This window comes from Synechococcus sp. RC10B2, assembly GCF_047502635.1.
Genome location: NZ_JANSHO010000052.1, coordinates 57,198 through 98,489, shown reverse-complemented (window position 1 = coordinate 98,489; position 41,292 = coordinate 57,198). Strand labels below are relative to the sequence as shown.

General features: G+C 60.7%; 38 protein-coding genes, 1 tRNA gene and 1 riboswitch. Of the genes, 27 read left to right on the top strand and 12 right to left on the bottom strand.

Annotation, left to right across the window (positions count from 1 at the left end):
* Positions 1 to 331: 331 nt before the first annotated feature.
* From NW855_RS06425 to NW855_RS06415, 3 genes are all read right to left on the bottom strand, one after another.
* The gene (locus NW855_RS06425; protein ID WP_011428960.1) at positions 332 to 445 is read right to left on the bottom strand and encodes a photosystem I reaction center subunit VIII; all 114 of its coding nucleotides are present in this window, start codon (positions 443 to 445) and stop codon (positions 332 to 334) included.
* Between the two features lie 49 nt (positions 446 to 494).
* Positions 495 to 965: a photosystem I reaction center protein subunit XI gene (locus NW855_RS06420; protein WP_099812636.1), complete on the bottom strand. Its 471-nt coding sequence runs from the start codon at positions 963 to 965 to the stop codon at positions 495 to 497.
* Between the two features lie 369 nt (positions 966 to 1,334).
* Positions 1,335 to 1,988 (bottom strand): TMEM165/GDT1 family protein, encoded by a 654-nt coding sequence (locus NW855_RS06415; RefSeq protein ID WP_099812637.1) that lies wholly within the window; start codon positions 1,986 to 1,988, stop codon positions 1,335 to 1,337.
* 108 nt (positions 1,989 to 2,096) lie between these two features.
* On the opposite strand from NW855_RS06415, the gene NW855_RS06410 reads away from it, so the two are divergent.
* A tRNA-Ile gene (locus NW855_RS06410) sits at positions 2,097 to 2,169 on the top strand.
* Positions 2,170 to 2,365: 196 nt separating this feature from the next.
* Here NW855_RS06410 and NW855_RS06405 read toward each other — a convergent pair.
* On the bottom strand, positions 2,366 to 3,640 hold the full coding sequence (locus NW855_RS06405; RefSeq protein WP_099812638.1) for a D-alanyl-D-alanine carboxypeptidase: 1,275 nt from the start codon (positions 3,638 to 3,640) through the stop codon (positions 2,366 to 2,368).
* A 46-nt stretch (positions 3,641 to 3,686) separates the two neighbouring features.
* A complete protein-coding gene (locus NW855_RS06400) occupies positions 3,687 to 4,067 on the bottom strand; it encodes a hypothetical protein (protein ID WP_011428956.1) in 381 nt (126 codons plus the stop codon).
* A 330-nt stretch (positions 4,068 to 4,397) separates the two neighbouring features.
* Here NW855_RS06400 and NW855_RS06395 point away from each other — a divergent pair, with 330 nt between their 5' ends.
* Both NW855_RS06395 and NW855_RS06390 read left to right on the top strand, forming a co-directional pair.
* Complete coding sequence (locus NW855_RS06395) at positions 4,398 to 4,844, top strand: Fur family transcriptional regulator (protein ID WP_414346803.1); 447 nt, start codon at positions 4,398 to 4,400, stop codon at positions 4,842 to 4,844.
* A 180-nt stretch (positions 4,845 to 5,024) separates the two neighbouring features.
* On the top strand, positions 5,025 to 7,406 hold the full coding sequence (locus NW855_RS06390) for a M48 family metalloprotease (RefSeq protein WP_011428954.1): 2,382 nt from the start codon (positions 5,025 to 5,027) through the stop codon (positions 7,404 to 7,406).
* Positions 7,407 to 7,413: 7 nt separating this feature from the next.
* On the opposite strand, the gene NW855_RS06385 is transcribed toward NW855_RS06390, so the two are convergent.
* The gene (locus NW855_RS06385; RefSeq protein ID WP_206336915.1) at positions 7,414 to 7,866 is read right to left on the bottom strand and encodes a phosphomannose isomerase type II C-terminal cupin domain; all 453 of its coding nucleotides are present in this window, start codon (positions 7,864 to 7,866) and stop codon (positions 7,414 to 7,416) included.
* Between the two features lie 125 nt (positions 7,867 to 7,991).
* On the opposite strand from NW855_RS06385, the gene NW855_RS06380 reads away from it, so the two are divergent.
* The 7 genes from NW855_RS06380 (at position 7,992) to folK (ending at position 14,853) form a co-directional block, all read left to right on the top strand.
* Positions 7,992 to 8,357: a 2Fe-2S iron-sulfur cluster-binding protein gene (locus tag NW855_RS06380; protein WP_011428952.1), complete on the top strand. Its 366-nt coding sequence runs from the start codon at positions 7,992 to 7,994 to the stop codon at positions 8,355 to 8,357.
* Entirely contained in the window at positions 8,350 to 9,648 is a 1,299-nt protein-coding gene (locus NW855_RS06375) for an O-antigen ligase family protein (protein ID WP_071813484.1), read from the top strand. Before NW855_RS06380 ends, NW855_RS06375 begins: the two co-directional genes overlap by 8 nt.
* Before the next feature lie 187 nt (positions 9,649 to 9,835).
* Positions 9,836 to 11,230, top strand: a complete 1,395-nt coding sequence (gene rlmD / locus NW855_RS06370; RefSeq protein ID WP_099812640.1) for a 23S rRNA (uracil(1939)-C(5))-methyltransferase RlmD — start codon at positions 9,836 to 9,838, stop codon at positions 11,228 to 11,230.
* 153 nt (positions 11,231 to 11,383) lie between these two features.
* The gene (gene ychF / locus NW855_RS06365) at positions 11,384 to 12,475 is read left to right on the top strand and encodes a redox-regulated ATPase YchF (protein ID WP_414508533.1); all 1,092 of its coding nucleotides are present in this window, start codon (positions 11,384 to 11,386) and stop codon (positions 12,473 to 12,475) included.
* A 637-nt stretch (positions 12,476 to 13,112) separates the two neighbouring features.
* Entirely contained in the window at positions 13,113 to 13,982 is an 870-nt protein-coding gene (gene folP, locus NW855_RS06360) for a dihydropteroate synthase (RefSeq protein ID WP_099812642.1), read from the top strand.
* A complete protein-coding gene (gene folB / locus NW855_RS06355) occupies positions 13,969 to 14,340 on the top strand; it encodes a dihydroneopterin aldolase (protein WP_099884410.1) in 372 nt (123 codons plus the stop codon). The genes folP and folB overlap by 14 nt, the downstream gene beginning before the upstream one ends.
* Before the next feature lie 6 nt (positions 14,341 to 14,346).
* Positions 14,347 to 14,853 carry a 2-amino-4-hydroxy-6-hydroxymethyldihydropteridine diphosphokinase gene (folK, locus tag NW855_RS06350; protein ID WP_414508532.1) on the top strand — a complete coding sequence of 169 codons (507 nt, stop codon included), beginning with the start codon at positions 14,347 to 14,349 and terminating at the stop codon, positions 14,851 to 14,853.
* Here the strand turns inward: folK and gap are convergent.
* Positions 14,839 to 15,870, bottom strand: coding sequence for a type I glyceraldehyde-3-phosphate dehydrogenase (gene gap / locus NW855_RS06345; RefSeq protein WP_099884412.1), 1,032 nt, complete (start codon positions 15,868 to 15,870; stop codon positions 14,839 to 14,841). The two genes, folK and gap, sit on opposite strands and share 15 nt — an antisense overlap.
* A gap of 188 nt (positions 15,871 to 16,058) precedes the next feature.
* Between gap and surE the strand changes: the two genes are divergently transcribed.
* The gene (gene surE / locus NW855_RS06340) at positions 16,059 to 16,790 is read left to right on the top strand and encodes a 5'/3'-nucleotidase SurE (RefSeq protein WP_011428943.1); all 732 of its coding nucleotides are present in this window, start codon (positions 16,059 to 16,061) and stop codon (positions 16,788 to 16,790) included.
* Here the strand turns inward: surE and NW855_RS06335 are convergent.
* Complete coding sequence (locus NW855_RS06335; RefSeq protein ID WP_011428942.1) at positions 16,773 to 17,393, bottom strand: DUF3318 domain-containing protein; 621 nt, start codon at positions 17,391 to 17,393, stop codon at positions 16,773 to 16,775. The two genes, surE and NW855_RS06335, sit on opposite strands and share 18 nt — an antisense overlap.
* A 200-nt stretch (positions 17,394 to 17,593) precedes the next feature.
* On the opposite strand from NW855_RS06335, the gene NW855_RS06330 reads away from it, so the two are divergent.
* The 7 genes from NW855_RS06330 (at position 17,594) to NW855_RS06300 (ending at position 23,291) form a co-directional block, all read left to right on the top strand.
* Positions 17,594 to 18,358 carry a GvpL/GvpF family gas vesicle protein gene (locus tag NW855_RS06330; protein ID WP_099812645.1) on the top strand — a complete coding sequence of 255 codons (765 nt, stop codon included), beginning with the start codon at positions 17,594 to 17,596 and terminating at the stop codon, positions 18,356 to 18,358.
* Between the two features lie 160 nt (positions 18,359 to 18,518).
* Complete coding sequence (locus NW855_RS06325) at positions 18,519 to 19,046, top strand: hypothetical protein (protein WP_011428940.1); 528 nt, start codon at positions 18,519 to 18,521, stop codon at positions 19,044 to 19,046.
* Positions 19,047 to 19,096: 50 nt separating this feature from the next.
* On the top strand, positions 19,097 to 19,561 hold the full coding sequence (locus NW855_RS06320) for a GUN4 domain-containing protein (RefSeq protein WP_011428939.1): 465 nt from the start codon (positions 19,097 to 19,099) through the stop codon (positions 19,559 to 19,561).
* Positions 19,562 to 19,589: 28 nt separating this feature from the next.
* Complete coding sequence (locus NW855_RS06315) at positions 19,590 to 20,342, top strand: DUF1995 family protein (RefSeq protein WP_414508531.1); 753 nt, start codon at positions 19,590 to 19,592, stop codon at positions 20,340 to 20,342.
* Complete coding sequence (locus NW855_RS06310) at positions 20,306 to 21,073, top strand: hypothetical protein (RefSeq protein WP_414508530.1); 768 nt, start codon at positions 20,306 to 20,308, stop codon at positions 21,071 to 21,073. Before NW855_RS06315 ends, NW855_RS06310 begins: the two co-directional genes overlap by 37 nt.
* A 202-nt stretch (positions 21,074 to 21,275) precedes the next feature.
* A riboswitch (TPP riboswitch) is annotated at positions 21,276 to 21,376 on the top strand.
* Positions 21,377 to 21,381: 5 nt separating this feature from the next.
* Complete coding sequence (thiC, locus tag NW855_RS06305; protein WP_011428936.1) at positions 21,382 to 22,749, top strand: phosphomethylpyrimidine synthase ThiC; 1,368 nt, start codon at positions 21,382 to 21,384, stop codon at positions 22,747 to 22,749.
* A gap of 149 nt (positions 22,750 to 22,898) precedes the next feature.
* Positions 22,899 to 23,291 (top strand): VOC family protein, encoded by a 393-nt coding sequence (locus tag NW855_RS06300; RefSeq protein WP_011428935.1) that lies wholly within the window; start codon positions 22,899 to 22,901, stop codon positions 23,289 to 23,291.
* 58 nt (positions 23,292 to 23,349) lie between these two features.
* On the opposite strand, the gene NW855_RS06295 is transcribed toward NW855_RS06300, so the two are convergent.
* Positions 23,350 to 24,753 (bottom strand): phosphoglucomutase/phosphomannomutase family protein, encoded by a 1,404-nt coding sequence (locus NW855_RS06295; RefSeq protein WP_414402525.1) that lies wholly within the window; start codon positions 24,751 to 24,753, stop codon positions 23,350 to 23,352.
* Between the two features lie 451 nt (positions 24,754 to 25,204).
* Between NW855_RS06295 and NW855_RS06290 the strand changes: the two genes are divergently transcribed.
* The gene (locus NW855_RS06290; protein WP_011428933.1) at positions 25,205 to 27,754 is read left to right on the top strand and encodes a DNA topoisomerase (ATP-hydrolyzing) subunit A; all 2,550 of its coding nucleotides are present in this window, start codon (positions 25,205 to 25,207) and stop codon (positions 27,752 to 27,754) included.
* A gap of 37 nt (positions 27,755 to 27,791) precedes the next feature.
* Here NW855_RS06290 and NW855_RS06285 read toward each other — a convergent pair whose 3' ends face one another.
* Positions 27,792 to 28,277 (bottom strand): hypothetical protein, encoded by a 486-nt coding sequence (locus tag NW855_RS06285; RefSeq protein WP_240527883.1) that lies wholly within the window; start codon positions 28,275 to 28,277, stop codon positions 27,792 to 27,794.
* 390 nt (positions 28,278 to 28,667) lie between these two features.
* Here NW855_RS06285 and NW855_RS06280 point away from each other — a divergent pair, with 390 nt between their 5' ends.
* The 3 genes from NW855_RS06280 (at position 28,668) to NW855_RS06270 (ending at position 32,480) form a co-directional block, all read left to right on the top strand.
* Positions 28,668 to 29,543 carry an SDR family NAD(P)-dependent oxidoreductase gene (locus tag NW855_RS06280; RefSeq protein WP_414402523.1) on the top strand — a complete coding sequence of 292 codons (876 nt, stop codon included), beginning with the start codon at positions 28,668 to 28,670 and terminating at the stop codon, positions 29,541 to 29,543.
* Between the two features lie 125 nt (positions 29,544 to 29,668).
* Positions 29,669 to 31,555 carry an ATP-dependent zinc metalloprotease FtsH gene (gene ftsH / locus NW855_RS06275; RefSeq protein WP_414402522.1) on the top strand — a complete coding sequence of 629 codons (1,887 nt, stop codon included), beginning with the start codon at positions 29,669 to 29,671 and terminating at the stop codon, positions 31,553 to 31,555.
* 103 nt (positions 31,556 to 31,658) lie between these two features.
* On the top strand, positions 31,659 to 32,480 hold the full coding sequence (locus NW855_RS06270) for a class I SAM-dependent methyltransferase (protein WP_414402521.1): 822 nt from the start codon (positions 31,659 to 31,661) through the stop codon (positions 32,478 to 32,480).
* Here NW855_RS06270 and NW855_RS06265 read toward each other — a convergent pair.
* Positions 32,477 to 33,142, bottom strand: coding sequence for a hypothetical protein (locus NW855_RS06265; protein ID WP_206336916.1), 666 nt, complete (start codon positions 33,140 to 33,142; stop codon positions 32,477 to 32,479). The genes NW855_RS06270 and NW855_RS06265 overlap by 4 nt on opposite strands.
* 194 nt (positions 33,143 to 33,336) lie before the next feature.
* Positions 33,337 to 34,740, bottom strand: a complete 1,404-nt coding sequence (gene dnaA, locus NW855_RS06260; protein WP_011428926.1) for a chromosomal replication initiator protein DnaA — start codon at positions 34,738 to 34,740, stop codon at positions 33,337 to 33,339.
* A 241-nt stretch (positions 34,741 to 34,981) separates the two neighbouring features.
* Between dnaA and rpmH the strand changes: the two genes are divergently transcribed.
* The 5 genes from rpmH to NW855_RS06235 all read left to right on the top strand — a co-directional run bounded on the left by rpmH (position 34,982) and on the right by NW855_RS06235 (position 41,201).
* Positions 34,982 to 35,122 (top strand): 50S ribosomal protein L34, encoded by a 141-nt coding sequence (rpmH, locus tag NW855_RS06255; protein WP_011431673.1) that lies wholly within the window; start codon positions 34,982 to 34,984, stop codon positions 35,120 to 35,122.
* Between the two features lie 90 nt (positions 35,123 to 35,212).
* Entirely contained in the window at positions 35,213 to 35,593 is a 381-nt protein-coding gene (rnpA, locus tag NW855_RS06250) for a ribonuclease P protein component (RefSeq protein ID WP_011431672.1), read from the top strand.
* 75 nt (positions 35,594 to 35,668) lie between these two features.
* Positions 35,669 to 39,211 (top strand): chromosome segregation protein SMC, encoded by a 3,543-nt coding sequence (gene smc / locus NW855_RS06245; RefSeq protein WP_414508529.1) that lies wholly within the window; start codon positions 35,669 to 35,671, stop codon positions 39,209 to 39,211.
* Between the two features lie 100 nt (positions 39,212 to 39,311).
* Positions 39,312 to 40,526, top strand: coding sequence for an SH3 domain-containing protein (locus NW855_RS06240; protein WP_414402411.1), 1,215 nt, complete (start codon positions 39,312 to 39,314; stop codon positions 40,524 to 40,526).
* An 87-nt stretch (positions 40,527 to 40,613) separates the two neighbouring features.
* Positions 40,614 to 41,201 carry a Uma2 family endonuclease gene (locus NW855_RS06235; RefSeq protein WP_414402412.1) on the top strand — a complete coding sequence of 196 codons (588 nt, stop codon included), beginning with the start codon at positions 40,614 to 40,616 and terminating at the stop codon, positions 41,199 to 41,201.
* Positions 41,202 to 41,292 lie beyond the last annotated feature (91 nt).

Sequence of the window (41,292 nt, the reverse complement as noted above, 5' to 3'; positions counted from 1 at the left end):
CTTTCTCTCCTTCCTCTTGAATACCTGTACCCTATTTTAAATTAAAAGGCTGTAAGGCTGGCCATCGACTTCTTCTTCTCGTTAAAAGTTGAAAGGGGGTTGCGCAAGCTGCCCTTTTCCTTGTTGGTATGGGATCAGCTCGCCGGATCCTGCTCCACTCTAAAGTCCTTTGGAAGTTCCCCTTTCCCAAAAGCAAGAAGACCCAACCTTGGTCGGGTACTGCCCCAGGCAAGACGGCAGCGCGTCCAGAAACAGCCGCTGTGCCAAAAAGGGAGGGATCCCTTGTCTAGCTAGGGATCCCTCTTCCGAAACCCATTGAGATGAGAACCAGTTAGTCGCGCTCAATGTACAAAAAGAGCACAGCCATGGTTACTGCCGGCAGCAGCCAACCGACAATGGGGACGAAAATCCAAGGAAGATAAGCAGCAGCGTAAGAACCGGTCATGATCTTGCTCCTCTCCAGTGCCTTGACAAGTTTGACAACTCAATTAACCTTAATTCACCAACCCTCGAAAGATGGCGTCGATCCCGGCAAAGTTCTCCAACAAGAAGTAGGCAGCAAACACGCCACCCATACCTCCCAAGAAAAATCCTGCTGTCAGATCCCCCCAGCCACGGGCCGTAGATAGAGGATTGGCGCCCGGCGTTTCCGGCTTGTTTCCAAAGGTAACGCTGCCATAGGCGGACATACAGGCGGTTCCCAGCAGCACAATCGCCATCGCCGTGACCAGCCCGCCCAAATTGGCTGCCTCAGGATAGTCGCGCAGCGGGCCCACCACGATTTCTGGCCCCACCAAAAAATAGCCATGCGCCAACCCAATCTCCAGCCCTCGCAACAGCGGCGATAGGCCAGGCCGGTTAATGGGGAGGTTGTTGATAAACAGACGGGTGAGAGGAGAGTCACTGATGGGCGTTGAAAGATGGCCCTCGCAGGGATCGTCGTTAAAGGTGCGAATGTAATCCATGTCCGAAGATCCTGGCTGGAATTTTGGGATTCATTCTACGGGGCCTCAGTTCTCGTCTCAGCAGCCGCTATCCGGATCGTTAAAAAAGTTCATGCTTGCTTAACAGAGATACAGACCCTCGCGCTTTGGTTCAACGACGCCGTGCCACCCCAGAAGATAGAATGCAACTGCGAGCCGCGCTACACAAAAGGATAGCTTGGTAGCCCCGTACTTTAGTACGCGGCGGAAAAGCCCTTGAGCAACTTTAGTTGCTTCTTTGTTATAGTTAGTACAGAGCTTCTCCAGGAAAACAACCTACTGCGGTGCAAAACCCGCGCGGCAATAACTAACCTGGAGGAACTTAAGTCCGAAGTAAGCAGAACTTTGAGGTTATGCCTCAAAGGACTGTCTAGGGGCGTCTTGACAGCGCCTTCGCGAGTCCATTTTGGGCTGCGTAAGAATCCCCTGGGTGGGAGTGTCAATTTTCCCTGGCAGGCCATCCTCGGTTCCTCCAGAGGGCTCACGCTTCCCTTGCCATTCTCGCCAGAGAACATAGCTCCCGATTGCCAGGAAGCCGAGGCCAGCCAACCATTCTAGCCAGGCTGCCGGGATCACCTGCCCCAGGGATCCCCCTAAGGCTACGCTGAGCAAACTGGCGGTCACCAGGGCGCTGGCAGAGCCGAAAAAGATCGCCCAGGGAGACTTGGACTGGGCGCTTATGAGCAAGGTGGCCAACTGAGTCTTATCGCCCATCTCCGCCACAAACACGGTTAAAAAGGTAACAAGCCAGAGCTGTAGCGGGGATCCCTCTGGCGGGTTGTTGACGGCGGAAGGCGCTTCAGGGGGGGACGGCACCGTCTGCGCTTCCAGGGCAGGAGACAGAGCCAGGTTCTGGCCGGTGGGTTGCCAGTCCACAGAGGCGGCTTCGTTCCAGGGGAGATAGTGCTGCCCAACGGCCCAAAAAACCAAACCGAGAACCAAGGATAAGGCAGTCAGCCCCAAGCCTAAAGCCAGTTGCCTCTGCCAGGAACGCGCTGATGCCATGGTCTCTGCTGTCCGCTAACCACCGACATGCAGCTTATCCTGTAGCGGGGCTCTTTTTCACCGGTTCTGGAAAGAACAAGGGCGCTAGAGTAAAAAGTAGAAGAAGAAGGGGCGTTGGCCGAGCGGTTTAGGCAGCAAACTCATAATTTGCCTTACACAGGTTCGATTCCTGTACGCCCCATCGCCGCAACCCTCTCCGGAGAAGGGCTGTAAACTACCCGACTCCGACTGCCCCCTCAATCCCCCCTATATCCCCCCGTACACGGGGGGACTGGGGGGCGGGGCTCCTGCGGCTTCTGGCTGAATTGAAACCGGCTTGCGAGGGTTTGCCATCCCCAGGCGCTTTGCTGCTGAGGCGACCCCTCCCAGGCAAACCGTCAAAGGCGAGGGCTCGACTCCCTGCGGGATCTCGTATCTAAGGGACGAGGCAGCCAGCGCTCGGGCAAGGCGGCGGGGGATCCCCAGCGGGACTGGAGCCGGCTGAGAAACTCTCCCTGCCAGGTGCGCAAGTCGGCCAAGTTGGCCCCGCCGTTCATGACGGCAAACCAGATATCGCCCCGCTCAGTTGGCAACACGCCCGCCAAGGTGCTGACGCCGCTCAGGGTGCCCGACTTGGCGATCAAGATCCCCGGCAGAAGCCGCCGCTCCAGCACGCCCACATCCTGGCCGACGACGGCAAAGGCATCCGCCAGCGACAAGCCGCGCTCTTCCAGCAACGCCTGGGTTGCCCGCAACATGGCTACATTGGCCCGCGGGGAGATGCGGTTTTCCACCCCCAATCCCGAGCCGTTGATCAGGTGCAGCTCTTCTGCCGGGATCCCTGCTGCAGCGCGGGCTATTTGGGCAACCTGGGCCGCTCCTCCCACCGCCTCTGCCAGCATCTCGGCCATGGCATTGTTGCTGTAGAGGTTCATCAGCTTGAGCAGGTGAATGAGGGGAGGCGACTCATGCCTGAGCAAGACCTGGGCCTCCGAAGGGATCTGCTGGGCAACTCGCACCGACCCCAAAATCTCCACCTGCGGCCTGGGGGTGCCGGGGGGCAAGGTCTGGAATTGCGCCTGGGCTTCCGGGGGCCAGAGGCGGGCATCCAGCCCCTGGCGCAGCAGGGATCCCGAACGGGCCCCATCCCGGGAAAAGTTCATGTAGAAGCGGCCCACCACCACCAGATCCCCGCGCACCTGGCGGATCCCCTGGGCGTTGAGGGCGTTCCCCACCGCGAAGGCTTCCTCCCAGACAAAGAAGGGATCCTCCCCCCCCAGCACCCAGAGATCGCCCTGCAAAACTCCGTCCGTTCCCAGCGAACCGGTTGCCAAGTAGGTGGTCACAAAGCGGTGGTGCGGGCCAAACTGCTGCAGAGCAGCCAGGGTGGTGGCCACCTTGGTCAGGGAGGCCGCCGGCAAAGCCTTGGATCCCTGATGTTGCCCCAAAACCTCGTCGCCCCTCTGCAGCCAAACCCCCTGGGCCGTGGAAGCAAAGCCGCGGCCGCTCAACTGGGCCAGGTAGGTCTCCACCTGAGGTTGCAGGGATCCCTGCGCCGTCGCCTGAGCTGAGCTCAGCAGAAGGAACGCCGCCGAGAGCGTCCCCCCCCAGATCGCAACCAGCCGCCAGCCCGGCCGCTGTCGTTGGCAATAGCGTTGCGGAGCACTTTTCACCCAAAATGCCCTCTAAAAACGCCAACCCACCCCCAGAGCGGAGCCCTCAGCTTGGCAACTCCCAGCCGCTTTCTTCTAGCGGCTCCACGTCGATGGTGCCGGGGGGCGTTTGCCGATAAAAATGGCCATCGGCAACAAACAGCGGCTCGCCACAACTGGGGCAAAAGAAGCGGCTGCCCTCGATGGCCTGAGACTCGGACCCACACACCGGGCAGCGATCCGTGGCGATCCAGCGGCGCGCCCACCAGCGAAAGGCCAGCAGCACCAGCACCGGCAGAGAGAGCAAGAACAGCAACAGAGCCACCAACCCGGCGACCAGCCACCCCAGCCCGACACGGGTCAGCAAAGCTGCCAAGGCCAGGGATCCCAGCCAGAAGCCCCAGCCGGTTAGAGAAATGGAATAGGTTTTGGGCTGCTCAAACCGCATCTTTGTTTTCCCTTCCCGTATTGACTACGCTTAGCAACGCCGCCGGGATGCCGCGGGCCTTTTCCCGAGTTATGTTAGCCCAGACTCACTCGAACTATAAGGCCACCTGGGCATACCCTGTAGGCTAGCTCATTTCCAATAGACGCGGGATCCGGTTTCCCGCACCCCTTCTTCTGCCGGCCCAGGCGCTGCCGTTGCTTCTCAAGAAGGCAACAGGATCCCTTTGGCAGCCGAAAGTCAGTGGCGCTATCTTACTTAAATGAGGCTATTATCAATTACAGAACTTATTGACTGTTACGGCGACGTTGCCCAACAGCGGAGGGGGGCATCATGGTCTACACGGAAGAAGCCTTCAAAGCGGAGCTAAATGCCAAAGGCTGGCGAGCCACTCGGCAGCGGGAAATCATCCTCCAGACCTTTCAAAACTTGCCTGAGGGGACTCACCTGAGCGCCGAGGAGCTGCACAAAAAGCTGCGGGAAGAAGGCCACAACATCAGCCTTTCCACCATCTATCGCACCGTCAAGCTGATGGCGCGCATGGGCATTTTGCGCGAGCTGGAACTGACCGAAGGCCACAAGCATTACGAGATCAACCAGCCGGCCCCCCACCACCACCACCATTTGGTGTGCGTCAAGACCAACAAGGTCATTGAGTTCAAAAACAACGCCATCCTGAATATCAGCCAGAAGGTGGCTGAAAAGTACGGCTTTAAAGTGCTGGATTGCCAGCTCACCATCATCGGCATCAGCCCGGAGGGACAGCGCTCGATCTTGTAGCCAAACAATTTCTGCAGCTCAGCTCCTGGATAAATGCTTGCCCTGGGCGTTCTGTACTGGGTTTGGGGGGAGATGGGGATCCCTTGGTAGAGAAAATGCCAGAATAGCCGCTGTAAAGTCGAAAGCCATTGGCAATTGAAGCAATAGCTCAGCTTACCCTACCCCCTCCGGGAGACGGCCATGAACGAGCAGGAATTGGCGCAGTGGCTAGAGCAAGCTCTGGCAGACCTGCGTCTGAGAGTTCAGGTGAAGGCCCAGCCCCTCCAAAGCAGTCCTGGGGATTACGCTTTGGTGATCATGATCAACCACCCTGCTCACGTTGCTCTCGACCATGAGAGGCTGACGGCCTGGTTCCAGAAGGCAATTCCCAGCCGCTATCCCCAAGTCAAGCGCTTGGCTCTCTACAGCCGCCCCATCGGCCAACAGCAGGCCAACTGGAAAACTCAGGTGAGGCTGGCTCCGGAAGCGGCGACGGGCAGGGGGGATCCCGCCGACAGTCCAGATCTCAGCCGCTATTGCTTTGTCCAAGACCGCCAGTTGCTCACCGCTGACCTGCCTCAACCCTCCAGCGTGGTGCGCCAGGCGGTCTTGGGTTTTCATAACCTCACCGCTGGGCAAAAGGAAGAAGTGCTGCCCCTGTTGCCCACCTTGTTCCGCAACCCCGGTGCTGTCTCGACGGCAATGCTGTCGGTGGATGCGGCCCTGTGGCTAGAGCCCTTGAAAAGCCTCAATCCCCACGAGCTGCGCCTGTTGAGCGTTTGGCTGAGCCGCTATTGCTTCAACCCCAGCCGCGCCTTGGCCGACTTGGATCCCGCCACCTCCAATCTCAGAACCGGTCAGACCCGACGCCGGTACCGCGCTCCTCAGACAGGGGTCTCGCTGGTTTTGGCCAGCTTTGCTGGCAACCTCACTCTGGCCGCCGGCGTGACCCTGAGCCTGTTGTTCGGCATGGTGTTTGTGTTGGCCCTGGCCGTTTTCGGCACCTTGGAAGGGGGGTTCTCTTTTGGCTCTTTTCTTTCCGCCGTTCTGCTCACCCTGGCCTTCAACGCCCTAATTTTCTTTTTGTCTCCCTGGTTGATGGACTGGATCCAGCACAGCCTCTACAGCACCCAGTGGGTGAGCTTGGCGGAAATTGGGCGTCGCAGCCCAGAGAGCGCGGAGGTGATCGCCCGCGTCTGTCGCCAGTACAAGCTGAAGCAGCCGAAGCTGGGCTTGATCCGCGACCAAAACCCTACTGCTTTTACCTATGGCAGCCTGCCGGATACGGCCCGCATCGTCGTCAGCGAAGGGTTGTTCACCTACTTGGAAGATGAGGAGGTGGCCACGGTCTATGCCCACGAGCTGGGGCATGTGATCCACTGGGATTTTGCTGTCATGACCCTGGCTTCCACGTTGGTGCAGATTCTCTACCTCCTCTACGTCTACCTGCGCGACACGCGCCGAGACCGCAGAGGGGGCAAAAACATAGGTTCCTTGGCTCTGGTCGCCTACTTTTTCTACGTGGCCGGCTCCTACTTGGTGCTGTACCTGTCGCGGGTGCGGGAGTACTTTGCCGATCACTTTGCCGCCGAAATCACCGGCAACCCCAATGCCCTCTCGCGGGCTCTGGTGAAAATAGCCTTTGGCATTGTGCAAGAAGGGGAGCGGCAACAGGATGAGGAAACCCGACAGCGCAGCGCTCGCCTGCTGGAAGGCACACGGGCCTTGGGGATCTACGATGCCAAGGCGGCGGTGATGGCGGGGACAGCCTACCGGGTGGCCGCGGATCCCAGCCAGGTGGGCAGGGTGTTTTTGTGGGATCTGTTTAACCCTTGGGCCGGGTGGATGGAGCTGAACTCCACCCATCCCCTCACCGGCAAGCGGGTGCGGGCGCTGGGCACCTATGCCGAACAACTGGATCTGCCGGTGGAGTTCGACATGGCCAGCGTGGTGGCCCAGGGCAAGCAGCTCAACCGCCAGCAGCTCTACGGCAATTTTCTTCTGGACGTGGTTTTGTTAAACGCCGAGTGGCTGGGGGCGATCTTGGGGATGGTGCTTGGGATCCCCGCTCTGCAGGCGGGGTCTTACGGCATGTTTGCCGGCCTGGTTCTGGCGGGAGCCAGCTTGGGCCTGCTGCTGAAGATGACGGTGATGTACCCCAGCTTGGAAAACCCGCCGGCATTGACGGTGTTGAAGGCCATGAGCAACCCCTACGCCAGCCCCTTGCGCGGCTTGCCGATGCAGCTAGAGGGGCGGGTGATCGGGCGGGGGGATGCGGGCTATCGCTTCGGCTCCGATCTCAAGTTCCAGGATGAGACGGGGATGATTTTCTTGCGCTATGTTTCTCGGTTTGGGCCGCTGGGCAACTTCCTGTTTGGGGCCAGCCGGGCAGGCAGGCTGGTGGGTCAAGAAGGGACGGTGGTGGGATGGTTCCGGCGGGGGATAGCTCCCTACCTGGATCTGTCCCGCTTCCAGAGCCGCTATGGCGAAGTGGTGACCAGCCATCCGGCCTTTGGACAGGCGGTGCAGGTGGCGCTGGGCTTGATGGCCGCCTTGCTGCTGATGACCGTTTTCCCCTTCTAGGACGGGCTCAGGATGAGGTCGACTGCCCGCTGTCGGCGCGGGCGTAGTCGTCGCTGAAGCGGATAATGTCGTCTTCGCCCAGGTACTGGCCGTTTTGCACTTCGATGATCACCAGGGGGATGACGCCGGGGTTTTCCAGGCGGTGCTTGGTGCAGGGGGGCACGTAGGTGGACTGGTTGGTGGTGATCAGCCGCTCTTCATCGCCGCAGGTCACTTTGGCGGTGCCGGCCACGACGATCCAGTGTTCGCTGCGGTGGTAGTGCATCTGCAGGCTGAGGCGATGCTTGGGCAGCACCACAATCCGCTTGATCTTGTAGCCGGGGCCCTCGTCCAGCACCGTAAAGCTGCCCCAGGGACGAGTTTCAGTATTGCTCTCGATGAGCTTGTTAAAAACTTCAGCCGAGAAGGTAGCTGGCAGTTTTTCCACTGAGGGCATGGGGGAATTGGGAGTTTCTAGCATAGGCTGCTCTCCTGGGGGCCCTGCCTTCAGCTTATCCTATGGAGCTGGGCAGTAGCCCAACTCCACTCAAATCTTGTGGGATCATGGAGAAGTCTCCTCATCGGGGGAAAAGGCCCTTCTTCTCCATGCATTCCTACCCGGTTCACATCCACGACCGCCAGAAAGACGCCCACTACTTCATCCAGGTGCCTGCCGACCAATACATCCTGGAGGCTGCCGAAGCCCAAGGGATCCAGCTTCCCTTTGCCTGTCGCAACGGCGCCTGCACCACCTGTGCGGTGCGGATCCGGCAGGGATCCCTCTACCAGCCGGAGGCAATGGGGATCTCGCGGGAGCTGAAGGAGCAGGGCTACGGGCTGCTGTGCGTGGGCTATGCCCGCTCCGAGCTGTGGGTGGAAACGCAAGATGAAGATGAGGTGTACGAGCTGCAGTTTGGCCGCTACTTTGGCCAGGGGCGGGTACGAGCGGGGATCCCCCTCGACGATGAGTAATTTTTCTGCCTCAGTTGCCTCTAAAGACCTGCCGCCGTCCCCCCGGCCTTGGCAGCTCCAGGGCTGGCTGTTGGGCTCGGCGGCGCTGATCCCGGTCAACCTGGCCCCTAGTCTGTTGCTGGCGGTGGTGGGGACGGTGCAAAGCTATGGCCGCTACTGGCAGCAAATCCGGCGGGATCCCGGCTTTTGGCTGGCGGGCCTGCTGAGCCTGGCGGTGGTGGTGACAGCGCTGCTGGGGGAGGACTGGCGGCTGAGCTTGCCGGGGATGTTCAACTACTGGCCTTTTCTCCTGATGCTGCCGGCCTTTGCTGCAGCGCTGAGGGATCCCCTCAGCCGCCGCTGCCTGGCGCAGGTGTTGGTGCTGGGCAGTGGCCTGATGCTGCTCTTGGGCTGGGGAGAAGTGCTGTGGGGGTGGCAGGGGCATCTCTTCTTGGGGCCGCTCTGGATTACGGGCGTGGCCGGTGGGGAGCGCCCGGCGGCAGCCTTCACCTCCCCCAATCTCCTGGCCATTTATCTTGTGATCCATCTGGGCTTGGCGGCGGGGCTGTGGGGGGCAACTCAATCTCACCCCACCAGAGCAGGGCTGGCGGCGCTGCTGGGGTTAGGATCCCTGCTGTTGCTGCTGACAGCCTCCCGCAACGGCTGGGGGGCAGGGGGGCTGGCGCTACTGATTGGGCTGGCCCTGCGGCGCTGCTGGTGGGGGCTCGCCTTCCTGGCCGGCTTGGGATTAGCCGGCTTGGCCGCTGCTTTGGACTGGCCCGGCTGGCGGGCGGTTGTCCCTTCCTTGATCTGGAGCCGGTTGGCAGACACCTTTGACCCCCAGGCCCCCTATTTCAGCTCGACGGCCAACCGCCTCGATGCCTGGCGCTTTGCCCTGCAGATGGTGTGGGAGCGGCCCCTGACCGGCTGGGGCTGGCAGAGCTTTCCTGCCCTCTACAATGCCCAGGATCCGCCAGAGCTGCTGGGCCACTGCCACAACTTGTACCTCCATCTGGCGGCAGAAGGCGGGATCCCTCTGCTGCTGGGCTACTTGGCCCTTTGGGGTTGGATCTTGGCGCGGGGCTGGCGAGCCTGGCGTTGCTCCCAAGACGAGATCCTCTTGGGAGTTTTACTGGCCTTGACGGCGTTTTTTGCTGCGGGGCTTTTGGATGTGGTGATCTTGGATGGCCGCCTTCACCTGTTGATCACCTTGCTCTTGGGCGCAGCTTGGGGGGCCAGCCTCGAGCTCCGCTGCAGCCAGGCAAAGAGGGTTCCGGCGGATCCCCAGGCACCCCGGTCAATGCCACAATAGAGTTCCTCCCTTGGGTTTTCTGGGATTACTCTGTTTCGGTTGCCGGATTTTCTTACGTATCGAGTTTAGCTTTGGATGGTCTCACCCGATTTCGATTGACCAAAACTTTGGCGGCGCAGGCCCCGCCCTGAGGACTCTGTCCCGCTTGCGCGAATAGGGCTGGGGAGAACGTCAACCACCTTTTTCCATGGAGCAGCCAATCCCTTCTCTGGCCCCTGATCCCATCAAGCCGGGGGATCTCCTATCCCTGGAGATCACCGACCTAACCCCTGAGGGCGATGGCATTGCCCATACGCTTGGCCACGGGCGGGGTCGGGTGGTGTTTGTCGCCCAAGCGGTGCCAGGGGATCGCGTGGTGGCTCAGATAACTGAGATCAAGCGCAACTATCTGGTCGGGCGAATTCGCTCCCTCATAGCTCCCTCGCCGCAGCGGGTGCGGCCGGCCTGCATTGTGGCGGACAAGTGCGGTGGCTGTCAGTGGCAGCACGTCAGCTACGCTCAGCAATTGGTTACCAAGCAGCAGATCCTCAGGGATGCGCTGGAACGAATTGGCGGTCTTACTCTGCCGGAGCCTGTCCCGATTTTGGGATCCCCGCAGCCGCTGCGCTACCGCAATAAGGTCACCTACCCCATTGCCAAAGCAGAGGGCCAGCCGCTGCGCATGGGCTACTACCGACCGGGCAGCCACCGCCTGGTGAACCTCAACCAGTGCCCTGTGCAGGACGAGCGGCTGGATGTGTTCTTGCGGGAAATTAAGCGGGATCTGCAGGAGGCCGGCTGGAGCGTCTACGACGAAAGCCGCCACCAGGGCCATCTGCGTCACTTGGGCTTGCGCATTGGTCGCCGCACCCGCGAGGTGCTCCTCACCTTGGTCAGTTGCAGCCGCGACCTGCCCCACCTAGAAAGGTGGGCCAAGCGCTGGATGCAGCGCTACCCCGACCTGGTGGGGGTTTGTCTCAACCTCAACCCGGCCCGCACCAACACCATCTTTGGCCCGCAAACGGAGGTGATTGCCGGGCGGGGATCCCTGCGGGAAGAATTGGCCGGTCTTTCCTTTTGGATTGACAGCACCTCCTTCTTTCAAGTCAACACGGAGCAGGCGGAGGCCTTTTTTACCTGGATAGTGGATCAGCTCCAGCTGCGCGGCGAGGAGATCGTCCTGGACGCCTACTGCGGCATCGGCACCCTAACCCTGCTCTTGGCCCGGCGGGCCAAACGGGCGATAGGGGTGGAAGTCCTGCCGGCGGCGGTGGCCCAGGCCCGCTACAATGCCCAGTTCAACGGCATCCCCTCGGCCCAATTTTTCCAGGGCGCAGTGGAAACGGTTTTGCCAACTCTGCCTCCTGCCGATATTGTGGTGTTGGATCCGCCGCGGCGCGGCTGCGAGCGGCAGGTACTCGAGATCCTAAAGCAGCGACAACCCCAGCGCCTTGTCTACATTAGCTGTCACCCTGCCACCTTGGCGCGCGACCTGCAAATTCTCATGGCCGAGGGATCCTACCGCCTAACCCAATGGCGAGCGGCCGACTTCTTTCCCCAAACAGGCCATGTAGAGGGGGTGGCCTTTTTGGAGCGGGTCTGAGGGCAACTCCAAAAACCTTGCCCAGCTTGCCGCAGAGCCGCCCTCTTGGTAAACGCAGCAGCCAGAGGCGACAAATGCTAACGTCAAAATAGTGACCTTAAAGTTTCGCAACGGATCCCTTTCCATTACCCTAGTTTTTCTTCCGCGATCTCGATGCTCAGAGCTGGAATTGTTGGCCTGCCCAATGTGGGCAAATCGACTCTATTTAACGCCCTCTGCGAAAATGCCAAGGCCGAGGCGGCCAACTTCCCTTTTTGCACCATTGAGCCCAACATAGGACGGGTGGCAGTGCCGGATGAACGCCTGCAGGTGCTGGCCAAGATCAGCGGCTCGGCGGCAATCGTCCCCGCCCAGATTGAGTTTGTTGACATTGCTGGCCTGGTGGCCGGCGCCAGCAAAGGCGAGGGGCTGGGCAACCAATTTCTCTCCCACATCCGCCAGGTGGACGCCATCGTACATGTGGTGCGCTGCTTCAAAGATGAGAACATCGTGCATGTGGCCGGCTCCGTGGATCCGGTGCGAGACATGGGCGTGATTAACCTGGAGCTGGCCCTGGCGGATCTGGCCCAGATCGAGCGGCGCTTAGAACGGGTGCGCAAACAGGCCAAGTCCGACAAAACGGCTCAAGTAGAGCTGCAGGCCCTGGAGAAGCTGCAGGCCGCTCTGGACGAGGGCAAGCCGGCTCGCCTGGTGCCCCTTAGCGCAGAGGAGGAGGTCGCCATCAAAGGGCTGGGGCTGCTCACCCGCAAGAAGGTGATCTACGCCGCCAACGTGGCAGAAACGGAGCTAGCCACTGGCAACGACTGGGTAGAGCAGGTGCGGCAGGTGGCCCAGGCAGAGGAGGCGCGTGTGGTGGTGGTCTCGGCCCAGGTGGAGGCGGAATTGGTGGAGTTGCCGCCTGAAGAGCGACAGGCTTATCTGGAGTCGCTGGGGGTGAAAGAAGGGGGGCTGAAATCCTTGATCCGCGCCACCTACGAGCTGTTGGGCCTGCGCACCTACTTTACCTCTGGCCCCAAAGAAACCCGCGCCTGGACAATCCCTGCCGGTGCCACTGCTCCCCAGGCGGCGGGGGTCATTCACTCGGATTTTGAGCGGGGCTTTATCCGGGCGGAAACGATAGCATATGAGGACCTAGTGGCAGCGGGATCCCTGAGTGCCGCCCGAGAGAAGGGCCTAGTGCGCAGCGAGGGCAAAGACTACGTGGTTCAGGAAGGAGATGTGATGCTCTTCCGTTTCCATGTCTAGGACTCCCTAGCCTATTCAGCCAAGCCGTGGTTTCTCAGCAGTGCCTCTAGGCAAAACGACTTATCTAGCCAGGGATCCCTGCTTCCAAGGGGTCTGCTTGACGCAACCGTTTTCCTGAGAAAACTGTTGACGCTGTAACGAAACATCACAATAATTGGACTAGATAAACAAGTACTTTAAGGGATGTATTGATGGATCTGCTGCAATACGGGCCGATGGCCTGGGTTTACCTAGCAATTTTTGCCTCCATCATCTGGTGCATCTGGGGTCGTTCGGAAGACGACATCATGTTTTAGCTCAAGCGGGAGGGGTTCCTCTGCGAGCTAAGGCTACTCCTTGGCCTTAGGCTGGCAGGGGATCCCTCCTAGGTATGGCTTTTTGCCGACCTCAGGTGACGTTTCCCCTCACTCACTCAACCAACTGAGGGTCATACCAAGGCAGATACACAACCGCGGCCCGCGCCACGCAGCCACTCCTCCCCTTCACGGGAGACACCTAGCAATACCCCAAAACAAACGGAGCGAGGGATCTGTATAGATTACTGCCCCCTGCGCTTCCCTACTTCTAGAATTCAGCTAGGCACGCGCTGGTCCTATCTGGGGCGGCTGCTCTGACAGCGAATTAGCTTGCAGGAGTTATGGGCGTTACCAGCTTGCTCTCTCGCCGTCCCCTGCCTGGGGCAGAACAAACACCGGAGGGGTACTGCCTTTCCTGGCGGGGTGTGGCGGTGATGGGGGTACTCAATGTAACCCCCGACAGCTTTAGCGACGGCGGCCAGTGGGGATCCGTGGAAGCTGCCGTGCAGGCAGCCAGAGCCATGGCAGCGGCGGGGGCCTTGATTGTGGATATCGGCGGCGAGTCCACCCGTCCGGGGGCAGAGCCGGTACCGGTGGAGGTGGAATGCGACCGGGTTTTGCCCGTGATTCGGGCTCTAGAGGGATCCGGCATTCTCATCAGCGTCGATACGCGCCGAACGGAGGTGGCAGCGGCAGCTCTGGCGGCTGGAGCGCACATGATTAATGACGTCACCGGCCTGCGCGATCCGCAGATGATGCAGCTGTGTGCCGAGAAGGGGGTGCCGGCAATCATCATGCACATGCGGGGAGAGCCCCGCACCATGCAGCAGCTTACCCACTACGAGGATCTGGAGGGAGAAGTTTTTGGGTTTCTCAAGGATCAAGCGGAACGGGCCCTGGCAGCCGGTGTTCCCAGCGTGGTTTTGGATCCCGGCCTGGGCTTTGCCAAAACCGCCGAGCAGAACATTGCCCTCCTCAGAGCGCTGCCGCGGCTGGTGGCCTATGGCTACCCGGTGCTGGTGGGAGCCTCGCGCAAAAGTTTTGTTGGCCAGCTTGCCGGCATTGCTGTGCCTAGAGAGCGGGATAGCGCCAGCGTAGCCGTGCACCTCTTTGCCGCCAGCCGGGGCGCTACCCTGGTGCGGGTGCACAACGTCCCCGCTCATGTCTCGGCTCTGGCGGCCTGGGCAGGTCTCCACGATGAACCCAACTAGGCTGGTGCTGCGGGGTCTTAGCTTCCATGCCCACCACGGCTATCGTCCTGAGGAGGCCGTGTTGGGAGGGCGCTTTGTGGTGGATGTGGAGATGCAGCTTGGTTGGGTTCCCCAAGCGGATGACCTGGCCCACACAGTGGACTACGCCCAGGTGTACGAGGCGGTGCGGGAAGAGGTAACCCAGCGACGCTACCGGCTGATCGAGACGTTGGCAGACCGGATTGCTGAGCGGCTGTGGCAAAGCTATCCCCAGGTGGAAGCCCTGACGGTGCGGGTGCACAAGCCACAGGCCCCCCTGCCCGGTTTGTTCGACGATGTCTACGTGGAGATTGTCCGCCACCGTTCTCCCAATAGCTAACCCTCGATGCAGCCCGACCTAGCCTACATTGCCCTGGGCAGCAACCTAGGGGATCCGCTGCAGCAATTGCGCTCGGCTGGGCAGAAGTTGCTCAGGTTGGGCCAGGTGGTGGCTCGCTCCAGCCTCTACCGCAGCCCCGCCCAAGGGGGGCCACCCGGCCAGCCCGACTACCTCAATGCTGTGGTGGCGTTGGATTCCTTTCCCCCTTACCAATCGCCCCTGGAGTTGCTGAGGGCGCTGCTGGCCATCGAGCAGGAGGCAGGGCGAGTGCGGCGCATCCGCTGGGAGGCCAGGACCCTGGACTTGGATCTGCTGGCAATGGGCAACCGGATCCTGAAGAGCCCTGAGCTAACCCTGCCCCACCCTCGCATGATGGAGCGCCCTTTTGTCCTGGCCCCGCTGTGCGAGATTGCTCCCCATTGGCGCCACCCCGAAACCGGCATAGCCGCAGCTGAGGCGCTGGCTGCCCTGGATAGCTCCTGGCTGGAGCGCACTGACCTAGGCTGGGATTGAGCTCTTTAGCGCAGCCGCCATTTTCGCCGCCAGATCCACCAGCCGCGAGGCATAGCCGTACTCGTTGTCGTACCAGGAGAGCACCTTCACCGTGCGATCCCCCAGCGTCATCGTCGACTCCAGATCCACAATCGAAGAATGGGGATCGCCGATGATATCGGCCGAGACAATGTGCGGCGGGGCAATGGCCAGGATACCGCGCATCGGCCCTTCTGCTGCCTCCACAAAGGCTTGGTTGACCGCCTCTTTGGTGATAGGCTGCTCGGTGCGCACGACAAAGTCCACAATCGAGCCGGTTAGGGTGGGCACCCGCAGCGCCAGGCCGTCCATCTTCCCTTTCAGGGCAGGCAAAACCTCGGCAACTGCCGTGGCTGCCCCAGTGGTGGAAGGCACAATCGACACCGCCGCCGAGCGGCCCCGGCGATAGTCCTTGGGATCCGGGCGATCCACAATGGCCTGGGTGGCGGTGTAAGCGTGGCAGGTGGTGAGAAAGCCCGTCTCGATGCCGAAGCGATCCAGCAAGACCTTGGCCAGCGGCGCCAGACAGTTGGTGGTGCAGGAGGCGTTGGAGACGATATGGTGCCGCTCTGGGTCGTACTGGTCGTCGTTAACCCCCATCACCACCGTCAGGTCGGCGCCTTTGGCAGGGGCGGAGATGATCACTTTCTTGGCGCCGGCTTCTAGGTGTTTGGCCGCCCCCTCCCGCTTGGTAAACAGGCCGGTGGACTCTATCACCAGGTCAACCCCGAGGTCTTTCCAGGGCAGTTGCGCCGGATCCCGTTCTGCCAGAACCCGGATCTTGTGGCTGCCGACTTGCAGGTGGCCATCCACAACGCTCACCGTCTGGGGCAGGCGCCCGTAGGCGGAGTCAAATTGCAGCAAGTAGGCCAAGTTCTCCGGCTCGGTGAGATCATTAACCGCCACCACCTCCAGCCCTCGCCCCGGCTGGGAGAGCAGCGCCCGCAAAAACGACCGGCCAATGCGGCCAAATCCGTTGATGGCTACCCGTGTGGTCATGGCAATCCTCCGGTATCAGTTCATGGTCATGGGTCGAGGGCTGCGGCGCAGGAGACGCCAACCCCTTAGGGATAGGTTAGAAGAAGAACGGGATCCGCCTTGCCTTTGCACTTCAGATCTCCAGATTTGGATCCCAACGGAGATTTGCGATTTAGGCTAACCCAGGAATTGCCGGTAGAGGAATTCAGATGAAGGTATTGCTGACCAACGATGATGGCATCGAGGCGGCGGGGCTGGCACACCTCAGACTGGCCCTCAGCGCTCTCGTTGCCGAGGAAAACTGCTGGATTGTGGCCCCCCACCAGCCGATTTCCGGCTGTAGCCACCAGGTAACGACGGGGCGGCCCTTTCGCGCCTGGGCCCGCGGCGAGCGCACCTTTGCCGTCGAGGGATCCCCTGCCGACTGTGTGCGGGTGGCCCTGTTTAAGCTCGCCCCTGCCGTGGATTGGGTGCTTTCTGGCATCAACGAGGGAGGGAATCTGGGATCGGATGTGTACTTGTCCGGCACGGTGGCGGCGGTGCGGGAGGCGGCGCTGCGTGGGATCGGAGGGATCGCCATTTCCCAGTATCGGGCAGGGAGCCAACCCATCGATTGGGAGCAGGCCCAGCGGTGGACGCGGGAGATCCTGGCCGAGCTGATGGAACAACCCCTGCCAGCCGGCTCCTTCTGGAATGTCAACTTGCCCCACCTGCCACCGGGATCCCCTTTGCCGGAGCGAGTTTACTGCCCCCTCTGCACGCAGCCGCTGCCACTCGATTACGCCGTAGAAGCAGAGGGGGAAGGCTTGGCATCGCTGTGGTTTCGCTACCAGGGGCGCTACGCAGAGCGAGCCCGCGATCCCCAGACCGATACCGATATCTGCTTCTCCGGTCGGATCGCCATCACCCAGGTGCACCTGTGCTCAGGAGCTCCCAGGTGAGGGGGTGAGGTTGCGGGCGATGGTTCTCAGCCGCTGCAGCCGCAGTGCCGTCAGGATATCGGTGGGATCCAGCTTGAGAACCTGCTCCAGGGCATCTGCTAGGTGTTGGGCTGCCTCTTGGCGGGTGTAGCCGCGGAACTGGGCGCGGCGCAAGGCAAACTCGTCGGCATCGAAATGGGCGCTCTCCCGATTCAGGTTTTGCCAGATCTGCCGCACCGAGAGCGCCGTGATGCCCCCCGCCAACAGGGCAGAAAACGGGTGCTGCAAAGAGAGCTCTGCCACGGTGGTGATGCCACCAAGCAAGGCCAGCGACTGGTAAAACCCCGGCTGTAGCCAGTTGCGGTTGTCGAACCAGCCCACCTCCCGCAAAAACAGCAGATCCCGCTGCGGCTGCGGGATCCCTTGCCAGCGGCGAAAATCGATGGCAATGATGCCCTGCGGCTGCCAAGGGGCCTTGCGGCGGGAGAACAACAGGGCCTCACCTCCCGAGTGGGGGACAACGCGGATCAAGGCCCGGAGAGAAGCGGGAAGCAGATCCCGCAAGCGTTCGATCTCTTCTTTTTGAAAGGTTTCCAAGGGTTTGAAGTCTGAGCGGCTGGTCATAGTTTTACCTGTAGAGGCACGGAGAGAGAGGATCCCACCTACCCCCCGGCAGCCTTGCGGCCCTGAACACCCCAGACCTGAAAAACCCTGCCAAGTTAGTCTACCGCATCTTCAGGTCGCCAGTAGCAGCCCCCCAGGGCAAAAAGCGCCAGCAAGTTTGCTTAGACTGAGAGGAAAAGTCTACGCCTCGATCCGAGCCAATGCCAGTTTTACCGGAACCCAGCGAACAGAGCGCCGGCAGCCCCCTTTACACCTATGCCTTCTTGCCGATGCCAGACGCGCCGCTTTGGCATTTCATTCAACAAACTCAAGGGATCCGCGGGCCGCTGCAGGTGTTTTCTCCCACAGGAGGCCGAATTGCCGCTGCTGTGGAGCCGATGCCGGATCCTGCGTCGCTGCAGGCTTCGGATGAGGTGCTGCTGCGTTCTGCCCTGCGCCACGACCAGGTGATCTGCCGGCTGTTTGCCCAGATGCCGCTGCTGCCCCTGCGCTTTGGCACCTGCTTTCTCTCAGCCGAAAAGCTGGGATCCCACCTATTGGCCCAGCAGGCGGAGTACGAACAGGCCCTCGCGGCCATCGGGGGAAGAGCCGAGTACTGCCTGAAAGGAAAACTGTCGCCCCAGCCCCCCCCGGATCCCCAACCCGCTCCCAGCGGCACAGCCTATCTGTTGGCCCGCAAACAAGCCTATCTCCAGCAACGACAGGCCCAAGAGCGGCAAGAACAGGAGCTGGCGGCCCTGCAGCAGCTTTGGCCTTCTACCTGGCCAGTGCAAAGAGGGGATCCGCAGCCGGGAGAAGTCCTGCGGCTTTACTTCTTGCTCACCCCTGCCGAACGGGAAACGGCAGCCCAGCTCGCCCAAACCTGGGTAGCAGCACACCCCCACTGGCAATTGGACTGGAGCGAGTCCCTGCCCCCCTATCACTTTGTGGGTGCCCTGCGGGATCCCTCCAGATGTACTCAGTAGTGCCCTAGCAAAAGGATCCCGTTTCGCGCGCCCGGAAACCCTGACCCAGCGAGGATGCAATGTTTTGGCTGTAATTTTTCAGGGTATTACTTACGGATTCTGGTGAGGGATTGGACTACACTACTATTTTTGAAAGTGACCTCCCGTCCCCTCAGCCGTCATGACCCTGGAAACATTTTTTACCCAGCTCAACGCCAACGGCTTAACGATTGCCATCCTGCTCTTTGCAGCTCCTTGGTTGGTTTGGGTTCTCTGCCACTGGATCCCAGGGCAGTGGGAAGAGCCTTTTTTGCTCAGCTTGAACATTGGCTTAGCAGCGGCAAGCCTTGTCCTCTGGGCCGGTTACTTGGCCTATGCCACCAACACGGCCGGCTGGCAGGCGGTGGTCAAGCAGGCGGATATGTTCTTGTTGCTGGTGCCTCCCTACTATTTCCTTAGCTCCATCTGGGTGGCACGGCAGCGCATGCCCCTCTCGCGGGTGCCGGCTTTCCGCACCTTGCAAGGGATCAGCATTTTGGCGGCGGTCTATCTCATCCTCTCTTGGCTCAGCCGCCGGGTCTATGTTGTCTTTTTCTCTTACCTACCCTTTTCGGCCTTTCTGTGGATCCTGGCGGGGTTGTTGGGGGTGGCCTATATTGGCTATCGCATCCTCTTTGGGAATCCGCCCCAGTACCCGCCCGAAAGCTGAGGGGCTGGCCGACAGGGACTAGAATTCGAAAGAAACCCTTTGCAACGGCAATGGTGACAGTCCCCCTGATTTCAGCCCTGAACATCGACTACCGGCCTTTGCAGGAGTTGTTAGCGGCGGGAGCTTGGCTGGAAGCGGATCGGCTGAGCCTGCAACTGCTGTGCCGGGCGGCGGGGGAGGGGGCGGCGCGGCGGGGCTGGCTGTACTTTTCCGAGGTGAGCCGGATCCCGGCAGAGGATCTGCGCACCATCGATGGCCTGTGGCGGGCGGCCTCCGGGGATCGCTTCGGCTACTCGGTGCAGCGGCAACTCTGGCTGGGGGTCAACCGCAACTGGGAGCGCCTCTGGCCGCTGATTGGCTGGAAGCAAGGCTACCACTGGACTCGCTATCCCGACGAGTTCACCTGGGATCTGTCCGCTCCCAAGGGCCACCTGCCCCTTTCCAACCAACTGCGGGGGGTGCGGGTGCTGGAGGAGCTGCTTACCCACAGAGCTTGGGAAGACCTATCCGGCTGAGCGTCTTTTGAATCTTATTGAATCTAAGTTGGATTGGACTGTGGCCGAGCAACTGCAACTGACCCAATTTCCCCACCTGCCCGGCGATCTGGCCCAAGCCTGCGAGCAGGCCATCCAGGCCACACGCCTGGCCCTGCAAGCGGGATACCGCCGCTTGCTCATCGAGATCCTGGCCCCCGACATCAAGCCGGAAGTCTTGGCTCGTCCATTTTTGGAGTTGGTGCCGCCACCGGCTTTGGTGTTGTTCAGCGATGCCGGCGGAGCGGCCCTGGCCCAGCGGGAATGGGGATCCCTCCCCGACGGGATCCAACTGCAGAGCCTGACTGCCCGCACCCAACCTACGCCAGAACAAAGTGTCCTGTTCGTGATGCCGGCGGTTTACAGCCTGGATCAGGTGGAGCGGGTTTGCCAGTTGGTGAGCGGCGGCGATCCCTCTGGGCTGGCGGCCAAAGGCCGGGATCCCAAGCCCGTCGTTCTCCTCAACCCGCAACTTCAGGATGCCGCCGCAGTGGGGGTGGGGTTGGCCGGGCGCCGGCTGCGGCAACGCTTCCTGAGCACCTTTGAGACCAGCTACTACCTGCGCTCGCTGGTAGAAGGAGCCCTGTTTCGCGCCTACCCGGATCCCTGGAGCGTGTGGCAGCAGGAAGAGCCCGGCCTCTACAGCGTCCTCAAAACCTTTAGGGCTCGGCCCAGCGGCGAAGAAGTGGCCGAGCTGTTCAGGGCCAGCAAGAGAGGGGATCCCTGGTGGAGCTGGCGGCGCTGGCTGGGCGGGATCCCATGATCGACCTGCAGCTTCAAGACTGGTGGTCGCGGCAACGGCTCACCCAGCTTAGCTACCCCAACCTATCTCTCAGCGGCGCAAGTGTGTCTTTGCGAGTCATTTTAGAGCCATTTAAAAACGTCGGCGCGATCTGGTATTCAAAGATTTATGGAGAGTATCAGGATAATGTTTTATTGCTGGCCTGCTCTCCAGATTTAGAAGGACTATCGGATCGTGTAAGATGCCTAAAACAGTCTCCTATTCAGAAACTTTGCCGAGAAAATTTTTCCAAACATTTTACTGAATATTTGCTAACTGATGCCGTCGCCTATGAATTAGAAATCCGATTTGAAGGCAAAGACTTTCTTGTTGTCGACCAAGAGAGGCTTGGAAATAGAGTTGTCCACCAAATCTACATTCACGACAACTGCTTTTTCAAACCCGTAGAGGACGATCTCCTAAGCAAGATTATCGGTTGCGTTCTTGAGCAACATAGCTTCTACTTAGGGCAGGAAATCGACTGGTCAGAGATCTCGGCGAGATTAACTGATCACTTGCTCACTTCGAGCAAAATCGAGATCCAAAGCGATCCCAAGAGGCAACATGTGTGGATCCCACAGCTAGAAGAAAAAAGTATCCTCTCGGATCCCTTTTTCAAAAAGCTTTCGGCCAGGGCACAGTGGTTATTGAAGGCAGATAAGCCCGTTTTAGGAAGAAAAAAGCCACTGCCTGAAGGGTTCGCCAGCATCTAATGCTTCTGATGATATTTTTGCCCCCTAGCTGCAGCACCTTCCCCAGGGCAGACTGCTCGTATCGCTGCTCCTATCGGAAAGGGACTGGGGGTGAGGGGAGAGACTGGAAGGGTCAGCGGCGCGACGCGCTAGGGCATTGTCTCAAACTACTCTGATATCGATCCCAAAGTTCCAATCCAGTTCCAATTTCGGTGATAGAATCACAACACGCTAGGAGTGTCTGGGGGCTGCCCCCAGGCTGAGATTACATCCTCAGAACCTGATCTGGGTCATACCAGCGTAGGAAAGCGAGTACCGGAGTTGACACCATGCGCAGCGAATGGGTTGCCCGCCGTCGTGGGCAAGCAAATGTTACGCAAATGCACTTTGCCCGGCAGGGCGTGATTACCGAAGAGATGGACTACGTGGCTCGGCGAGAGAACCTACCGCCGGAGCTGATCCGCTCAGAAGTGGCGCGGGGCCGCATGATCATCCCTGCCAATATCAATCACACCAACCTAGAGCCCATGTGCATCGGGATCGCCTCCCGCTGCAAAGTCAATGCTAATATTGGCGCCTCCCCCAGCTCCTCTGGATTAGCCGAAGAGCTGGAAAAGCTGAAATTGGCCATTAAATACGGCGCCGATACCGTTATGGATCTGTCCACCGGCGGCGGCGACTTGGACGAAATTCGCACGGCTATTATCCAAGCTTCTCCGGTGCCCATCGGCACGGTGCCCATCTACCAAGCTCTAGAAAGTGTCCATGGCAATGTCGAAAAACTCTCGGCAGAAGATATCTTGCACATCATCGAAAAGCAGGCCCAGCAAGGGGTGGACTACATGACCATCCATGCCGGGATCCTCATCGAATATCTGCCATTGGTGCGCAACCGTCTCACAGGAATTGTCTCTCGCGGAGGTGGGATCCTGGCCCGTTGGATGTTGGCCCACCACAAGCAAAACCCGCTCTACACCCACTTCCGCGACATCATCGAGATCTTCAAGAAATACGATGTTTCTTTTAGCCTGGGCGATGCTTTGCGGCCCGGATGTCTGCACGATGCTTCTGACGAGGCCCAGATGGCGGAGTTGAAAACCCTGGGGCAGTTGACCCGCATGGCCTGGGAGCACGATGTGCAGGTGATGGTGGAAGGGCCAGGGCACGTGCCGATGGATCAAATTGAGTTTAACGTGCGCAAGCAAATGGAGGAATGCGACGAGGCTCCTTTCTACGTTTTGGGGCCGCTGGTAACCGATATTGCCGCTGGCTACGACCACATCAGCTCTGCCATTGGGGCGGCCTTGGCCGGCTGGTACGGGGCGGCGATGCTCTGCTACGTAACTCCCAAAGAACACCTGGGCTTGCCCAATGCCGAGGATGTGCGCAACGGCCTCATTGCCTACAAAATTGCCGCCCACGCTGCCGATATTGCCCGCCACCGTCCTGGGGCCAGGGATCGAGATGACGAGATGTCCAGAGCCCGCTACAACTTTGATTGGAACCGACAATTTGAGTTGTCTTTAGACCCAGAGCGGGCGCGAGAATATCACGACGAGACCTTGCCGGCAGATATCTACAAAACGGCGGAGTTTTGCTCGATGTGTGGACCGAAGTTCTGCCCCATGCAGACCAAAATGGACGCAGAAGCGTTGAGCGAGCTGGAGCGATTCTTGGCCAAGCAGCCAACAGCTTAGGCATTAGCTTGCCCTGGGCCTCGAACGAAGTTGGAATCGACCTTGGTTCCATCCCTGCTCTCGGGGGAGTGGGGAGGGGCTCTCTCTGCAAGCTATGCTGGGTTATAGAGAAACCCTTGCGGTTGTCTCTGTGGAGGAGAGAGAAGAGCATGGCACTGAAGCAACTTGGACATGTTGCCGTCCGCGTAGAAGACATCTCTAAGGCAGTAGAGTTCTACGAAAAGTTGGGGATGGTCAACGTCTGGAAGGATCCCGACTGGGCCTATATGAAAGCCGGAGACGATGGGCTGGCACTCTTGGGGCCGGGCTACCGGGCGGCAGGGCCCCACTTTGGCTTTGTCTTCAGCAGCAGGGAGGAGCTGGAGGAGCAGCATCGGCGCTTGCAAGCCGCAGGGATCCCGGTAGGGGCCATTCACAGCCATCGGGATGGCACTGCCTCCTTCTATGGCAAGGATCCCGATGGCAACCTGTTTGAGTTTCTGTACGAGCCGCCAGGCACTTTTGACCAAGCCAAGGCCAAGACAGCCGAGGCAAGTGCTTGAGCTCTGAACTGCTATCGCGCACAAGCAAGCTAGGGGCCGTGGGCGTCCTTCTGTAGCCCTAAGCAATCTTGCTGAGCAGCCCAGCTGCCCAATCGAGAAGACGGTTCACTTCTTCTGAGGTTCTGGCTTCCGAGTAGAGCCTCAGCAGAGGTTCGGTGCCGCTGCCCCGGATCATCACCCAACTGCCGTCGGCAAGGCTAAACTTGTGGCCGTCGCGATCGAAATGCTTGATTACCTTTTGCCCCAGGATCTCAAGGGGGGGATCCGTCTGTAGCTGCTGGAAGAGCCGGGTTTGTTGACCTTGATCCGCCAGGTGCAGGTCGCGGCGTAGGTAAACTGAGGTGAACCCTTCCCGTTCTTGCAAAGCTCGGTAAAGGGCGCTCAGATCTTGCCCGGTTTCGGTGACGGCTTCGATCAAGTACAGGGCAGAGAGGAGGGCATCCCGCTCGGGGATGTGGCCCAGATAGCCGATGCCGCCCGATTCTTCTCCCCCCAGCAACACCGGTGTGCTCAGCATGCGCTCGGCGATGTACTTAAAGCCCACCGGCGTTTCCGTAACTGGCAGGCCATAGCGCTCGGCCACCTTCACGAATAGCTCCGAGCCGCTGATGGTTTTGACGATCTCGCCCCGCAGGCCGCGCCGCCCCGCCAAGTGGTCGATCAAGATGGGAATGAGGATCTGCGGGCTGAGAAAATGGCCTTGCCCATCGAGGGCAGCAATGCGGTCGGCATCGCCATCGAAGACCAGACCCATCTTTAACGGGGCGGGATCCGCTGCGATGATCTGGGCAGAGGTCTGCAGGTTTTGCGGCAGCGGCTCCGGTGGGAACCCGCCAAACAAGGGATCCCGACGTGCCTGCAATTCGATCACCTTCTCCCCCAACAGGCGGCTGAGGCCCCCGGCGCCAGAGCCAAACATGACATCCACCCAGATCTTGGCCGGGGATCCTTCGAGCTTCTCCAGATCCACAAAGCGGCTGAGCTGAGCCAGGTAGCCGGGCCAGGGATCCCAGGTTTCGATGGGGGCTGGGTTGGATGCGAGAGGTTGCAGGTGGTGCAGCTCCTGCTCGATGGCGGCGGTAACCTCCGGCGGCACGGAGCCGCCAAATCCGCCTTTGACCTTGAGGCCGGAATAGTGGGGCGGGTTGTGGCTGGCGGTGATCACCAAGGCGCCGTGGCAGCCGCGCTCTTTGGCCGCCCAGCTAAAGGCCGGTGTCGGGGCCACACAGGCAGAGAGATAAACCGGGATCCCCAGCCGCGCCACCACCTCGGCAGCGTGGGCAGCAAATTTTTCTGAGAGAAAGCGGTTGTCGTAGCCGATCAGGATCCCTGCCCCAGGATAGGTGCGGGCCAGCACCTGGGCGCTGGCCTGGGCGGCAATGCCCAAGTTCTGGAAGGTAAAGCCATCGGCGATCACGGCTCGCCAGCCGTCAGTGCCAAAACGAATGGAGTTCCCGGCCATGATTGCACCCAGATCCACCCCGACTACAGAGAAGGATAGCTTGGTAGCCCTGCACTTGAGGGCAGGGCGGAAAAGCCCGTAAGCAACTTTAGTGGCTCGCCAAGAGTTGCCACCAAGGCGTACCGTTCCCAGGCGAGCACCGACCGGTGGCAAGCGTCCGAACGTCTCAGCCAACCTGCAAAGACTTCGTCCCGCTGACGCCATCAGAAGAGTAAGCAGAACCTTGGGGCTTTGCCTCGAGGAACTGTCTGGGGGCGTCTTGACAGCGCCTTTACGAGGTCGTTGTTGAACTGCGTAAGAATCCCCTGCCTTTAGGCGGTGGGAGTGTCAAATAGCACGGCGGAGCCGCCACCCCACTCCCCCGTTTCAAAAACGGCAGCGGCTGGGTGGGGTCGCAAAAGCTGCGGAAACGGCTACAGTAACCTGGAAAGCGTTCCGCTCCTAATGAGCCATGACTCAGCAACTGACTCTCGACGGACTGGGATCTGGATCGGGTGGGGGATCCCGTCTAGGGCGAGTAATCGTAACCGATTTGCAGGGGGAGATGCAGCGCTCCTACCTGGAATATGCCATGAGCGTGATCGTGGGGCGGGCCTTGCCGGATGTGCGGGATGGCCTCAAGCCGGTGCATCGCCGCATCCTCTACGCCATGCACGAGCTGGGCCTGACGCCGGATCGCCCCTACCGCAAGTGCGCGCGCGTCGTGGGGGACGTGCTGGGGAAATATCACCCCCACGGGGATCAGGCGGTCTATGACGCGCTGGTGCGCATGGCACAAGACTTTTCCAGCCGCTACCCCCTGGTGGCGGGGCACGGCAACTTCGGCTCGGTGGACGACGACCCGCCGGCGGCCATGCGCTACACGGAGTGTCGGCTGGCGGAGCTGAGCCACACAGCCCTTCTGCAGGGGATCTCCGAAGCAATTGTGGACTTTATGCCCAATTTCGACGGCTCCCAGGCGGAGCCCACCGTCCTGCCGGCCCGCCTGCCCATCTTGCTGCTCAACGGCTCTGCTGGCATTGCCGTGGGCATGGCCACCAACATCCCGCCCCACAACCTGGGGGAAGTGGTGGACGGCCTGCTGGCTTTGATCGACGAGCCCGATCTCAGCCCTGAGGAGCTGTTGCGCTGGATCCCGGGGCCGGACTTTCCCACCGGCGGCCAAATTGTCGATGGCCAGGGGATCCGCGAGGCCTACCTCACCGGCCGCGGCTCCATCACCCTGCGGGGAGTGGCCCGCTTTGAGGAGATCCAGCCGGGCAGAGGACGCCACCGCCGGCCCGCCCTGATCATCAGCGAGTTTCCCTATCAGGTGAACAAGGCTGCCTGGCTCGAGAAGGTGGCCGAGCTGGTCGCCCAAGACCGTCTCAGCGGCATCGCAGATTTGCGGGATGAGTCGGATCGCAGCGGCATGCGCGTGGTGGTGGAGCTGAAGCGGGAGGCCAACCCGCAGGCGGTTTTGCAGCAGTTGTACAAGCTCACCCCCTTGCAGAGCACCTTTGGGGTGATCCTGTTGGCCTTGGTGGAGGGAAAACCCCAGCAGCTCAGCTTGAAGCAGATTTTGCAGCACTTTTTGCAATTTCGCGAGGCCACTCTCAAGCGGATGTTTCGCGCCGAACTGCAGCAGGTACAGCGCAAAGCCGAAGAGGTGGCGGGGATGGTGCTGGCCCTGGCCGATCTGGAAGGGGTAATCGACCTGCTGCGGCAAGCGCCCGATAGCGCCACGGCCAAAGCCCAGCTGCAAACCCGCTTGGGCTGCACCTCCCAGCAGGCGGAGACGATCTTGGCCATGCCCCTGCGCCGCCTGACAACCTTGGAGCGGGAGCGCCTCTATCAAGAGCAAGCCGAGCTGCAGGCCCGCATCGCCGAGCTGCAGGGACTGCTGCAAGATCGCCGCAAGCTCTTGAATTACCTGAAAAAAGAGCTGCGACACTTGAAAAAAACCTTTGCGGATCCCCGGCGCACCCAGATTCTCTCGGCCTCGGAACTGGAAGCGGAGGCGGCCCAGATCCCCGGCGGCGAAGCCGGCGAAGACAGCCGCTTTCTGCTGCAACTCACCCGCAAAGGCTACGTGCGCCGCCTGCCTCTGCCTGGGCCTCGCTCCCGCAGCAACCCGGCGCAGCGGGAATTGGGAGAAGATACCCTGGTCAGCCTGGAATGCGTGACCCCAGAGCAGGCAATCTTGGTGCTCACCGCCAGCGGCAGGGCTTTCACCGTGCCCATCGAAGGGATCCCCCTCAGCACCGGCTCCTCGCGGGGGGTGCCTCTGGTCACCCTTCTCCCCAACCCCGAGCCGATTGTTGCCGCCTTCCCGTTGGATCCCGTTCGCGTCAGCGGTGCGGAGCACTCTCCCGGCGAGGCCAGCTTGGTGGTGCTCAGCCGGCAGGGGCGGATCAAGCGGGTGGCCTTGGCGGAGCTGGTGGGCCTCAGCCAACGGGGAGCCGCCGTCTTGAAGCTCAAAGAAGGAGACGAGCTGGGCTGGGCGGCCCTTTGGCATCCCGGCCACCAAGGCTACAGCGTTGTCCTGGCCACCTCCGGCGGGCGGGTGCTGCGGCTGGACGCCGAACAGATCCCCTTGATGGGTCGGGCAGCTATGGGATCCCCAGCTCTACGTTTGGGGCGCACAGAACAGATCGTCGGTATGGCGCTGCTGCCCCCGCAAGGGATCTTAGTTTTGGCCAGCCGGTCGGGGTATTTGAAGCGGCTACCCCTGGGCGAGATCCCCATCCTGGAGCAGGGTAAAGTGGGCGTGTCGGCCTTTCACTTCTCCAACAAAGGGGATGGCTTGGTGGGCTTGGTGGGTTTTCCCCCCGATCTGGCGGCGCACCCCCATCTGCAAGTGGATGTGATCGCGGAGTCCGAGCGGGTACACTCCTTCTCTCCTGAGGAAATTCCCCTGCAAGGCCGGTCCGGCGGCGGATCCCTGTTGGTCAAGGGGGAGCAGGTTAGGGAGTTGCGCCTGTTTTGGCCGCAGTGGCTGCCGGAGGGCGGGATTGGATAGCTCTGGAGCTTTTGGGGGAAAGCAGAAGTCTGGATCGCTAGGACAGAGAGCCATCCCCAGGCGAGGCAGAATCAGGCGGCTGGGAGCCGGGATCCGGCGCTTCGGGATGGCGGACAGGCTTAGGGAGAGTGCCACCTGACTTAAGAACCAGGCAGCGCACAGTTTGGTGCAGTTCCTCCAGCAAAATGCCGATGGCGGAGCGGAAGTCCCGGTGGTCATCCCGCATTTGCTCCAAAATGGCGCGGATGACTTCCTTACAGTCCTTCAGGATGTGCTGCTGCTGGGCGATGATCTGCACCAGCTCGCTCTGTTCCTTGAGCAACTCTCGCAAACAGGTACGCAGCTCGTCCACCTGGTTTTGCCAAAGGGCTTGCCCCTCTCGCAACTCCATGACGCTGGTGCGCAAATCGGCGGTGGCATCGCGCAGGGCTTCGCTGTGGCGCCGCTCGGCCTCCAGTTGGCGTTGCTGCTCCTGCTGCTGTTGGCGCAGCTCGGAATTGGCCCTTAGGTTGGCTTCCGCCACTCTGAGCAATCGATCCAAGCAGGCCTCGGCGAGAGCCCAGCGCTCCTCCGGCAAGGAAGATCGGCCTCGGCTAGCCCGCCTGCGGAAATATCTTACGGTCACTGCACCTCGTACCTGTGGCAAGGACATTAGACTAGGCGTACACTCGAGCGAGGGAGTTTGTCCCAGCAAGTTGTCCATCGATCATACCGCTTTTCCCAACCCCCCCTGCAATTTGGGCGCGAAAAACCGTCTGAGCAGCTTCTGGGCCGCAGGGATCCATCCATCTGGCAGAGCACCCCTTGAGTTAGAAACAGCGGCCCAGCACCGCAGCCCAAGGAGCGAGGCTGCCTCTTTCCAGGGATCCCCGAAGTCCCTCTAGGATGAAGAAAGTTTGCAGAGAGGAAAGCCATGCTTTCACTAGCCAATCAGGTGGTGCTGATTACCGGCGCTTCTGCCGGCATTGGCAAGGCCGTCGCCCTGGAAGCGGCCAAACGCGGGGCCCGCTTGGTGCTGGCGGCCCGCCGGGAGGAGCTGCTACAAAACGTCAAGGACTTGGTGGAGAAGCAGGGGACAGAAGCGCTGGTGGTGCCCACCGACATGGCCGATACAGCCCAGGTGGAGGCGCTGGCCCAAAAGGCCCTGGATCGCTTTGGCCGGGTGGACATCCTGGTGAACAACGCCGGCTACGGCCAAATGGGACCGGTGGAAGAGGTGGATGTGGCGGCGATGCGGCGGCAGTTCGAGGTGAATGTGTTTGGTCTGCACGCCCTCACCCGCGCCCTCTTGCCCCAAATGCGGGAGCGGGGCAGCGGCCGCATCCTCAACCTCAGCTCCGTGGCCGGCCAGATGTCGATGCCTTTCAGTGGGGTTTACAGCGCCACCAAGTTCGCCGTGGAGGCCCTCAGCGACGCCCTGCGGGTGGAAGTGGCCCCTTTTGGCATCAAGGTTATCGTGATCGAGCCAGGGCCGGTGGCCACCGAGTTTGGCCGCGTGGCCGAAGAGACCTTTGCTGCTGTTGTCAATCCCAACGGCCCCTACAAAGCGATCTTGGACAAGGCTGCCGAGCTGGCCAGCTCGTTCCACAAAATGGCCTGGCCGGTGGAGAAGGTGGTGGAGCCGATCCTGAGAGCCATGACGGATCCCCACCCTTCCGACCGCTACACCGCTTTTACGGGCGGCAAGCTGGCGCTGGGGCTGATGCGGTTGCTGCCCGCCCCTCTGGCCGACCAAATGTGGCGGCGCGTCTACGGCCTGGATGCCCTGGGATCCCCCAAATCGGCCTAGTCGCCGATTGCAGGGATCCCTTCCCAGCGCAATTCCGGGCATTTCGTGCGGCAGGGTTGTATCTTGGGGGAGCGACAGGTTAAGTTTGTTGAAGGACTTTTAATAACCAGGTGTTCCCCTTCCCCATGAACAAACCTCTATCTCCCCAGCGCTGGCTAATTGCCCTCATGCTGGGCTTTTGTCTCTGGCAGGGATCCGGCCTAGCTCCTGCCCACGCCGCTCTGGCCTCTGCCCTCACCTATGACCGCTTCTTGCGCTATGTCGAGGAGGGTCGCGTTACCGATGTGCGCCTCCTCGATAACAACCTGGTAGCCGAAGTGACGGCTGTTGACCCACAAACGCAGCATTCCACCCGCTACCGGGTCAACCTGCTGCCCAACACCGTGCCGCAACTGGTGGATCGCCTGACCGAGCAGGGGATCGAGGTGGCTGTAGTGCCCACCCGCGATGGCAGCGCCTTCTGGGCGATCTTGGGCAACCTGGTCATCCCGGTGCTGCTGCTGGGGGGGTTGTTCTTGTTCCTGCGCCGCGCTGGCGGAGGAGCAGGCGGTCCTGGACAGGCGATGAACTTCGGCAAGTCGCGGGCCCGCTTCCAGATGGAAGCCAAAACCGGCGTCAAGTTTGACGATGTAGCCGGGATCGAGGAGGCCAAAGAAGAGCTGCAAGAGGTGGTTACCTTCCTGAAGAAGCCGGAGCGCTTCACTGCCGTAGGGGCCAAGATCCCCAAAGGCGTGCTGTTGGTGGGGCCGCCGGGGACGGGTAAGACCCTCTTGGCCAAAGCCATTGCTGGCGAGGCGGGAGTGCCTTTTTTCAGCCTCTCTGGCTCCGAGTTCGTGGAGATGTTCGTCGGCGTGGGGGCCTCGCGGGTGCGGGATCTCTTTAAGAAGGCCAAGGAGAATGCTCCCTGCATCGTCTTCATCGACGAGATCGACGCGGTGGGCCGGCAGCGGGGAGCGGGCATTGGCGGCGGCAACGACGAGCGCGAGCAAACCCTGAACCAGTTGCTTACGGAAATGGATGGGTTTGAGGGCAACTCAGGGGTAATTGTTATTGCCGCAACCAACCGCCCGGATGTGCTGGATGCGGCGCTCCTACGGCCTGGACGCTTCGACCGCCAGATCACCGTGGATCGGCCCAGCTTCAAGGGGCGCTACGAGATCTTGCGCGTGCATGCCCGCAACAAGAAGCTGGCAGAAGAGGTCAGCCTGGAGGCCATTGCCCGCCGCACCCCTGGCTTTGCCGGCGCCGATCTGGCCAACCTGCTCAACGAGGCGGCCATCCTGGCGGCCCGCCGTCAGCACAAAGCCATCACCAACCAGGACATCGACGACGCCATCGACCGCATCACCATTGGCCTGACCAAGCCGCCGCTATTAGACGGCAAAAGCAAGCGCCTCATCGCCTACCACGAGTGCGGCCATGCTCTGTTGATGACCCTCTTGCCCCATGCGGATCCCTTGAACAAGGTAACGATCATCCCCCGTTCCGGAGGTGCCGGCGGCTTTGCCCAGCAACTGCCCAACGAGGAGCAGATCGACTCCGGCATGTACAGCCGCGCCTGGCTGTTGGATCGGGTGGTGGTCGGTTTTGGCGGTCGGGCGGCGGAGGAGATCGTCTTTGGCTACTCGGAAGTGACGACGGGGGCCAGCAACGACCTGCAGCAAAACACCAACCTGGTGCGGCAAATGGTGACCCGCTTTGGCATGTCCGAGCTGGGGCCCCTGATGTGGGATCCGCCCAACAACGAAATCTTTTTGGGCGGCGGCTGGATGAACCGCGTCGAGTACTCCGAAGATGTGGCGGCTAAGATCGATCGGCAGGTGCGGCAAATCCTGGAAAGCTGCTACCAGAAAGCCAAGCAGATCCTGCTCGAGCACCGCGCCCTGCTGGATCGTCTGGCCGACACCTTGGTGGAACGGGAAACCCTAGATGGGGACGAGTTTCGGGCCATTGTGGCAGAATACGTGCCCATCCCCGAGAAGATCGGCTTGCCCAGCCCGAAGACGGCTTGAGGGATCCCCTCTCGCTGCGGGATTGATTAACCTGGGAGGGTGGTTGTTGGGGCCGGCGCCCGGCAACTGCCCTTTTGTTTTGCGGCTGTCGTCAGGTTGTGTCATGCTCTCTTCTCTCTCTGCCTTGCCGGTTCACCTCTACTGCTGCCTGAGCTGTGGTCAGGAAGGGCTGAACCTGCCACCGGGACGTGAGCCGGGAGCCGCGGCGGATCGGGTTTACTGTCCCCGTTGCGGCCAGATCTACCCCATCACCGCCTTTGGAGCGGTGGATTTTTTGGCCGCCGCGCGGGACTTGCCGCTCACTCCCGCTCAGGCCATTGCCCATCTGCCCGGGTTTGCCTGGGGCTACGATCGCCTCTGGCGGCCTTGGGCGCTGTCGCTGTTGTCGGGGGAGCGTTTCGGCAGCGAGCGGGAAGGCCAATTGCTGGCGGAACTGGTGGGGGAGGCAGATCCCGTCTTGGATTTGGGCACGGCAGGGGGGTACTGGAGCCGCCTCCTCTTGGCCAGGGATCCGCAGCGGACGGTGATCGGCCTAGACAACGCGACGGGAGTGCTGGCGGAGGCAGCCCAGCAGGCCCAGCCCCACTGGCAGCGCTACAGCCTGGTGCGAGCCCGGGCGGAGCAGCTTCCCCTGGCCTCTGGAGCCTTTGGGGCGGTGATCAGCGGCGCCACCCTGAACGAGGTGCCGTTGGATCCCTGTCTGCGGGAAGTGGCCCGTGTTTTGAAACCGGGAGGGGTGTTTGTCTCGATGCACAGCCAGCAGGTGCAGGGATGGGGGCAGAGGGTGCAGCAGTTGCTGGAGGCGACCGGCCTTCGCTTTTTCTCCGCAGACCAGTTGCGCTGGCACTTTGCCCAGGTGGGGTTGCGCTTGGAGCGCTATCTCAGCTTCGGCTGGGTGGCTTTTGTGCAGGCAGTGCGCCTCTAGGGGATCCACTCCAGGCCAACGCCAAAGCTGGATTCCCGCGCCAAGGTGGAGTGGCGCAGGCTGTAGCGGGCAGCAAGACGAAGGGAAGGGCTAATGGCGTAGGCGGCGGTGATCTCCGCTAGGGTGGCCTGTCCTTCTTCCGGCTCCTGCGGGGCCACCCAAGTGTAGCTGCCAGTCAAGTCGGCGGCTCCGGGAGCCAGGGCCAAAACAACAAAGGCCCCATAGCTCACCCCGCTGAGGCGGCGGTTTTTTTCTTCCAAGGCTCGATAGCCCAGTTGGGGGGCCAGGTTCAAGCGGGAGCCCATAGGGGCGAGAAAGTAGCGCACCTCTGACCCGTACTGGCGGATTTCTGGGTTCTCAGAAGATTGGCGATAGTCGCCGCTGAGGGTGAGGCGATCTCCCAGGCGCAAGTCCTGCAGGCTGATTCGCCACTCAGAAGCCGACTCGAAACCCGCCTGCAAACGGGTGGGCAAGACGGGAGTATTGCGGATTTCTTCCAGGAGATTGGGCGGACTTTGCAGCCAGCGGCGCAACACGGGGCTATCCTCCACAATTTGGCTATCCAGCCCCAGATCTAAAACGCCTGAGAGCGCGGTTGGCCGCGGATCTGCTTCCTTGCGGCCCGCTTGGGTCGAATGGGCCCAGGCCGGCCATGCTGGCATCAGCCCAGCCCCAAGGAGCAGCATACCCAAGCAAAGTCCTTTGCCAGATTGCCCTACCACCTGCAACCCCCGCCCCTCCCGTCCTTAACTGTAGCTGCTTCCAATAGGAGCTTTCACGCCAGCTCGCGGGCGCCGCGGCTCTCAGCAGCGTAGGATGACACCCCAAGGACGGTTCAACAATGGCAAGGCAAAGACTAGCGGTTTCGGCTGTTGGCCATGACTCGCAGCCGCTGGGCCAGGTTTTGCAGTTGCCGCTCAAATTGCAGATTTTCCCGCTGCAACTGGCTAACTTTTTCACAGCTATAGAGAACGGTGGTGTGATCTTTCCCGCCAAAGTAATCGCCAATTTTGGGCAAGCTAAGATTGGTATGGTGACGCATCAAAAACATGGCAATTTGCCGCGCCTGGCTGATGTCCCGCTTGCGAGAGGATCCCAATAAGCTTTCTCGGTCGACGCCGAATTCTTCACAGACCACGTCAATAATCATGTCGGGCGTGATCTCCTTGGGCTCGCTGGGGGGGTTGAGAATGGGCTGAATCGTCTCCACACTCATCGGCAGGCCAGAAATGGAGACGTAGGCAACGGCACGGATGAGGGCGCCCTCCAGCTCGCGAATGTTGCTGGTGTAGGTGGTAGCAATGTATTCGATCACCTCAGGCGGTAGGATCATCCCCTCGTACTCGGCTTTTTTCTTGAGAATGGCCATGCGGGTCTCGATGTCCGGCGGCTGAATTTCCGCAATCAAGCCCATCGAAAACCGAGAACAGAGCCGCTCCTGCAGCCGAGGGATGAGGTGAGGGGAGCGGTCGGCAGCTAGCACGATCTGTTTGCCCGACTCGTGCAACGTATTAAAGGTGTGGAAAAACTCCTCTTGGGTGTACTCTTTGCCTTCGATAAATTGAATGTCGTCCACCAATAAAATATCCACATCTCGATAGTGCTCCCGGAAAGACTGCATGCTGTCTCGCCGGATGGCATCGATTAAATCGTTGGTAAAGCGCTCGGTGGACACGTAAAAGACCTTGGCCCGCGGATTCGCCTCCAGTTGGTAGTGGCCGATGGCCTGCATCAGGTGGGTTTTGCCCAGCCCTACCCCGCCGCAGAGAAACAAGGGATTGTAGGCCCGCCCAGGCTTGTCGGCCACGGCCAGAGCCGCTGCATGGGCCATGCGGTTGTTGGGGCCGACCACAAACCGCGAGAAGGAATACTTGGGGTTGAGATCCGGGGCTCGCATGGGCAGGCTGCCGCTCACCTCCAGCCCCAAGGGGGCGGAAGCAGGAAAACTGCCGGCCTTGCGGGAGGTTGAGGCCACAGCCGTTGAAGGAGCTTCTTCCTCGACCAAAGCCTGGGGAGCGACGGAAAACTCCACTTGCAAAGGGATTCCGGCCACCCGCTGCACCACCTCGGTGATGGTGGAGGCGTAGTGCTTTTGCAGCCAGCCCCGCGCCCATTCGCTAGGAGTGGAGATGGTGAGGCGGTTGTCCACCAAGGATTCAGCTCGCGCCGTCTTGATCCAAGCCTCAAAAGTTGGACGGCTGAGCTGCACCTGTAGATGCCCCAAAGCTTCGTCCCAGAGTCGATCTAGGGAGATGTCCACACCACACACCCAAAGCGACACAGCCAAAGCCCAGCAAAGACAGGGGCGCCAACCCGGTGCCTCTGCTCTCTCGACTGGGATTGTAGGATCCCCAATTTAGCTGCTCGGCGTGAGGCGGCCAATCTAGCGATTTTCCGTCGAGTCTGCTACGATAAAGCTTTGCTAATTGTCTGCCGGTGAACTGGGCTTCTCCCTCGCCAGTCGCAGCAGGCCTTGTTGACAGGATGAGTTGGTCTCCACCATGACTCAGCGTACCCTTCGTGGCACCAATCGCAGACGCATTCGCGTCTCTGGGTTTCGGGCCAGGATGCGCACGGCAAGCGGGCGGCAGGTCTTGCGGCGGCGGCGGGCCAAGGGGCGTTATCGCCTGGCGGTTTCTTAAGGGTTAGCAGAGCCGATCCCATCTCAAACTCTTGGGGTGTCGGCGTCCAAGACGGGTTGACTCCTGCCTGGGATTCCCTTTCAGTGCCCAATGCTGCCTGCTCCTTATCGCTTGCGAGATCGGCGAGCTTTCCAGGCGCTTTACCAGGCGGGGCAGCGCCGTTCCGGTGCAGGCTTGATCCTTTTGTTTCAGCCGATGCCGGCGGGGTGCGAAGGGATCCCCAGCCAGGTGGGGCTGGTGATCGGGAAAAAGGTGAGCAAATCTGCTGTCAAGCGGAATCGGCTGCGACGCCGGTTGCGAGAAATCTTGCGGCCCCTGTGCCCAAACCTGAAACCCGGATACCGGCTACTGCTCATCTCCAAGCCCAACCTGCTCACCTATAAGTGGCCAGAGCTACAGGCAGAGGTGCATCGTCTTTTGCAAAAGGCCGATCTGCTCGTCAGCCCGAGCCCAGATCCTGAGCCTTCTTAGAAGCTGGGCAGGCTGCGCTACACGTGCTAGCCTGGTGCCATCATCTGCTGCTGGCTGCGCTAGATATGGGGCGGGATGTACATCAAGCGGATCGAGCTGACCCGATTTAAGTCCTTTGGCAGCACGACCTCGCTGCCCCTGTTGCCGGGTTTTACGGTCATCTCCGGCCCCAACGGCTCCGGCAAGTCCAACATCCTGGATGGGATCCTGTTCGCGCTGGGGCTATCGTCCTCGCGGGGGATGCGGGCAGAGAGGCTTTCGGATCTGGTGCATTCTGGCAGCCTCAGCAGCAACCGGCGGGTAGAGACCCACGTCGCCGTCACCTTCGATCTGGGGCCGGGAGAAGACGGCCAGCCGAGAGAATGGAAAGTCAGCCGTCGGCTGCGGGTCAGCCCCGGCAAGGGAGAGGATCCCGATTCCCTGCCCTACACCAGCACCTTCTACATCAACGATGTGCCCTGCACCTTGAGCGAGCTGCACGAGCAACTGGAGGCGATGCACATCTACCCCAACGGCTACAACGTGGTCCTGCAGGGGGATGTTACCAGCATCATCTCCATGAACTCCAAGGAGCGGCGGCAGATCCTCGACGAATTGGCGGGGGTGGCCACCTTCGACCGCAAGATCGCCCAGGCCAACGCCAAGCTGGAGGTGGTGCGCGAACAAATTGAGCGCTTCCGGCTCATCGAGCAGGAATGGCAAGCCCAAGGAGAGCGGCTGCTCAGGGAAAGCGAAAAGGCGCAGCAGTACCAGCAGTTGCGGCTGCAGTGGCAAACGCTGGAGCGACAGCAACGGGTGTTGCTTTGGCGGCATTTGCAAGCCCAAGTGGAAGCAACCCAGGCAGCCATTCGGCAGCTTCTGGAGGCTCAGGAGCAAGCCACTGCTCAGGTGCAGACCTTGAGCGAGCAGTTACAGCAGGCGGAAGCCGCCCTGAGCGAGCTGCAAAGCCGCATCCACGCCCTCGGAGAGGAAGAATACCTGCACCTGCAAGCCCAGATCGCTGCCGCCGAAGTGCAACGGCAACAGCTCAGCCAACAGATCGCCGCCTGGCAGCAGGAAATCGAGCAAACGCAGCGCCTGCAGCAGGAGCGCCAAACCCAACAGCAGCACCTGCAGGCAGAGCTGGAACGCCTGCAAAGCCAACAGGAGCAACTGGCCCAGGCCCAGGGATCCCTGCAAGCCCAGGTGCAGAAAGCCCAAATCAGCCTAGAACAAAGCCGCGAACAACTGCGGGCCCTGGCCCAATCTGCCGAGGCCTGGGTCAAGCAGCAGCGCTACCTCACCCGCCACCTGGAAGAGATCCGCGCCGAACAAGAGCCTTTGCAACAGGAGCAAATTCGCCTGCAAGAGCGCCAACGGCAACTGGCGCGACAAGTCCAAGACACCCAAACTGAGATCGCCCAGATTGAAGAATGGCTGGGATCCCACCTGGCCCTCACCGCCGAGCTGGAACAGGCCTGCCGACAGTCGGAAGCCCAGGTGCAGGCCCTGGCGCAAGAGCTGGCGCAACTGCAAGCCAACCTGGAGCTGGATCGCGCCACCCACGAGCGGCTGGCCGCCGAGTTCCACGCCAAGCAGCGGCAACTGGACAAGTGGGAGACCCGCCGCCAACTGCTGCAAGAATCCCAGGGATCCCGCGCCACCCAGGCCATCCTGAGCGCCCGCCTGCCGGGGGTTTTGGGATTGGTGGCCCAGTTGGGGCAGGTGGATCCCCAGTATCAACTGGCGCTGGAGATTGCGGCAGGCAACCGACTGCACTTTGTGGTGGTGGAAGATGAAAGCGTCGCCGTCAGCGCGATCAACCTCTTAAAGCGGGAAAAACTGGGGCGCGCCACCTTTTTGCCCCTCAACAAATTGCAGCCCGCCCGCCCGCCCGCCCCCCTCAACTTAAACGGTCTGATCGACTACGCCATCCGCCTGGTGCACTTTGAAGAGCGCTACCGAGATGTTTTTGGCTTTGTGTTCGGCTCCACCCTGGTTTTCCAGAGCCTGGAGCTGGCCCGGCCCTACATCGGCCAGCACCGCATGGTCACCCTGGAAGGGGAGCTGCTGGAAACCTCGGGAGCCATCACTGGCGGCACCGGCCCCCAACGAGCTGGGATCCATTTTTCTGCGGGCGAACACTCGGAAGGGGAAGCCCTGCGCGCCCGCCTGGCCAATCTGGAAGCGCTGCTGGCCGCCCTCGCCCCTCGCCTCCAAGCCGCCCAAGCCCGCGAAAAACAACTGGCCCAGGCCCTGCTCCTGGCCCGCCAGGACGCCCTGCAAGCCCAGCAATACCTGGAGCGGCACCAGGCCGACTGCCAAAACCAGCAGGCCCGCCTGCAACACCTGCAGGGATCCCTGGCGCAATGGCAAAGCGAAAGCCAGCAGATCCAAGAGCGGCTGCACCAGATTCAACTCCGCTGGGATCCCTTGCAACAGCGCCTGGCCGATCTCGCCCGCAAGCTCAGCCAACTGGAGGGATCCCCGGTCAACCAGCACTGGCAGCAACTGCAGCAGGCGGTACAGCAGCAGGAGAGCCACCTGGCGGAGCTGCAACACCACCTGGCCCACCTGGAGCGACAGCAGCAGGAGAACCTCAGCCAGCAACACCTGAAGCAGGCCCAGATCCAGCACCACCAGGAGCGCCTGCAAGAGGGCGAACGGCGTCAGGCCCAACTTCAAGAGCAAATCGCCCAGGCCCAGGCCACTCTCGCCCACATCCAGCAGCACATTGCCGAGCAACGGCAACAGATGGGCCAGATCGAAGCCCGCCTCGCCCACCTGCGCCAAGAGCGGGAGCGGCAAGAATTTCAACTGCGCGCCCAACAGCAGCAGCTCCAACGCCTGGAATGGGAACGCTACCACGCCCTCACCCAACAGCAGGAAAAAGAGGCCATCCTTGCCCAACTGCAAGCCCAACTGCAAGCCGCGGCCCAAGAGCTGCCGGATCCCCTTCCCCCCCTGCCCCCCCACCTGACCCTGGACGAGCTGCAACGGCAAAAACGCAAAATCGAAGAGCAATTGCGATCCCTGGAGCCGGTGAACATGTTGGCCATCGCCGAATACGAACAGATCCAGGCCCGCCTAGGGGATCTCAGCGCCAAACTGGAAACCCTGCACCAAGAGCGCACCGAATTGTTGCTGCGCATCGAGAACTTTTCCACCCTGCGCCGCCAAGCGTTTTTGGATGCCTTCCATGCCATCAACGGCCATTTCCAGACCATCTTTGCCCAGCTTTCCGAGGGAGAGGGCTATTTAGAATTGGAGAACCCAGAGGATCCGTTGGCCGGGGGTTTGACCCTGGTGGCCCGCCCCAAAGGCAAGCCAGTGCGTCGTCTCAGCGCCATGTCGGGCGGAGAAAAATCCTTGACGGCCCTCAGCTTTATTTTTGCGTTGCAGCGCTATCGCCCCTCTAGCTTTTATGCCTTTGACGAGGTGGACATGTTTTTGGATGGGGCCAATGTAGAAAAATTGGCCGACATGATCTGGCAGCAATCCCGCCAGGCGCAATTCTTGGTGGTCAGCCTGCGCCGTCCCATGCTTGAAAAAGCGGAGCGCACCATTGGAGTGACCCAAGCTCGCGGCGCCTACACTCAAGTGATCGGCCTAGTCAACCCCACCGCTCACGTCGGCTAAAGCACCCAGCAGGCGGCAATCGCGGCGGGATCCCATCTCGCTTGCTATCTAGAGAAGAGCGTAGATTCCAAAAACTCCGCAGGGCAAACCATTTCAGCAGATGTTGATGAAAATGCAAGCTCTTCTATCCCAAAGCTGCCGATCGATATTGAGCTTGAGGAAAATCCCATCAGCATTGTCGATAGCAACAACGCTGCTGCTTTTGGTCGGCAATGCCTCTGCGCAATCCCTGGACAAGGGTGGATCCAAGGCAGAAGCTCCTACAGCTTCCCTTCAAGTTTTGTCGGCTTTGCCAGCTGCCACAGCGAGAACTTGGGTCGCGCAAACCTTGCCAAACCCCGGCAGCTCTGGTGATCGCACTGCCATAAGGCAAGCTGTGCTCACCGACCCATTGATCAACGAGTATCTCCGACAAGCAGCAGCTCGATCTCCCGGTGTGCCGGTTCATCCTCTGGAAACCGGAGCAATCGCCATTGCCGAAAACTATGCTCTGGTTGAAGTCTCTGCCGGAGTTGGCGACCTTCCGGTAATTGATGGCTGCTATTTGCTTAAAAAACACAGTGGTCAGTGGGTAGTGGTGGCTCAGGCGGGCTGGGAGCCAGGGCTAAGCATTAATCCAAGTTGGCTCTCGACAGTGCTAGATGTGCCCAAAGATGTTGTCAGTCGGCTAATTGATACACTTCGCAGTGCCGGCAAGGAGGTTGAGATCGACGACACCTTGTACACAGATGTCCCCCTGCCCTGCATTACTCAGATAGAGGATCCCAATCCGCCGACTAATGTACGATCGACACCCGCTGTAGCCGCAGGCAATGTTATCGGTCAACTGCCCAATGGAACCGAAGTGCGGGTCATGGAAGTACTCAACGGCTGGCTCAAGATTCGGCAGCCATTGGTGGGCTGGGTATCGATGGGTCTGACACGGGTATCCTGTGGCAACTCCCTGGCAGAAGTGGAAAAGAATCTAGAAGCTCTGCATTCTCTGAAGGGGGAATTGGCCAGAGAGGCCGCCGATACCCTGGTGCGATACCTCTATCGGGGTGCAGAGGGATCCTTTGCCGCAGCGGCGCTGGCCCATTTCAACGAGCTTGCCATCAACCGGTTTTATGCTCTGAAAATGGTGCTTGACAGGCACACTGAAGAGGTGCGTCGTCACGTATTGCAGCAAGCCATCGCAGCAGGGATCCATCCTCAAGCCCGGACACACTTCGAGCAGGAAATTGCCCAGAGCAAGACTCTCTCCCCTACTCTCAAGACCTGGAAAACGTTGAATCAGAGCCAAACCAGACTGAGACTTTATAAACTAGAGCCCTAGAGCCAGGGCTCCCAATTGCTTCCTATTGCCCTTCAGCAGGGGGTTATTCTGGAATCCAGTTTTGCATGGGAGTGTCCAGTTCCTGCCATGACGGTCTTAACACTCAATCTCAGCCCTTTGATGACTCTGACGCGGGAGGATTTTATCCGGCTGTGTGCGGCCAATCCTGAGCTAAAGCTGGAGCGCACCGCCCAGGGAGAGCTGGTGATTATGTCTCCAACCGGAGGTGAAATTGGCAACCTCAACTTTGAAATTGCGGGGGCAGTCTATGTCTGGAACCGCCAATCAGGTCGAGGCAAAGCCTTTGATTCTTCCACGGGGTTTTCTCTGCCTTCAGGCAGCGACCGCTCTCCTGACCTGGCCTGGATCCCGCTGGAAAAGTGGGAGGCTCTGGATCCCCAGGCGCGCCGGGGATTCTTGCCCTTGTGCCCCGACTTTGTGGTGGAGATTTTCCCGCCCACTGATTCTTGGGTTCAAGCCCAGGCCAAGATGCAGGAGTACTTGGACAACGGCTGCCGCTTGGGGTGGCTTTTGGATGCCAAGGCCAAGCGGGTGATGATCTACCGAGCAGGACAGGCGCCGGAACTGTTGGAAGACCCAGAAACCTTGTCGGGAGAAGACGTGCTGCCCGGCTTCACCCTGCCTATCCGCACAATCTGGTCTGCCGAGAGCTAGGGCACACCCGCGCTGCTTCGGGATCCGAACCGGGAAACGCCCAGACAGAGGCAAGAGGGCAAGACAACCAGTAGTGTCTCATGATTTAAAA

What these genes read in the sequence shown, in the direction of transcription:
- NW855_RS06425 (WP_011428960.1), bottom strand. Translation starts at nt 445, where the DNA reads ATGACCGGTTCTTACGCTGCTGCTTATCTTCCTTGGATTTTCGTCCCC.
- NW855_RS06420 (WP_099812636.1), bottom strand. Translation starts at nt 965, where the DNA reads ATGGATTACATTCGCACCTTTAACGACGATCCCTGCGAGGGCCATCTT.
- NW855_RS06415 (WP_099812637.1), bottom strand. Translation starts at nt 1,988, where the DNA reads ATGGCATCAGCGCGTTCCTGGCAGAGGCAACTGGCTTTAGGCTTGGGG.
- NW855_RS06400 (WP_011428956.1), bottom strand. Translation starts at nt 4,067, where the DNA reads ATGCGGTTTGAGCAGCCCAAAACCTATTCCATTTCTCTAACCGGCTGG.
- NW855_RS06395 (WP_414346803.1), top strand. Translation starts at nt 4,398, where the DNA reads ATGGTCTACACGGAAGAAGCCTTCAAAGCGGAGCTAAATGCCAAAGGC.
- NW855_RS06390 (WP_011428954.1), top strand. Translation starts at nt 5,025, where the DNA reads ATGAACGAGCAGGAATTGGCGCAGTGGCTAGAGCAAGCTCTGGCAGAC.
- NW855_RS06385 (WP_206336915.1), bottom strand. Translation starts at nt 7,866, where the DNA reads ATGCTAGAAACTCCCAATTCCCCCATGCCCTCAGTGGAAAAACTGCCA.
- NW855_RS06380 (WP_011428952.1), top strand. Translation starts at nt 7,992, where the DNA reads ATGCATTCCTACCCGGTTCACATCCACGACCGCCAGAAAGACGCCCAC.
- NW855_RS06375 (WP_071813484.1), top strand. Translation starts at nt 8,350, where the DNA reads ATGAGTAATTTTTCTGCCTCAGTTGCCTCTAAAGACCTGCCGCCGTCC.
- rlmD (WP_099812640.1), top strand. Translation starts at nt 9,836, where the DNA reads ATGGAGCAGCCAATCCCTTCTCTGGCCCCTGATCCCATCAAGCCGGGG.
- ychF (WP_414508533.1), top strand. Translation starts at nt 11,384, where the DNA reads ATGCTCAGAGCTGGAATTGTTGGCCTGCCCAATGTGGGCAAATCGACT.
- folP (WP_099812642.1), top strand. Translation starts at nt 13,113, where the DNA reads ATGGGCGTTACCAGCTTGCTCTCTCGCCGTCCCCTGCCTGGGGCAGAA.
- folB (WP_099884410.1), top strand. Translation starts at nt 13,969, where the DNA reads ATGAACCCAACTAGGCTGGTGCTGCGGGGTCTTAGCTTCCATGCCCAC.
- folK (WP_414508532.1), top strand. Translation starts at nt 14,347, where the DNA reads ATGCAGCCCGACCTAGCCTACATTGCCCTGGGCAGCAACCTAGGGGAT.
- gap (WP_099884412.1), bottom strand. Translation starts at nt 15,870, where the DNA reads ATGACCACACGGGTAGCCATCAACGGATTTGGCCGCATTGGCCGGTCG.
- surE (WP_011428943.1), top strand. Translation starts at nt 16,059, where the DNA reads ATGAAGGTATTGCTGACCAACGATGATGGCATCGAGGCGGCGGGGCTG.
- NW855_RS06335 (WP_011428942.1), bottom strand. Translation starts at nt 17,393, where the DNA reads ATGACCAGCCGCTCAGACTTCAAACCCTTGGAAACCTTTCAAAAAGAA.
- NW855_RS06330 (WP_099812645.1), top strand. Translation starts at nt 17,594, where the DNA reads ATGCCAGTTTTACCGGAACCCAGCGAACAGAGCGCCGGCAGCCCCCTT.
- NW855_RS06325 (WP_011428940.1), top strand. Translation starts at nt 18,519, where the DNA reads ATGACCCTGGAAACATTTTTTACCCAGCTCAACGCCAACGGCTTAACG.
- NW855_RS06320 (WP_011428939.1), top strand. Translation starts at nt 19,097, where the DNA reads ATGGTGACAGTCCCCCTGATTTCAGCCCTGAACATCGACTACCGGCCT.
- thiC (WP_011428936.1), top strand. Translation starts at nt 21,382, where the DNA reads ATGCGCAGCGAATGGGTTGCCCGCCGTCGTGGGCAAGCAAATGTTACG.
- NW855_RS06300 (WP_011428935.1), top strand. Translation starts at nt 22,899, where the DNA reads ATGGCACTGAAGCAACTTGGACATGTTGCCGTCCGCGTAGAAGACATC.
- NW855_RS06295 (WP_414402525.1), bottom strand. Translation starts at nt 24,753, where the DNA reads ATGGCCGGGAACTCCATTCGTTTTGGCACTGACGGCTGGCGAGCCGTG.
- NW855_RS06290 (WP_011428933.1), top strand. Translation starts at nt 25,205, where the DNA reads ATGACTCAGCAACTGACTCTCGACGGACTGGGATCTGGATCGGGTGGG.
- NW855_RS06280 (WP_414402523.1), top strand. Translation starts at nt 28,668, where the DNA reads ATGCTTTCACTAGCCAATCAGGTGGTGCTGATTACCGGCGCTTCTGCC.
- ftsH (WP_414402522.1), top strand. Translation starts at nt 29,669, where the DNA reads ATGAACAAACCTCTATCTCCCCAGCGCTGGCTAATTGCCCTCATGCTG.
- NW855_RS06270 (WP_414402521.1), top strand. Translation starts at nt 31,659, where the DNA reads ATGCTCTCTTCTCTCTCTGCCTTGCCGGTTCACCTCTACTGCTGCCTG.
- NW855_RS06265 (WP_206336916.1), bottom strand. Translation starts at nt 33,142, where the DNA reads ATGCCAGCATGGCCGGCCTGGGCCCATTCGACCCAAGCGGGCCGCAAG.
- rpmH (WP_011431673.1), top strand. Translation starts at nt 34,982, where the DNA reads ATGACTCAGCGTACCCTTCGTGGCACCAATCGCAGACGCATTCGCGTC.
- rnpA (WP_011431672.1), top strand. Translation starts at nt 35,213, where the DNA reads ATGCTGCCTGCTCCTTATCGCTTGCGAGATCGGCGAGCTTTCCAGGCG.
- smc (WP_414508529.1), top strand. Translation starts at nt 35,669, where the DNA reads ATGTACATCAAGCGGATCGAGCTGACCCGATTTAAGTCCTTTGGCAGC.
- NW855_RS06240 (WP_414402411.1), top strand. Translation starts at nt 39,312, where the DNA reads ATGTTGATGAAAATGCAAGCTCTTCTATCCCAAAGCTGCCGATCGATA.
- NW855_RS06235 (WP_414402412.1), top strand. Translation starts at nt 40,614, where the DNA reads ATGACGGTCTTAACACTCAATCTCAGCCCTTTGATGACTCTGACGCGG.